The organism is Bacillus sp. I-2 (assembly GCF_001974945.1).
In the GTDB taxonomy this organism is placed as follows: Bacteria; Bacillota; Bacilli; order Bacillales; family Bacillaceae; genus Bacillus; species Bacillus safensis.
Window position 1 is genome coordinate 115,343 of the sequence record NZ_LZRW01000032.1, and the last position, 57,671, is coordinate 173,013.

Here is a 57,671-nt window from a genome sequence, read left to right on the forward strand (position 1 = left end):
CATGGATTTCTTTATATTTTGTTATTGCGTATTGCACCGATTCACTTTGATTTTGTCAGCTATGCGGCAGCTGCTTCACGTGCAAATTATCGTGCATTTGTGGCAGCCACCTTTTTAGGCTTAATACCGGGTACAATTGCGTTAAATGTTCTCGGCTCAAGCTTTGTCAGCGGCAATTATGCTGCCTTAGCGGTTGTTTGTTTAATTTATTTGATCTTTATCTCTGTTCCACTCATTTTAAAAAGAAAGATGCCTGATTTATTTTAGGCGTCTATTTTTTATGTTCCCCCCATATATATGTAACAGATGTCGTTAGGGGGGACAAACATGCTTGAAATAATCTTTGAAGATGAATATGATACCGCCGCTTTTTTACATCTTGCTGAACACTTGGACAGTCGGCATCACATGTCAATTCAACAAGGGAAAGACCGGCTTCTCATAGAGGCGAAGGAATCCGAAGAAGCACTTGAGCACATTGTGCGGCCATTATTGGTTCACTTTTTTTTGGAATGCAAAGAAAATGAGCGCATGCGCAGCATCCTTGAAAACACCTATTTGTTTAAAGATCCCGAAGAGCAGCACCAAATTCTTTCCATCGCACACAGTATCATGAATGGGGACTTAGATGATATTCCCGGCATTCAGCAAGACCCGTCAAGAGAAGCCCTTTTAAAAAAGGAGCTTGAGGCGATTTCTTTACAGCAAGGTGTTTTTTCAATTGGTTCATTTATGACATTTAGGCTGTCAGAGTATGACCGAAGGCTGAAGAACTATGTTGAAGTGTCCATTGAAGAATACAAAATGGAGCAGGAGTATCAAAATTTCATTCAATCGCTTCGAGACTATGTGATGGCAAGAGAGCCTAGGCTCGAAAAAGTACATGTTGTGCATCAGGACCGCCTGGTGATTTGGGAATTTCGCTACGCTTCTGACCGTGATCAAAAACAATACATAGACAGACAGTTTGTAAGAGAGCATCCAATGTATATTGATTCGCAGCTGATTGCACCGCTTGTTTCCATTGCACCGCAAAAAATTGACCTATTTACAAATGATACAGGTCACTCGATGGTGCAAACCATTCAAAATATTTTTCAAGAAAGAGTTGAGGTGTTCCCGTCTCATTCATTCCAAGAGCAGAATGTTCAATTTGTACATGCTCATTTCAACAAGAAAAGTGAAAAGCTTTCTTGATTTTCACGAAAAAACGTTTTATAATACGGTGTAACTTCATACAGAGACCGTATTGATAAGGACATGAACAAATGAACACCCGCTTAAAGAGAGGGAAGCCGCGGCTGAAAGCTTCCTAGCAGAGGACCATTTGCTTTACCACCTTTGAACATCAGCTGTGAACTTTTTAGTAATGGCTGACGGGAATTCCCGTTATCGAAACACAAGCCGTATTTGCTTATGAAAAAGCAAGCTGCAAGTACGGGAAAAAGGGTGGAACCACGATTCCGTTTATTCAACCTCGTCCCTTTCCAGGGGGCGGGGTTTTTATATTGCCAAAAAAAGGAGTGACCAGAGATGTCAGAACAAATTCAACTTACATTTCCAGATGGAGCAGTCAAGGAGTTTGACAAAACAGCTACAACAGAAGACATCGCGGCATCAATTAGCCCGGGCCTAAAGAAAAAAGCACTTGCCGGTAAATTGAACGGTAAAGAAATAGATCTGCGTACGCCGCTATTAGAAAGTGGAACAATCGAGATCATCACAGATAAAAGTGAAGAAGCACTCGATATTATGCGCCACAGCACAGCACATTTGCTAGCGCAGGCGATCAAACGCCTGTATGGAAAAGAGCATCACGTTCAGTTTGGCGTAGGTCCTGTCATCGAAAATGGTTTCTACTACGATGTGGACATTGATGTTGCCATCACACCTGAAGACTTACCAAAGATTGAAAAAGAAATGAAGAAAATCATTAACAGCAATCTGCCAATTGAGCGAATTGAAGTATCAAGAGAAGAAGCGAAAAAACGCTTTGAAGCGATTGGTGATGAATTGAAGCTTGAACTGTTAGAGGCGATTCCAGAAGGTGAAGCTGTGACGATTTATGAGCAGGGTGAATTCTTTGACCTCTGCCGCGGGATTCACTTGCCGTCTACAGGGAAAATCAAAGAATTTAAACTGTTAAGCCTTGCCGGTGCATACTGGAGAGGTGACAGTAACAACCAAATGCTTCAGCGTATTTACGGAACAGCTTTCTTCAGCAAAGAAGATTTAAATGAGCACTTACGTCTGCTGGAAGAAGCGAAAGAACGCGATCACCGTAAGCTTGGAAAAGAGCTGAAACTGTTTGCGAATTCCCAAAAGGTTGGTCAAGGTCTTCCGCTTTGGCTGCCAAAAGGCGCTACAATCCGCCGCGTCATTGAGCGTTACATTGTCGATAAAGAAGTGCGTCTTGGCTATGAACATGTGTACACACCAGTTCTTGCGAGTGTTGAATTGTATAAAACATCAGGACACTGGGCGCATTATCAAGAAGACATGTTCCCAGTAATGGAAATGGACAACGAAGATCTTGTTCTTCGTCCGATGAACTGTCCGCATCATATGATGATTTACAAAAACGAGCCGCACAGCTATCGCGAATTGCCAATTCGTATTGCAGAGCTTGGTACAATGCACCGCTATGAAATGTCAGGTGCTTTATCCGGCCTTCAGCGTGTTCGCGGTATGACATTAAACGATGCACACATCTTTGTTCGTCCAGATCAAATCAAAGACGAGTTCATCCGTACAGTTCGCTTAATTGAAGAAGTGTATCAAGACTTTGGCTTGAATGACTACACATTCCGCTTATCTTATCGTGATCCAGAAGATACTGAGAAGTATTTCGATGACGATGCGATGTGGAATAAAGCACAATCGATGCTGAAGGATGCAATGGACGAGCTTGGTCACGACTACTATGAAGCAGAAGGCGAAGCGGCATTTTATGGGCCGAAGCTTGATGTACAAGTGAAGACAGCTCTTGGAAAAGAAGAGACATTATCCACTGTACAGCTTGATTTCTTACTTCCAGAACGCTTTGATCTCACATATATCGGAGAAGATGGAAAGCACCATCGTCCAGTCGTCATTCATAGAGGCGTTGTTTCTACAATGGAACGCTTTGTTGCCTTCTTAATTGAAGAGTACAAAGGAGCCCTTCCAACATGGCTGGCACCTGTACAATTCCAAGTCATCCCAGTTTCACCGTCTGTTCATTTAGACTATGCGAAAAAAGTACAAGAACGTTTGCAGCTTGAAGGTCTTCGTGTAGAGCTTGACAGCCGCGATGAAAAAATTGGGTACAAAATTAGAGAAGCGCAAATGCAAAAGATTCCGTACATGCTTGTCGTCGGAGATCAAGAAGCAGAAAATGGCGCTGTCAATGTAAGAAAATACGGGGAACAAGATTCAGAAACAATGGATCTTGAAGCCTTTGTGAAACATGCAGTAGCAGAAGCAAAGAAATAATAAGCAAAGCCAGTGATTCTCTTTAGGTCACTGGCTTTTTCTTTTTGGAGAACACCTCCACTAGTGATCCAATTCCTAAAAAGAGACGTTTAGATAGTACAAAAGTAAGGGTAAGTATGTACTATTGGTTCGAGACAAATTGGGGGAATGAAAGCGATGATGCAAACAACAAACAATTTATCGTCACATGTATTGAAGCAATCAGCTGTTCTTCGTGCATTAGAGCACTCGCTGGCAATGATTGAATTTAATGTGACAGGTGAAGTTCTATGGGTGAACGATATTTTTGCAAAAGCCATGGGATATTCTAAAGAAGAGATGATCGGTCTTAAACATAGACAGTTCTGTCCTCCGCATATTACCGAACACACGAGCTATCACATGTTTTGGAAGCGTTTGAGAGAAGGTCAAGTCTTTCAGGAAAAAGTGCAGCGGATCACAAAAAACGGCAGCACCTTATGGCTTGAAGCGACATATTCACCTGTTCAAGATGAAGAAGGAACTGTAGTGGGTGTTGTGAAAGTGGCAACAGATATTACGGAGAGAGAACATACAATGAAGCAAGTCGTAGAAGACTTAAAGGAGATGTCTGCAAAATTAATGGAACGAGCAGAAGTTGGCATTCAGCATAGTCAAAGTGTCAATGCCTCCTTTGATCATATAGCAAACGAAACCGATCAAAATATGAGCTTGCTAAAAGGATTAACCGAGCAGGTAGAGTCCATCAGCTCCATTGCTGCAAGCATTAACAGCATTTCTTCACAAACCCAGCTGCTCGCCTTAAATGCGGCAATAGAAGCGGCACATGCGGGTTCCTATGGAAATGGCTTTAGTGTAGTGGCAGCAGAAATTCGAAAGCTAGCGACAAATTCAAAAGAAGCGATCGTCAAGGTAGATCAATATGTGAAGGCGATCCATGCAGAAGTAGAGAAAGTCAGCAGCGGAACAAGCCGGGCAAAGACAACCGTGTTTACTAACCGGGATCTTGTAAAGCAGGCAAGTGAGGAATTCATTATTGTAGGAGAAGCAGCACGCGGCTTAGACCGGCAAGCGCAAAGTCTAGCGGCAATCATTTAGCTCTAAGAATACAAAAACACCCAATCTCGTCAGGAGAAGGGTGTTTTTTGTTCTATTTTAATATATCAAACAATTCATGTAAGTCTTTGATTTCGTAATCAGGCATCACATCTGTTTCATTTTTCTTGTCATGGCGATTGATCCAAACCGTTTGGATACCAACGCGAGATGCGCCGAGAATATCTGTTTTTGGATTATCTCCAACCATGATCACTTCGTCTTTTGTTAAGTTTAACAGCTCAAGGCAATGCTCAAAGATACCAGGATCGGGTTTGCCTTTTCCATAATCTCCTGAAATCACAATTTCGTTAAAATAAGGGGCAAGCTCAGGAACACCTGCCAGTTTTTCCTTTTGAAGGCTAGGATCTCCGTTTGTTAAAAGGAGCAATTCGTAGCTGCCTTTCAGGCGGTTTAAAACAGGGTATGTTTCTTCATAGACATATGGGCGTTTTCTGCGTTCTGCTGCAAAGAAATCAGCCAAATATTGTCCAAATGCCTCATCGTCAATTCCCGCTGTCTTTAAGCCGTTGGTCCAAGCGTTTTTACGATACTCTGGTGCAATGGCGTTCAGCTTCTGAAAGCCTTCGCTAATCGGTTCACTAAAATTGGACCATAGTCCTTCGAAAGGATTAATGCCGATCATGACAGTATAATCATATGTTTCATAGGAAGAGTACAGCTTTCTAGCTTCTTCACGTACAATCTGTTCAAACGATTCTGGATCAAGTCCATATTTCTTTTCCGCTTCCCGGCAAGTTTCCTGAAAAGTTGTGTGAATGCTTTTTTCGTCCCAAAGCAAAGTATCATCTAAATCGAAAAATACGGCTTTCATGATCTTCTCCCTTGTTATGTATGTGTTACCTTCAATTGCAAGTGTCAGGCTCATGTTCATTTTACAATAGAAGAAGGGGGCGATAAAGAAAAGATTTGAGAGATCTTTGATCATTGACCGCACATGATAGAATAGAAAGACAGTAGATATGACATACATCATTCGAGGTGGCTGGTTTGCTTCATTTAATTATTATGATGATTGAGCGTGTGGGGATCATCGTTATTTTAGGATTTGTGCTTGCTCATGTGAAGGGCTTTCGCAATCTATTGCTACATAATCAAGGGTTTCGGAAAAAGGCAATCCTTGTCTTCATTTTTGCTTCTTTTAGTATTATCAGCAATTACACAGGAATTGAAATCCAACAGCAAATTGTCATGAATCATGAGTTTTCTTATCATCTTGGCTCGTCAAGCTCTATCGCCAATACGAGAATTATGGGGATCGAAATAGGTGGTTTGATCGGGGGGCCGTTTGTAGGGATTGGCGCAGGGCTTTTAGCTGGAATTCATCGCTATTCCCTAGGAGGAAGCACGGCGCTCAGCTGTGCGATTTCTTCCATTTTAGCGGGTGTCATTGCAGGCTATGTCGGCAGCAGATTTAAGCGGAGGAATCGAATGGTCACACCTCGCCAAGCAGCTCTTTTTGGTGTGGCGATGGAATCATTACAGATGATCATTATCCTTCTGTTTGCAAAGCCATTTGCGGATGCATGGGGGCTTGTCAGTATCATCGCTTTGCCGATGATCTTTGTGAATGGAATCGGCAGCTTTATCTTTTTATCTATTTTACAGTCAGTCATTCGGCAAGAAGAGCAGGCAAAAGCGATGCAGACACATCGTGTATTTTCGATCGCCGATCAAACACTGCCTTTTTTCCGCCAAGGGTTAAATGAACAGTCATGTAAAAGTGTGGCGGAGATCATTCATCGGTTGACTGAAACAGATGCGGTCTCCTTAACAGACACAGAAAAGATTTTAGCGCATGTCGGAGATGGAACAGATCATCATATTCCATCTAAAAGCCTAATTACAGGGCTGTCGAAACAAGTATTGATGAGCGGCAAGATTATGAAGGCACATTCGAAGGACGAAATCAATTGTTCAGTCGCCCATTGCCCTCTTGAAGCCGCAATCGTGCTGCCGCTCACTTCTAACGGCCAAACGATTGGAACGTTAAAAATGTATTTCAATTCTCCGGTCGGATTAAGCAGGGTGGAAGAGGAGCTTGCAGAAGGTTTGGCGATGCTGTTTTCCACACAGCTTGAGCTTGGGGAGGCGGAAACGCAAAGCCGCCTGCTAAAAGATGCAGAGATCAAAGCACTTCAAGCACAAGTGAACCCGCACTTTTTATTTAACGCCATTAATACCATCTCTGTTTTATGCAGAACCAATGTGGAGATGGCAAGGAAGCTGCTGCTGCAGCTAAGTATTTATTTTCGTTCAAATATGCAAGGTGCCCGCCAGCTGCTGATTCCAATGCATAAAGAAATTCAGCATGTGGAGGCATATTTATCACTTGAACAAGCAAGGTTTCCAAATAAGTACCATGTGACCTTTCAAATTGAAAAGGAGCTGGAGCAGGTGATGATTCCGCCCTTTGTGCTTCAGGTGCTTGTTGAAAATGCAGTGAGACATGCTTTTCCTAAACATCAAACGAATTGTGAAGTCATCGTATCCGCTTTGATGAAAGATGGGCATGTTTATATGAAAGTGACAGATAATGGACAGGGGATTGAAGATGATAAGATGGCTCAGCTATTAAAAGCGCCTGTCGAATCACTAGAAGGAACTGGGACAGCCCTTTTTAATTTAGATCAGCGGTTAAGAGGAATTTTTGGCAGACAAGCCGCTTTATCCATTCATAGTGACCAAGGCACTGACATCTCATTTCGCATTCCGATGGACTATGTAAAAAAGGATGATTCTCATTGATGAAGGTATTAATCGTAGATGATGAAGTGTTAGCAAGAGATGAATTAAAATACTTATTACGAAGAACGAAAGAGGATGTTCAAATAGAGGAAGCAGAAAATATAGAATCTGCTTTTGACCGGATGGTCGACCATAAGCCGGATCTGCTCTTTTTAGACATTGATTTATCTGGTGAGAACGGATTTGATATTGCCAAAAGGCTCAACCGGATGTCTGATCCGCCAGCGGTTGTATTTGCGACAGCCTTTGATCAATATGCGCTGAAGGCGTTTGAGGTAAGTGCGCTTGATTACTTAACAAAACCAATTGATGAAGAGCGGCTGCTCCAGACCATCCAGAAGTTTAAAAAATGGAAATCTGTTGAGACGCAAGAGCACCAGCTGTCAGATGAGAAAGCGCCCCACCAGCAAAAATTAGCGATCTCAGTCGATGACTCAATTGTGATCCTGCAAATTGAAGAGATCATGTATGTAGGACTCAGCGAGGGGAAAAAGGTCGTGAAAACAAAGCATCATATGTATGAGGTCTCAGAACCGCTTGTGGTCATTGAAAAGAAACTTCCTGAGGCTTACTTTATGAGGGTCCATCGCAGCTATATCGTGAATACCTCTCATATGAAAGAAGTACAGCCGTGGTTTAATTCGACGTATAATCTGCATATGACAGACGGGTCCATCATTCCTGTCAGCCGTACATATGCGAAAGAATTAAAGAAGTCGCTCCTGCTAGAGTAGGAGGGCTTTTTTTGTTTGTATTTCAATACTCGTTTTTTGCATTTCAGTCATTGAATCCAGCGAGTTTCATTGTAAACGCTTCATTTGTTTATTTCATGGCTTATACTGATGGCAGTCGAAGAAAGAGGTGAAGGGGCATGAGTGCCACGAAAGTATATGGGTTTCTATCTCAAGCATTTATTTTTGCAACCGTAATGTTCGTTTCTAATCTCATTTCAATGTATTTACCGATTCCGATGCCCGCATCCGTCATTGGTTTGGTTCTATTATTTGTTTTGTTAACAACGAAAATCGTCAAACTAGAGCAGGTGGAGCAATTAGGTACATCATTGACAGGACTCATTAGCTTTCTGTTTGTTCCCTCTGGGATATCAGTTATTCAATCATTAGGTGTCATGCAAGAAGTGGGTGTGCAAGTCGTCGGTGTCATTATCATTGCAACCATTATGCTACTTGCAGCGACAGGGCTGTTTTCGCAGCTTCTCATGCAATTATCAGAAAGACCGCAGAAACGTAAAGAGACAAAGGAGAGTCAATCTGCTCCTTCTCATTCAAATAAACCAGCTTCAAGTACGCATTAAAGGAGAGATGCAAAATGGGTACAAGTACGATGAGCCCTTATTTTGGCATTGTTGTCTCATTGGTCGCTTTTGGAATAGGGACATTCTTATTTAAAAAATCAAAAGGCTTCTTCTTGTTCACCCCGCTGTTTGTGGCGATGGTACTAGGCATTTTATTTTTGAAAGTTGGCGGTTTTTCCTACGCAGATTATAATGAGGGCGGCAAGATTATCAAATTTTTCTTAGAGCCTGCCACGATTGCTTTCGCTATCCCGCTTTATAAGCAGAGAGCTTTGCTTAAAAAATATTGGTGGCAAATTTTATCTGCTATTTTTGTAGGTTCACTTTGTTCTATTACGATCGTATATCTCGTAGCAAAAGGAATTCATTTAGATGCGGCTGTGATGAAAAGCATGCTTCCACAAGCAGCGACAACAGCGATTGCTCTTCCAATTGCAAAGGATATTGGCGGAATCGCAGATATCACAGCCTTTGCGGTCATATTTAATGCTGTCATTGTCTATGCACTAGGTGCTTTCTTCTTAAAATTGTTTCGCATTAAAAACCCAGTGGCAAAAGGTCTTGCACTTGGTACATCAGGACATGCGCTTGGGGTTTCTGTTGGAATTGAGATGGGAGAAGTAGAAGCAGCGATGGCAAGTATCGCCGTTGTAGTCGTAGGAGTTGTGACCGTTATCGTCATCCCAATCTTTATGCAGTTGATTCTTTGATGGCGTCATGGTGTGAAAAAGTCTTGCCCAATTCGTCTCATCATGTTAAACTGAAAAAGTTGTTTCAAGAGTTCGGTTACTTGACGGACAAATGAAAATTGTGTAGAATAGTTAACGAATTGAATAGATATCACAAGCAGAAGCACCCGCTTCTCACCTGATTGACACATGTTTGTAGTTGACAGGTTGACCGTACATTTATTTTTTCATGCAAATGTTCGCAGTGTGGGTGTTTTATATGCCCACACTTTTTGTTTGCCTGTAAAACATACAACGAAATGGTCAAAATGAATTGTGAACTCAATTCAAAATCTCATGGAGGTGGCTCACTATTAGCAAAGATCAATTAGTTAATGAAGGTATTCGTGCGCGTGAAGTTCGTTTGATCGGACAAAATGGCGATCAGCTTGGGATTAAAACCCGCCAGGAAGCTCTGGAAATTGCTGCTAAAGCTAATCTTGACCTTGTGTTAGTTGCTGCAAATGCAAAACCACCTGTTTGCCGAATCATGGACTATGGTAAGTTCCGATTCGAACAGCAGAAGAAGGAAAAAGAGGCACGTAAGAATCAAAAAATCATTAGCTTAAAAGAAGTTCGGTTGAGCCCGACAATCGATGAACATGATTTTAACACGAAGCTCCGTAATGCAATCAAATTCCTTGAAAAGGGAGATAAAGTGAAAGCTTCTATCCGCTTTAAAGGCCGTGCGATTACGCATAAAGAAATCGGACAGCGCGTGTTAGACCGTTTCTCTGAAGCTTGCGCTGAAGTAGCAACAGTAGAAACAAAACCTAAGATGGACGGACGCAGCATGTTCCTCATGCTTGCACCAAAAGTCGAAAAGTAAAGTAACAGAGGGAGGAAACATCCAATGCCAAAAATGAAAACTCACCGCGGATCTGCTAAACGTTTCAAAAAAACAGGTTCTGGTAAACTTAAACGTTCTCATGCGTACACAAGTCACTTGTTCGCTAACAAATCTACAAAGCAAAAACGTAAATTGCGTAAGAGCGCAATCGTAAGTGCTGGAGATTTCAAACGTATCAAACAACAACTTGCAAACATCAAGTAATTTGGAATAGGAATCATAGGAGGGAATTACAATGCCAAGAGTAAAAGGCGGAACTGTGTCGCGTCAGCGTCGTAAAAAGGTTCTTAAATTAGCAAAAGGTTATTTCGGTTCAAAACATAGATTATACAAAGTAGCAAACCAACAGGTGATGAAATCTGGAAACTACGCTTTCCGTGACCGTCGTCAGAAAAAACGTGACTTCCGTAAACTATGGATCACTCGTATCAACGCTGCAGCTCGTATGAACGGTCTTTCTTACAGCCGTTTAATGCATGGCTTAAAGCTTTCTGGTATCGAAGTAAACCGCAAAATGCTTGCTGACCTTGCTGTGAATGACCTAAATGCATTCAATCAGCTTGCTGATGCTGCAAAAGCACAACTAGACAAGTAAGTTTTATAAAAGATCATTCCTTCGAGGGGTGATCTTTTTTTCTCATCATGTGAGGTGAAATGAATGAATATGGCTTTGATCCTGCTGCTTATTTTGGTGAATGGCTACGGCTTTTTTCTCATGGGTGAAGACAAACGCCGGGCCAAAGCACATAAATGGAGAATTTCAGAGGCACATTTATGGAGTGCTGCGGTTCTTTTTGGCGCTGCCGGATCGTATCTAGGAATGCAGTATTTCCGGCATAAAACAAAGCATCCCGCCTTTCAAATCGGCATGCCTTTATTAATTATTTTGCAGTTGATCCTATTGGGATATATCCAAGTTATTTGAAAAAGGAGCAGACGCCATTAAGACGGCGTGTCTGCTCCTTTTTTTTGTTTGATTTTTTTGATGGGCTGATCCCAATCAATTTTTGTTTGAGGATAACGCTCGATAATGTTTTCCTCCAGTTTTTCAAAGTCTTCTAATGTAAATTCACTCAGCTTCTCAGGTGACTCCGTCCAAACGTAAATGGAGTGGACAAACAGAGGATGATCCTTAGAAGGAACATGCTTCTCCCCTTCAAACAAGACACCTTTATAGACGAAATTAAAATTTTTGCGCGCATTTTGCTGTTCGTCCATAAAATAAAAGCCTTCTTTTAATTGTGCTTGTTTCAGCTTTCTTCTCGGATTTGAGAAGAATTTTACCGCCATGTAGAAGATGTAGACAAGCAGTGCAACAAGAGCTAGTCTCATGAGGATTACAAACATGACAGGATGCACCTCCAATACCGTTATCTGATGTACTACGAATGAAAACGCCAAAAGGTTTCAACTTTTTTTAAAAAAATATTTCGTAAAACGAAAAAATATTCATAAAAAGATCGTATTGAACGAAAGAGGTTTTGTATAATAAGAATGCACCATGAAGATAAAGGAGGATAAATGGAATGACAAAGCTCGATCAAACATTAACTATGCTGAAAGACCTAACGGATGCAAAAGGGATTCCAGGAAATGAACGTGATGTCAAAAAAGTCATGCAGACATACATAGAATCATATGCAGATGAAGTCTCTACAGACCGCCTTGGCAGCTTGATCGCTAAAAAGGAAGGAAATGCTAACGGACCTAAAATTATGCTCGCAGGTCACTTAGATGAAGTAGGATTCATGGTGACAAAAATTGATGACAAAGGCTACATTCGTTTTCAAACAGTCGGCGGCTGGTGGTCACAGGTCATGCTCGCCCAGCGTGTCACCATTGTGACGAAAAAGGGAGAGATCACAGGGGTAATTGGTTCAAAGCCACCACACGTCTTGTCACCTGAAGCTCGTAAAAAGTCAATTGAGATTACGGATATGTTTATTGATATTGGGGCGTCAAGCAAAGAACAGGCAATGGAGTGGGGCGTGCTGCCTGGAGATCAAATCGTTCCTTACTTTGAATTTACAGTCATGAATGATGAAAAAATGCTCCTTGCAAAAGCATGGGACAACCGCATTGGCTGTGCAGTCGCCATTGATGTCATGAAAAATTTGCATAATGCTCAGCATGAGAATATTGCTTACAGCGTCGCAACTGTCCAAGAGGAAGTAGGCCTGCGCGGAGCCAAAACAGCAGCGGCTACAATTCAGCCCGATATTGGATTTGCCATTGATGTAGGTGTAGCAGGAGATACACCAGGCATCACTGAGAAAGAAGCAACTAGCAAACTTGGCAAAGGCCCAACGATTGTTGTATTTGATGCTTCAATGGTCTCTCATAAAGGACTTCGTGATTTTGTTGTCCAAACAGCTGATGAGCTGAACATTCCTTATCAATATGACTCAATGCCTGGCGGCGGGACAGATGCTGGCGGTATTCATTTAACAGGTCATGGAGTTCCATCACTATCTATCGGGATTCCGAGCAGATATATTCATACCCATGCCGCAATGATTCACCGAGATGATTATGAAAATGCAGTGAAGCTTTTAACAGAAGTGATCAAAAGACTTGATCAAAAAACCGTTGAACAGATTACGTACGGTTCTTAAGTAAGAAAGCCTTTCCTCAGTACAGGGGAAAGGCTTTTTTTAATGAATTTCCCAGGAAATGAACGGTGTTTTCAAGGTGAGTCAAAAGAACTATTTTTGGTAAAAGGAGAGTGTATTTCCTAGTGAATAAGGCACATGTGATCGAGCGTTTATTTTTGTAAGATGAAAGCAATAAAAAGGACAGAGCCATAGAATGCCCTGTCAAAAGAGAGTTTATGGAAGTAGGTGAAGCTACCTTAAGAATAAACATATTATTCTTATTTGTCAACTTGGTTTTAAAAGAAAGAAAAATCAATCAATTTATGTTATATTTGTAACAAATTGTTTATACAAAGGGGATGGTTAAATGAATGCGGTTACAATTGTAATAGGATCTATGTGTATTTTAGCGATTGCCTATCGTCTTTATGGCACATTTATGATGGTCAAGGTATTAAAGGTCACAGATGATCATCCTACACCGGCTCACACGCTAGAGGACGGGAAAGATTATGTGCCGACAAATAAATGGGTTACATTTGGGCATCACTTTGCTGCGATTGCAGCTGCTGGTCCGTTAGTGGGTCCGATTTTAGCCGCTCAATTTGGATATTTACCTGGTCTCCTTTGGCTTTTAATTGGTGCAGTCATAGGCGGAGCTGTACATGATCTAGTCGTCTTATTTGCGTCGATGCGAAAAAAGGGGAAATCATTATCAGAGGTAGCGAAGGAAGAGCTGGGACCTGTTGCTGGTTTTTGTACAGGGCTTGCGATGCTGTTTATTATTACCATCACAATGGCAGGTTTGTCTATGGTTGTGCTTCATGCTTTAGAACGTAACCCTTGGGGGACATTTGCAGTTGGAATCACGATTCCGATTGCAATGGGGGTTGGTCTGTATTATAAAAAAACAGGCAATTTAAAGCTGGCGACATCTGCAGGATTTATTTTGCTGATGTTCGGTGTATTCCTTGGGCCAAATATTCAAGGAACGGCACTAGGTGATTTTTTAACACTTGATACAAAAACGCTTGCTCTTGCCCTGCCGATCTATGCCTTTTTTGCTGCGGCTCTGCCAGTTTGGCTGCTGCTTGCACCGAGGGACTATTTAAGTAGTTTTATGAAAATTGGTGTATTCATTGCGCTGATTGCTGGAATCTTTGTCGTGAATCCGTCCATTCAATTCCCGGCGTTTACAGAGTTTGTGAATGGAGGAGGACCTGTATTAGCTGGTCCTGTCTGGCCATTTATTTCGATTACCATTGCTTGCGGTGCGATCTCTGGTTTCCACGCATTTGTTGGTTCTGGGACAACGCCTAAGATGCTGGACCGCTGGAGTGATATGAAGCCTGTTGCGTTTGGCGCAATGCTTGTGGAATGCTTAGTTGGGATTATGGCTTTAATTGCGGCTACGGCCCTGCATCCAGGAGATTATTTTGCGATAAACAGTACACCAGAAGTGTTCCGAACACTCGGTATGAGTGTCGAAAACCTTCCACAGCTGAGTAAGGAAATCGGCCTTGACTTAGAAGGAAGAACGGGTGGTGCCGTGACATTGGCGGTAGGGATGGCGTATATCTTTACGGGGATTCCGTTCTTTAGTCATTTGGCTTCTTACTTCTTCCAGTTCGTCATTATGTTTGAGGCTGTCTTTATTTTAACTGCTATTGATGCGGGGACACGTGTGGCACGCTACTTGATTCAAGACTTCTTAGGTGAAGCATATAAACCGCTTAAACGAACTGACTGGGTACCTGGTTCGGTGTTTGCAAGTGCGCTTGCTTGTTTTATGTGGGGATACTTACTTTATTCAGGAGACATCGGGTCTATTTGGGCGCTGTTTGGGGTTTCAAATCAGTTAATGGCCTCGGTTGGTTTAATCATTGGGGCAACCGTTGTATTAAAAATTGCAGATAAAAGGCGATATATGCTGACTTGTTTAATTCCGCTTGCTTACTTATATGTGACGGTGAATTATGCAGGCTATTGGATGGTAGCGAATGTATATCTCAATCCTGAAGCATCCGGTTACAGCGTGCTGAATGCGGTGCTTTCGATCATTATGCTGATCTTAGGATTTGTGATTATTGTGTTTGCGATGAAAAAATGGGTTGAAATCTGGCGTGATCCAGCGCTTCGAATGGAAACGCCTATCACTGGCTAAATGAAAAAGGCCGGCTTGCTTTTATAAGCAAACCGGCTTCTTTTATTGCTGCTGCTGAGGCTTTAAGCCTTGTTCTAATGTTTCAAGGATCTCATTTTTCTCGTTTTCTGATGCTTCTTGCCATAGCACTTCGAACAACACGCCAAGGCCTGGCAACATTTTTTCCTCGCCACTTTGAATAGCATCTAAAATCGTATGCTCAAGCTGTTCTTGATTATGGCCAGTAATGTTTTGAATGACTGCGCCTCTTAAATTAAAATCCATTGCCCACACTCCTTTTTTGATGGTAATAGCCCTATTCTGTCTCAAAGACAGGTTTATTATGTAGTGTGCATGAGATATAATAAATTCATGATAATTAAAGGAGTTAACGTCGCTTGAAATATATAGAATCAGCTAAAAACACAAACATTAAACAGTGGAAGAAGCTCCATACGAAAAAAGAACGAACGAAAACGGGGCTGTTTCTCGTTGAGGGAATACATTTAGTCGAAGAAGCATTAAAGAGCGGGATCGTGAAGGAATTAATGGTCACCTCGCCCGATATGCTTCCTTCTCATATCCAGCCAGACATTGAGCTTTATGAACTGAGCGAAGAGGCCTTTTCTGCCATGACAGAAACAGAAACGCCTCAGCACATTGCCGCAGTCTGTACAGTTCCTGTTTTTGAAGAAAAGAAGGTTGAACGGCTTCTTTTATTAGACGCAGTACAGGACCCGGGGAATTTAGGCACACTCATTCGAACAGCAGATGCCGCTGGCCTTGATGCCGTGATCGTAGGAGAAGGAACAGTTGATGCGTTTAACGGAAAAACGCTCCGTTCGGCACAAGGGTCTCATTTTCACCTGCCTATCTTAAAGCAAACTCTTCAACAGGCGATCACGGAGCTGAAAGAACGAGGCATACCTGTATACGGAAGTGCCTTAAAAGATGCGAAAGAGTATAAAAACGTAACGGCAGAAGGTCCGTTTGCATTAATTGTTGGAAATGAAGGGGCTGGTATTGACCCAGAGATTCTGCAAATGACAGACCAAAATTTATATGTACCAATGTATGGGCAGGCAGAATCATTAAATGTAGCTGTTGCAGCCGCTGTTCTTGTTTATCATTTGCGTGGATAATGTTGCAACATGCGTTTATTTTCACTATAATAAAACTAATATTTTAAAAACCATGATAGAGGAAGATTGTTTCAAGAAGCGGCCTTTTAGGGAGAATGCATCGTAGACTGAAAGTGCATTTAAGGAATGCTGAAACAGGAATTCACCTCTGGAGTTGTCACCGGGACCGCAGGCTTTGCGTAAAGGTGGACCGGATTCGTTTGATTCCGTTATGTCAATGAAGCTTATTCGCACATGCATTTGTGCTTAACAAGGGTGGTACCGCGACCACAACTCGTCCCTTCTTTTATGGAGGAACGAGTTTTTTTATTGTCTTCAAACGACCAAACAGCCGTTTATCCGAGCGGTTTTGTATATCAAAAGGAGGATCACACTCATGCAAGAAACGTTAAAACAGCTTGAAACAGAGGCGATAGCGAAGGTTGAAGCAGCTAGCTCGCTCAAAGAGGTCAATGACATTCGTGTTCAATACTTAGGGAAAAAAGGACCGATTACAGAAGTACTTCGCGGAATGGGCAAGCTCTCCGCAGAAGAAAGACCGAAAATGGGTGCACTTGCAAACGAAGTAAGAGAGCAGATTGCTAGTGCCATTGCTGAAAAAAATGAACAGCTGGAAAAAGAAGAAGTGAAGAAAAAACTTGCTTCTCAAACGATCGATGTTACTTTGCCGGCAAGTCCAATCAAAATGGGGGCAAGACATCCATTAACGATAGTTGTCGAAGATATTGAAGATTTATTTATCGGAATGGGCTACACCGTTGAGGAAGGTCCTGAAGTGGAAACGGATTATTATAACTTTGAAGCATTGAATCTCCCAAAGGAGCATCCGGCACGTGATATGCAGGACAGCTTCTATATTACCGAAGATACACTGATGAGAACACAAACATCACCAGTACAAGCACGTACACTTGAGAAATATAAAGGACAAGGTCCTGTGAAGATCGTCTGTCCTGGTAAAGTATATAGACGTGACAGTGATGACGCGACTCATTCACATCAATTTATGCAAATTGAAGGGCTTGTCGTCGATCACAATATTAGCATGAGTGATCTAAAAGGAACGCTGGAGACAGTCGCAAGAAAAATGTTTGGGGAAGATCGTGAAATTAGACTGCGTCCAAGCTTTTTCCCTTTCACAGAACCATCTGTCGAAGTCGATGTGTCTTGCTTTAAATGCGGCGGGAAGGGCTGCTCTGTATGTAAAGGAACAGGCTGGATTGAGATTTTAGGTGCAGGAATGGTTCATCCGAATGTCCTGAAAATGAGCGGATTTGATCCAGAGACTTACCAAGGCTTTGCTTTTGGAATGGGTGTGGAACGGATCGCGATGCTGAAATACGGCATTGATGATATTCGCCATTTCTACACAAATGACATTAGATTCACAAAGCAATTCAAGCAGGACTAAGAGGAGGAAATCAACATGTTTGTTTCATATAAATGGTTAGAAGACTATGTCGATTTAGAAGGCATCAAGCCGGCTGAATTAGCAGAAAAAATCACAAGAAGCGGAATTGAAGTGGAAGCCGTTGAATATAAAGGCGAAGGCATCAAAGGAGTTGTCGTTGGACACGTCATTGAACGTGAACAGCATCCGAATGCGGATAAATTAAACAAATGTCTTGTTGATATCGGCGAAGACGCACCGGTGCAAATTATTTGCGGGGCTCCGAATGTGGAGAAAGGACAGTATGTGGCCGTCGCAACGGTTGGCGCAGTCCTTCCTGGCAACTTTAAAATTAAAAAAGCAAAACTGCGCGGTGAAGAGTCTCATGGCATGATTTGTTCTCTGCAAGAATTAGGCGTAGAGAGCAAGCTCGTACCAAAGGAATATGCAGAAGGGATTTTTGTTTTTCCGAATGACGTGAAACCAGGGGATGATGCTCTTCAAGCACTTCAATTAGATGATGCGGTACTTGAGCTTGGCTTAACACCAAACCGTGCCGATGCCCTGAATATGCTGGGTGTGGCTTATGAGGTTGCCGCCATTTTAGGAAGAGATATCAAGCTTCCTGATACAGCACATGACACTTCTTCCGAAAAAGCAGCAGACTATATTTCTGTTAAAATTGAGGATCAAGAAGCGAATCCACTTTATGCAGCAAAGATCATTAAAAATGTAAAGGTTGGACCAGCACCGCTTTGGATGCAAACAAGATTGATGAATGCAGGCATCCGTCCAATTAACAACGTTGTGGATATTACAAACTTTGTACTGCTTGAATACGGCCAGCCGCTTCATGCCTTTGATTATGACCGCTTTGGTTCAAAGCAGGTGGTCGTTCGTAAAGCGTCTGACAGCGAAATCATTCAAACACTCGATGAGCAAGAGCGTACATTGTCATCAAAGCATCTTGTCATCACGAATGGAACGAAAGCGCACGCGGTAGCAGGCGTCATGGGCGGCTTCGAATCAGAGGTACGGGATGAGACGACGACGATTCTTTTAGAAGCGGCATATTTCAACGGTCAAACAGTCCGTCAAGCATCTAGAGACTTAGGGCTTCGCAGTGAATCAAGCACACGATTTGAAAAAGGCCTCGATCCGCAGCGTACGAAACCGGCAGCAGAAAGAGCAGCTCAATTGATCAGCATGTATGCAGGCGGTGAAGTGCTAAGCGGTACAGTTGAGGAAAATCACCTTGAAGCAAGTATGAATGTCATCCACGTATCAACTGAGCGTGTGAACAAGGTGCTTGGAATGAGCATTTCAAAAGAAGATATGATTCAGATTTTCAACAAATTAGGCTTTACAGTGGGCGAATCAAATGATGTTCTTGTCGTAACAGTTCCTTCTCGCAGAATGGATATTACGATTGAAGAAGACCTCATTGAAGAAGTCGCAAGATTATACGGCTACGATAATATTCCATCTACACTGCCTGCGACAGCCGGCACTGTTGGCGGTCTCACCCCATACCAAGTAAAGCGCAGAAAGGTAAGACGTTTCTTAGAGGGCGCAGGACTTTCTCAAGCGATTACGTATTCATTGACAAATCAGCATAAGTCCACAGCTTTTGCCCTGCATCCAGCTTATGAAACGAGACTTTCTCTGCCAATGAGTGAGGAACGCAGTGTGTTAAGACAAAGTCTTCTGCCAAACTTACTTGATTCTGTAGCATATAACTTGGCAAGACAAGCTGATTCATTTGGATTTTATGAAACGGGCTCTGTTTTCTTAGCAGAAGCTGAAGGGGCAAAGCCAGTGGAAAAAGAACATGTCGCTGGTGCGCTGACAGGCTTATGGCATAAAAATCTTTGGCAGGGCGAGAAAAAAGCCGTCGATTTTTATGTAGCGAAAGGAATTGCTGAAGGATTGTTTGAAAAGCTTGGTGTGTCAGACCAAATCACATATGTTCAAGCAGAGCGTGAGGGTCTTCACCCAGGGCGAACAGCAGATGTTCACTTAAATGGTCAAGTCATTGGCTTTGTTGCCGCACTGCATCCAGTCGTTGAAAAAGAATTGGATTTAAAAGAAACGTATGTCTTCGAGTTTGATTTAACAGATGTGATGACATCTGAAACGAAGGATATGAAATATACAGCGATTCCGAGATTCCCTGCTGTGACAAGAGATATCGCACTTGTTGTCGATCAGCATATCTCAAGCGGACAGCTGGAGCGTGTCATCTATGAAGCAGGCGGTCATCTACTCACAGACCTATCTGTATTTGATGTGTACGAAGGGGAACATATGGAAGAAGGCAAAAAATCTGTTGCATTCTCTCTTCAATATTTAAACCCTGAACAAACGTTGACCGAGGAAGAAGTCACCGCTGTTCACACAAAAGTTTTAAAAGCACTAGAAGATACGTATCAAGCCGTCTTACGCGGTTAAAGGAAAAAAGCTAGGGCCTCATGGGCTCTAGCTTTTTTTATAGCATTTTTTTCGCTTTTTGTGTGTTGGCAAAATGCAGCTTTGTAAATTGACGTAAAGCATCTTCACCATGCAGCTTGATGAGCTTGGCGGCGGCCTTATCTACATGAGGACCGGCCCCTTTTGGGATGTCAAAGCCTGCAGCCTGTGATAATTTGTCCATTTCAATTAAAAAGGCGTACCTTGCGATAATGGAAGCTGCAGCGACTGACAAATGGATGCCTTCTGCTTTTGTACTAAAATACGTCCGTTCCCGAATGATTTTTTTCCCGGCAAGATGCTTGAAATAAATGCCTGGTTCTGCAAATTGGTCAATCAAAATGGCTTCAGGCTGCTGTCCTTCCAGTTTTTCTAGCACAGAGGTGATGACTTGGTTATGAAGAAGTGCCTTCATTTTTCCTTGACTCATGCCCTTTTCCTGCATCGTATTGTACTTTTCATTTCGGAGAACGAGAAGGCTGAACGGAATGGTTTTGATGAGATCCTTGGCAATGTTGATAATTTGCGGGTCCTTTAATCCTTTTGAGTCTTTTACGCCAAGCTCTTTCATTAAAGCAAGCTGGCTGGCATCAACATAGGCCGCACAGACTGTGATCGGTCCGAAATAATCACCTGTACCTACTTCATCTGAACCGACGACCGACATGGAAGCAATGCCAGGCGGCGGACTGTATTTTGTGACAGCAGGTGATTTTTGACTTTTCGTATCAGCTGCTTGTAAATGGCTGAATTGACTGGCTTCAGCTTCTGCCTTTTGTCCTTGAAAGAGCACTTTTCCAGATCGATAAGCTGTAATCGTACAGCCAGGGACTTTTGCTTGAAAGAGGGCGCCTGGCGGCAAAGTGTCTGTTAAATGGTGCGCATACGCGCTCTTCATTTTTTTGAGGTCTTCTGATGTTGCTTTTAAAACGGATTGGGGCACAGTGGATAACTCCTTTTTACCTTGATATCATTGATTTCTAAAGTGTACCATAACAGGTAAGGGCTCGTCTTTCCATTCAATGTCTAAACATGTTATGATAGAGACTAGGATTCTCGTGGAATGGAGGAGAAACGTTGTCTGACGGCGGTAAAACGAAAACAACAGTTGAGATATACGGACAGTCCTATACGATCATCGGTCAAGAAACGAAGATGCATATGCGGCATGTTGCGTCAATTGTTGATGATAAAATGAGAGAAATAAATGAAAAAAATCCATACCTTGATATAAACAAATTAGCTGTACTGACAGCAGTCAATGTCGTCCACGACTACTTGAAATTAAAAGAGCAATACGAAAAATTAGAGATTCAGCTAAAAGAAAAGGAATGAAATTACCGTGATCGATATCATCATTTTGTTTTTGCTTCTTATGGGAACGCTTGTCGGTCTAAAACGCGGGTTTATTCTTCAATTTATTAAATTGATCAGCTTTGTTGTTTCTATATTAGTGGCTTCTATGTTTTATCAGTCACTTGCACCACAGCTTAAGTGGATTCCGGCACCTAATTTTAGCGGCGGTCAACCGCAGCTCGCTTTCTTTAGCGGGAATCTAGAAACAGCTTATTATAATACCATTGCGTTTATCATTCTGTTTATCTTGACCAAAATCCTGCTCGCCATCATTGGCGGATTGCTCACAACCATTGCAAGTATACCTGTGATTAAACAGGTGAACAAACTGCTTGGCGGTGTTTTAGGATTTCTTGAAACCTATTTATTTGTGTTTATTCTATTGTTTGTCGCTGCATTACTTCCAGTAGATGCGCTGCAAACAATGATGAGCAAATCAATGTTAGCAGATGTGATCGTAAACAACACCCCTTACCTGTCCGGTCTTGTCAAAGACCTATGGTCGACGTATGGAGTTTAAAAACTTCTCCTTTCCTGGAGAAGTTTTTTCTCATTCCATGACAGAAAGTTGTAGGATGAAGGGAAAGTTTGTATATTTATATAGGAAGATGCCAAAGCGGCTGGAGGATGAGAGATGAATAAAAAAGATATTATCAAACTTCTTGAAACAATTGCAGTATATATGGAACTAAAAGGAGATAATCCTTTTAAAATTTCTGCCTTTCGTAAAGCAGCAGCGGCACTGGAACAAGACGACCGCAGCCTTTCTCAAATAGATGATCTATTAGCATTACCCGGCATTGGAAAAGGAACCTTTGCTGTGATCACAGAGTATATCGAAAAAGGACAATCAGAAACACTTGAACAATTAAAAAAGGAAGTGCCTGAAGGACTTGTCCCGCTCTTAAAATTACAAGGGCTTGGCGGGAAGAAGATTGCTAAACTTTACCAAGAGCTTGGTGTCCATGATGCACAGTCGTTAAAGGAAGCATGTGAAGCGGAAAAAGTACAAGCGCTTGCTGGCTTCGGTAAAAAAACAGAAGAAAAGATTCTCGCTGCTCTTGAGGAGGCCGGAAAGCAGCCAGAACGACTGCCAATTGGCTTTGCATTAGATGTGGCAGAGCGGATTGATCATGCGCTAGAACAGATGAAGGGTATTCTTCGTTTTTCTAGAGCTGGCAGTCTAAGACGTGCACGGGAAACCGTCAAAGATTTAGATTATATCATTGCGACTGACAATCCTGAACAAGTCAGAGAGCAGCTTGTTGCACTTGATGATGTCAAAGACGTCATCGCAAGCGGTGATACGAAGGTATCTGTCATTCTTGCCCTTGATTTTGAGATCAGTGTAGACTTCCGGCTTGTGACAACAGACCAATTTGCCACAACGCTGCATCATTTCACCGGCTCAAAAGATCACAATATTCGTATGCGCCAGCTTGCGAAGGAACGCGGAGAGCGTATTAGTGAATATGGTGTGGAAACAATTGAAACTGGAGAAGTCAAAACGTTTGAAGACGAGGCCGCTTTTTATGCGCACTTTGAACTTCCGCTCATTCCGCCAGAAATTCGTGAAACCGGAGCGGAGATTGATACGTATAAAGAAAGTATGCAATTTGTAGAGTTAAAAGATATCAAAGGCGACCTTCATATGCACTCGACATGGAGTGACGGCGCATTTTCTATTCGCGAAATGGCAGAGGCATGTATCGCAAAAGGCTATGAATACATGGCGATTACAGACCACTCGCAATATTTAAAAGTAGCAAACGGTTTAACAAAAGAACGTTTACGTCTGCAAGCAAAAGAAATTGACAAGCTGAATCAAGAATTCGAGCATTTTCACATTTTCAAAGGGGTCGAAATGGATATTCTCCCGGATGGATCATTAGATTATGATGATGACTTTTTAGCAGACATGGATTTTGTCATTGCGTCTATCCATTCTAGCTTTTCTCAGCCGGAAGAAGTCATTATGGAGCGCCTTGAAAATGCCCTGCGGAATCAGCATGTGGATTTAATTGCACATCCAACAGGCCGTTTGATCGGCAGACGGGACGGCTATGCCTTAAATATAGATCAGCTCATAGAGCTTGCGAAGAAAACGGGAACTGCACTAGAGCTCAACAGCAACCCGTCAAGACTTGATTTGAAAACAGAGCATTTAATGAAAGCAAACGAAGCAGGTGTAAACATCATGATCAATACAGATGCACACAATATCACCATGCTGGATCATATGGAAGTTGGTGTAACAGCTGCAAGAAAAGGCTGGACACCAAAAGCAAATGTCGTGAATACTTTTTCTCTAAACGAGATCAAAAAGTTTTTAACGCGTGACAGGTAGTCGTTAGGAGGCTGGACCATGCTGCAACAAAAAGTGTTAGCATCATTAGAATTTCATAAAGTAAAAGAAAAAGTCATGTCCTATACCGCATCCTCATTAGGAAAAGAAAGAGCGCAGGATTTAACGCCGCTGACGGATATTGAAACCATTCAGCATTTGCTGGAAGAGGTAGCAGAAGCACAGGATGTCATCCGTTTAAAGGGATCGGCGCCATTTGGCGGGCTGACGGATATTAGACGCGGGGTCAAACGGGCAGAAATCGGCAGTACATTAAGCCCATCTGAGCTCATGGAAATTGCAGCGCTATTATATACTGCGAAAAATATGAAGCACTTTCTCACGTCACTGTATGAAGATGGTGTAGATATACCGCGCCTTCATGCTTATGCAGAGACGCTGATTTTGCTGCCTGAAGTCAGAAAAGAAATCGAAAGCTGTATCGGTGATAATGGAGAAGTGCTTGATCACGCAACTCCGGCGCTACGAACAATACGTACGCAATTACGTTCATTAGAATCAAAAGTTCGTGATAAATTAGAATCCATGATTCGCTCACAATCTGCTTCGAAAATGCTGTCAGACACGATTGTTACCATTCGTAATGACCGGTTCGTGATTCCAGTAAAGCAGGAGTACCGCTCGAATTACGGCGGAATTGTTCACGATCAGTCATCATCAGGAGCAACCCTATTTATCGAGCCGCAAGTGGTCGTGGATTTAAATAACACCTTGCAGCAAACCCGTTTAAAAGAAAAACAAGAAGTCGAAAAGATATTGCAAATGCTGACAGCGAGCGTGTCAGAGCACATTGAGGAACTGCTTCACAATGTAAAGGAGCTTCAGACGCTAGATTTTATTTTTGCTAAAGCCAAATATGCAAAGGCAGAAAAAGCCACAAAGCCTGCTGTGAACGATCAAGGGGAGATTTATTTAAAGCGGGCAAGACATCCTCTATTGCCTAGGGATCAGGTTGTGGCAAATGACATTGAGCTCGGCAAAGATTTTTCAACCATCGTTATTACTGGCCCAAATACAGGGGGGAAGACAGTTACCTTGAAAACGCTTGGTCTTCTTACGCTGATGACGCAGGCAGGCCTTCATATTCCAGTTGAAGAAGGCTCGGAAGTGGCTGTATTCGACCAAGTCTTTGCTGATATTGGAGATGAACAGTCCATTGAGCAAAGCTTGAGTACGTTCTCATCTCATATGGTCAATATTGTAGATATCTTAAAGAATTTGACATCTAACTCACTCGTGTTATTTGATGAATTAGGGGCAGGAACAGACCCTGCAGAAGGTGCCGCGCTGGCCATGAGTATCTTAGATGAAGTGCATCAAACAAATGCACGCGTCATCGCAACGACTCACTATCCTGAGCTGAAGGCTTACGGATATAACCGAGAAGGTGTCACAAATGCGAGCGTGGAGTTTGACATTGAAACCTTATCACCAACGTACCGCTTGCTCATCGGTGTGCCCGGACGAAGTAATGCATTTGAAATTTCTAAACGTCTTGGTTTGCCAGATCACCTCATTGACCGGGCAAAAGCGGATATGCATGCCGAACATAATGAAGTAGACCAAATGATTGCTTCATTAGAAGACAGCAAGAAACAAGCAGAAGAAGAGCTGCATGAGACAGAAATCTATAGAAAAGAAGCAGAAAAGCTTCATAAAGAATTGCAGAGACAAATTCTTGAATGGAATGAGCAAAAGGACAAACTGCTTGAAGAAGCTGAAAAAAAAGCAGCAGAAAAAATTGAACAAGCCTCAAAAGAAGCAGAAGACATCATTCAAGAGCTTCGGTCGATAAAAAATGAGCATCGATCATTCAAAGAGCATGAACTCATCGATGCGAGAAAGCGTCTTGAAGAAGCAGTCCCTGAGTTTGACCGGAAGAAAAAGCCAGAGCCGGTGAAAAAAGCAGCAAGACAGCTAAAATCAGGCGACGAAGTGAAAGTGCTCACCTTCGGGCAAAAAGGAACGCTGCTTGAACAAACAGGTGACAAAGAATGGAGTGTCCAAATGGGCATTCTGAAAATGAAAGTAAAAGAAAAAGATATGGAATTTATCAAATCAGCACCTGAATTTAAGCAGGAGAAAGCCATTACGGCAGTCAAAGGAAAAGACTATCATGTATCGCTTGAGCTTGACTTAAGGGGCGAGCGTTATGAAAATGCCTTAAGCAGAGTCGAGAAATATTTAGATGATGCTGTCTTAGCTGGTTATCCGCGAGTGTCAATCGTTCACGGAAAAGGAACTGGCGCCCTTAGAAAAGGGGTTCAGGAATTACTGAAACAGCACCGAAGTGTGAAAAATGCTCGTTTTGGGGAACAAGGCGAGGGAGGATCAGGCGTTACCATCGTCGAATTAAAGTAAAAAGGAGAAAACGCATGAAAGCCTTTTGGGAAAATGAACTTGTGGAAATTGCCGCCTATTACAGCGTGGCCGTCCTATGTCTTGTCTTATTTCTAACCATTTTTGAACTCGTTACCTCCTATAAAAACTGGGAAGAGATCCAGCGTGGGAACTTAGCTGTTGCCATGGCAACAGGCGGAAAGATTTTCGGGATTGCGAATGTGTTTCAGCATTCAATCGCACAGCACAATTCCCTTCTACAAATGGTTGGATGGGGCGTATACGGCTTTGTGATGCTGCTTGTCAGCTATTTCATTTTTGAATTTTTAACACCACGATTTAAAGTAGACAAAGAGATTGAGAATGATAATAGAGCGGTCGGGTTTATTTCACTCATTATTTCAGTTGGGCTGTCTTACGTAGTAGCAGCCGGCATTTAAGGAGACGACATGGAAAAGCTAGCAAAAGTATTAATCGTAGTTGCCTGCACTTTTGCGGTCATTGGTGCCGTTTACATGTTCCTGTGAAATGAAGAAGACAAAGTGAGAAAGCTGTCAGGGATTCCTTGGCAGCTTTTATCTCACCCGAAGGCGGCGAATCACATGAAGAAAATTCTGCAAAAAGACGAACTCATAAAGCGTATTGATACTTGTCTTCAAATGACTTCCCTGCCAAGAGACATATATGAACCGTATATTGCACGTCCATTTCAAACGACTGGATTTTTTGATGATTTGAGCCCTTATATTCAAATCGATCCGAGTGGCTATATTCTCATTCAATATGAACGAGGAATCCAAATGCTGCACAAAAGAACAAAAGTGGCAGATGAAGTCATTTACTGGATTTTAGAAGACACGATCTTTCTTACAGTCTACATAGACATGATGAGGCAATATCAAGTCGACAACATCCAGACGCATTTACCTAATGACCCGAGTATCCATCAACAGATCGTGGAGAGAGTAAATGAGTCATTCCGTGCAATTGGTGGTTTATATGAACAGTGGCATCATGAAGGAAAAAGAGCATCAATCGAAACACCAGCGCAGAAATAAAGATGTCATGGAACCAAGCTCTATTTGAAAAAAGCAAACTGCCTTAAGGAAAAGTTTGCTATAATAAAATAGTACGAAAGTTCAGGAAGGAGGGTTTTTATGCAGTCAGATAAACGTTGGCTTCTGCATTACCCGAATCAAATTCCCCACGAACTCACCATCCCAAATGAGACGTTACAATCTTACTTATTCAGCTCCGCAGAGGCTGCACCTGAGCATACAGCCATTCATTTTCTAGGAAAAAACATCACCTATGAACAGCTCCAGGAAGAAGCATTGAAACTAGCTGGTCACCTGATGAAAATTGGCGTGAAAAAAGGCGACAGAGTAGCGATCATGCTGCCAAACTGTCCTCAATCCGTCATTTCTTATTATGCTGTTTTAATTGCAGGCGGCATCGTTGTTCAAACGAACCCGCTTTATACGGAGAAAGAACTGGCATATCAAATGGAGGACAGCGGCTCAAAAGTGCTGATTACACTGGATTTATTGTATCCAAAGGCCTATAAAATGAAAGCGCTGACAAGTATGGAGCACTTGATCATCACCAAACTACAGGATTATTTACCATTTCCGAAAAACATTCTGTTTCCTATCGTCCAAAAAAGAAAAAATAAAATGGTCATCCAAGTAGAGAAAAGTGAGACCATTCATCACTTCTCACAAATTATGAAAGAATCGTCAGGAGAACAGATTCCGGCGCTTGCCTTTGAACCGAAAGAGGATGTCGCTGTTTTGCAATATACAGGCGGAACGACTGGTTTACCAAAAGGGGTCATGCTGACGCATGAAAATATTTTAGCGAATACTGAAATGTGCGCTTCTTGGATGTATAAAACGACAAGAGGAAAAGAACGAATCCTTGGCATCATTCCGTTTTTTCATGTATACGGAATGACGACCGTATTAAACCTTGCTGTCAAAGAAGGGCATTCAATGATTCTCCTTCCGCGATTTGACGCAGCTGATACCCTCAAAACGATTGAAAAACAGAAACCGACGCTCTTTCCAGGTGCACCCACCATGTATATCGCCTTGCTGCATCATCCGAACATTGAAAAGTATGACCTGTCGTCCATCACTGCATGTTTAAGCGGCTCTGCGGCTCTTCCTGTTGAAGTCAAACAAAGCTTTGAGAAATTAACAGGAGGGCGTTTAGTGGAGGGGTATGGTCTTTCAGAAACTTCGCCAGTGACCCATTCTAACTTTTTGTGGGGAGCGAACAAAACAGGCAGCATTGGCTGTCCGTGGCCTGGGACAGACGCAGGTATTTATTGCGAGGAAACAGGTGGCCTTAAAGAGCCGTATGAGCACGGAGAAATTATCGTCAAAGGGCCGCAAATTATGAAAGGCTACTGGAATCAGCCAGAGGAGACAGCAGCTGTATTAAGGGATGGATGGTTTTTCACCGGAGATATTGGGTATATGGATGAGGACGGTTTTTTCTATATCGTTGACCGGAAAAAAGATGTCATTATTGCGAGCGGTTATAATATTTACCCAAGAGAGGTCGAAGAAGCCCTATATGAACATGAGCTTGTACAAGAAGTCGTTGTCGCAGGTATACCAGATCCTTATAGAGGAGAAACAGTAAAAGCGTTTGTTGTGCCGAAAAAGGATGCTTATTTAACAGAGGATGAACTCGATCGCTTTGTCAGAACGAGAATTGCTTCATTTAAAGTACCGCGCGTGTATGAATTTAAAGAATCACTGCCTAAAACGGCTGTCGGAAAAATTTTACGCAGAGTATTAATTGAAGAAGAAAAAAGAAAGCAAGCTTCATCATCTGAGACACCTGTCGATCAATTGAAGAAATAACGACCTTCATCATCCGGTCGAGCGGCCGGATGATTTGAATGATAACAGTCTGCTCTGGTATGATAAAGGTTGAAAAGAAAGAAGAAGATCTCTTGACAAATCACCCGTTTCTTTTTAACATAAAGTTATGAATGAATGCTCATTCAATTTAGAAAGGGACGAAGCACATTGAAGCAGAAAAGACCGAAGTACATGCAAATTATTGATGCAGCAGTTGTGGTGATTGCGGAGAACGGCTATCATCAATCACAAGTTTCAAAGATTGCGAAACAAGCAGGGGTGGCAGACGGAACCATTTATCTTTATTTCAAAAACAAAGAGGATATTCTCATCTCATTGTTCAAAGAAAAAATGGGACAATTCATCGAACGAATGGAAACAGATATCCAAAAGAAGCCATCTGCCAAAGAAAAGCTTCTACTGTTGATTGAGGAGCATTTTCGCATGCTGGCGCAAAATCATCATTTGGCTCTTGTGACACAGCTTGAACTCAGGCAGTCAAACCTTGAGTTGCGGCAAAAAATCAATGAGGTGCTAAAAGGGTATTTAAATATGCTCGAGTCGATTTTAACAGAAGGAAAGAAAACAGGAGAATTTAGACAAAATTTAGATGTCCGCTTAGCGAGACAAATGGTATTTGGGACGATTGATGAAACCGCAACAACATGGGTCATGAATGATCAAAAGTATGATCTGCCTGCACTCGCAGAAAATGTACATGATCTACTGTTAAACGGAATACATCAATCCTAAAGACAATGTGAAAAAGGATGATTGACATGGAAAAAATACTTAGCTTACATCATGAAGGACAGACAGCGCTCATCACGATTCAGAACCCGCCTGCAAATGCCTTATCCTCTCAGCTGCTCACTGAGCTTAATGACATGTTCGATGAGCTCGAACAGAATGAAGAAGTAAGAGCGATTGTGATCCATGGAGAAGGCAGATTCTTCTCAGCAGGTGCTGATATTAAAGAATTTACCACTTTACAGGAAGAGTCTGATTATGCAAGCCTCGCTGATAGAGGACAGCAAGTCTTTGAACGGATTGAACAGTGTCCAAAGCCAGTCATTGCCTCGATTCACGGAGCAGCATTAGGCGGGGGCCTTGAGCTTGCCATGTCTTGTGATATCCGAATCGCAACAAAAGATGCAAAGCTTGGACTGCCAGAACTAAATCTTGGCATTATTCCAGGATTCGGCGGCACGCAGCGTCTCCCGCGCTACGTTGGTTCTGCTAAAGCGCTTGAAATGATGGGAACAGCTGAACCGATTACAGGTGAAGAAGCATTTGCGTGCGGCCTTGTTACAAAGCTGGCAGAAACAGAGGAAGAAGCGCTGGAAGCGGCCAAAACACTTGCGGGGAAATTTGCCGCAAAAAGCCCTAAATCACTTGAATACGTGCTTGATTTATTGAACGCAACAAAATTGTATTCATATGACGGCGGAATGAAGCTGGAAGCCAAAAAGTTTGGTGAGGTTTTCCAATCAAATGACGCCAAAGAAGGCATCCAGGCCTTTATCGAAAAGCGCAAACCGAACTTTAAAGGGGAATAAGGGATAAGTACGACACAAGGGGGAGAAATAAATGAATATATTTGTTTTGATGAAGCGTACGTTTGACACGGAAGAGAAAATTTCGATTCAGTCTGGTGCAATTCAAGAAGATGGAGCAGAGTTCATTATTAATCCTTATGACGAGTATGCCATTGAAGAAGCCATTCAGCTTCGCGATGAGCACGGGGGAGAAGTGACCGTTGTGACAGTTGGCGGTGAGGATGCGGAGAAACAGCTGAGAACAGCTCTTGCTATGGGCTGTGACAGGGCCGTCTTATTAAATGTGGAAGATGACTTAGAAGAGTGGGACCAATATTCAGCTTCTACCATTCTTTATCACTATTTAAAAGACAAAGAGGCTTCCTTGATCTTAGCAGGGAATGTAGCAATTGACGGCGGCTCTGGACAGGTAGCCCCGCGTCTTGCTGAATTACTTGGCTTTTCATATGTAACAACGATAACAAGTATTCAAATTGACGGCGGCTCTGTATCGATTGAACGAGATGCAGAGGGGGATGTGGAAGTCATTTCTGCCGAACTCCCGCTTGTCGTCACAGCTCAGCAAGGACTCAATGAGCCTCGCTATCCATCATTACCAGGTATTATGAAGGCAAAGAAAAAGCCTTTAGAAGAATTGGAACTTGATGATTTAGATCTGGATGAAGACGATGTACCATATAAAATCAAAACAATTGAACGTTTCTTACCGGAGAAAAAAGAGGGTGGCAAGGTGCTGAGCGGCGAGCTTCAGGATCAAGTCAAAGAACTGACAGATCTACTCAGAAATGAAGCAAAAGTCATCTAAACATCCACTTTACGATATCACGAGAACAAGGGGGAGCTTAAAGATGAGTAAAAAAGTTGTTGTACTTGGAGAAAGTCGTGACGGTAAATTAAGAAATGTGACATTTGAAGCCATTGCTGCCGCTCATAAAGTGGCAGATGGCGGTGAGGTCATTGGCGTGTTAATAGGGGATGACGTCAAAGACCTAGCAGATGAACTGCTTTACTATGGAGCGGATCATGTCATGATTGTGGAGCATCCGCACCTTTCATATTATACGTCAGATGGTTTTGCGCAGGCACTTCAAGCCATATTAGATCAGGTTGATCCGGATGCTGTGCTCTTTGGCCATACATCGATCGGAAAAGACTTGTCGCCGAAAATAGCCGCACGTCTGCAGACTGGCTTGATTTCAGATGCGATCGATGTAAGCGTTACCGGCGAACATCTTGTTTTCACTAGACCGATTTACTCTGGAAAAGCCTTCGAAAAAGTCATTTCGACAGACCGCCTGCTTCTAGCAACCATCCGGCCAAATAACGTGGCACCACTTGAGCGTGATGCGTCACGAGGCGGAGAAGTCACGCCGGTTTCTGTCGATATTCAGAACCTTCGGACGATCGTGAAGGAAGTCATTAAAAAAACGTCAGAAGGTGTAGATTTATCAGAAGCAAAGGTCATTGTCGCTGGAGGGCGCGGGGTTAAGAGCAAGGAAGGCTTTGAACCGCTGAATGAACTCGCTGAAACGCTGGGGGCAGCAGTCGGAGCCTCGCGCGGCGCCTGTGACGCCGACTACTGTGATTATGCCCTGCAAATTGGTCAAACGGGAAAAGTCGTCACACCAGACCTTTATATTGCATGCGGGATATCAGGAGCGATTCAGCATTTAGCGGGAATGTCTAACAGTAAAGTCATTGTGGCGATCAACAAAGATCCAGAAGCGGAAATCTTCAAAATCGCCGATTACGGAATCGTCGGTGACTTGTTTGAAGTGGTACCGCTTTTGAATGAAGAGTTAAAAAAGATGAATATCCACTCGTAACGCTCATACACTCAGAATGCCTAGGTATTCTGGGTTTTTTTGTATGTGATCAAGCAGAAAAGGAGCGGTTGACAAGTGAAGGGGACAGTCAAAGTCAATGACGTGATCGGACGCATTTCTAAACACATTTATGGGCACTTTCAGGAGCATTTAGGAAGAGGGATTTATGACGGGATATGGGTAGGAAAAGACTCAGAGATTGATCATATTGAGGGAATTCGTACCGATGTGCTGAAGGCCCTTCAAGCATTACATATTCCGGTGCTGAGGTGGCCGGGAGGCTGTTTCGCAGACGAGTACCACTGGGCAAATGGTGTAGGTGATCTCAGTGAACGAAAGCCGATGGTCAATACCCATTGGGGTGGTACGGTTGAATCCAATGCATTTGGTACGCATGAATTTATGACATTGTGTGAGCTGCTTGAATGTGAGCCTTATATTTGCGGCAATGTGGGAAGCGGGTCTGTTCAAGAATTAGCCGATTGGGTCGAATACATGACATTTCCAAATGGGACACCTATGTCAGACTGGCGCATTCAAAATGGAAAACAAGAGCCTTGGAAGCTGACCTATGTTGGTGTAGGCAATGAAAGCTGGGGCTGCGGCGGGAATATGACGCCTGAATACTATGCAGATTTATATAAACGCTATCAAACGTACGTAAGAGAATTTGCAGGGCAGCGTATTTATAAAATCGCCTGCGGCGCGAACTCTAATGACGTGAATTGGACGAAAGTATTGATGGAGCAGGCTGCACCGTGGATGGATGGGCTCAGTTTACATTATTACACCGTACCTGGTACATGGGAGAAAAAGGGGTCAGCGACTGAATTTGATGAAGATGAATGGTTTATCACGCTGAAAAAGGCCTATGAGATGGAACGGCTTGTCGAAGACCATGGAGAAATCATGGATCGTTATGACCCAGACAAGCGAATCGGGATGATTATTGATGAATGGGGGACATGGTATGACCCAGAGCCAGGGACAAATCCTGGGTTTTTATATCAGCAAAACACACTAAGAGACGCCCTTGTGGCCGGCCTCCATTTTCATATTTTTCATCGCCATTGCGAGCGGATTCATATGGCAAATATTGCTCAGACGGTCAATGTGCTGCAAGCGATGGTATTAACAAAGGACGAAAAGATGCTTCTGACGCCTACGTATCATGTATTTCACATGTTTCAAGTGCATCAAGAGGAAGAAGCGCTTGAAGTAGAGTTCGTTTTACCCCCGTATGAACGAAGAGGTGAAAAAATTCCTCAGGTCAGTGTGTCAGCCTCACGTTCATCAGGGAAGATGCATATTAGCTACTGTCACCTGAATCCGCATGAACAAACAGAGATATCCCTTGCCATTGCAGGGATTGATGAACAAACGAAAGTCACTGGACGTGTGCTGACGGCCGATCGCATGAATGCCCATAATACATTCGATGAACCTCATTCTGTTCAGCCAAAAGACTTTCAGCAAATGACTGTAAAGTCCGGCGAATTAACGGTGGAGCTGCCGCCAATGTCAGTGGTCATGATAACTGTCGACCTCGCTTAATTGCATATTTCGATGTTTGATGAGAAGAATGTTGGGGCATCATACATTGTAAATGAAGCGGAAAGGGTGTCATGTCATATGCTTAGAACCATTCTAATGATCATCGGTGCGATTGTTGTTATTGGTGCGATTATACGGTTTGTTTTTTAATTCATTTCCTAAAAAATGATTCGTAAGCATTTCATTCGCAAGTCACATTGGTAGATGCTATACTAAAAAGCATAATTTACATTGGAGGAATGAATAATGGCAATCGTAAAAGCTACTGACGCAACATTTTCACAAGAAACTGCAGAAGGTGTTGTTCTTGCAGACTTTTGGGCACCATGGTGTGGACCTTGTAAAATGATTGCTCCAGTTCTTGAAGAACTTGATCAAGAAATGGGCGACAAAATGAAAATTGTAAAAATTGATGTAGACGATAACCAAGAAACTGCTGGTAAATACGGCGTTATGAGTATCCCAACACTTCTTGTTTTAAAAGACGGTGAAGTTGTAGAAACTTCTGTTGGTTTCAAACCAAAAGAAGCACTTGCTGAGCTTGTCAACAAACATCTATAAACCGATCTATGTCCAAGCGGCATAATCATTGAAGCGGTTCTCGTAAAGACGAGAGCCGCTTTTCTTTCAACATGGTATAAAACAAATGTTCGTGATACACTAGAAGGAGTGAAAGAGGAAAACAAGGACGGATGAAAATATGAACAAACTAATCAAAGAAAAGCTGTCAGTCCTGCCGGATCAACCAGGCTGTTACTTAATGAAAGATAGACAAAATACGATCATTTATGTAGGAAAGGCAAAGGTTTTAAAAAACAGGGTGCGCTCTTATTTCACTGGATCACATGACGCCAAAACGCAGCGGCTTGTCAGTGAAATTGAAGACTTTGAATACATTGTCACCTCTTCTAATATCGAGGCGCTTATTTTAGAGCTGAATTTAATTAAAAAATATGACCCAAAATACAATGTCATGCTCAAGGATGACAAGACATATCCTTTTATAAAAATTACGAATGAACGCCACCCTAAGCTGATCGTCACCCGCAATGTAAAAAAGGACAAAGGGAAATATTTCGGTCCATATCCAAACGTACAAGCAGCTCGAGAAACAAAAAAGCTGCTCGACCGCTTATATCCACTGAGAAAATGCGCCACCCTTCCTGACCGCGTCTGTCTTTATTATCATCTTGGACAATGTCTTGCGCCATGTGTGTATGACATTTCCGAGGAAACGAATAAGCAGCTCGTGGACGAAATCACAAGGTTTCTAAACGGGGGACATCAGCAAATCAAAAAAGAACTCACCGAAAAGATGCAGGAAGCTGCTGAAAATTTAGAGTTTGAACGGGCAAAAGAACTGAGAGACCAAATCGCATATATCGACTCAACGATGGAAAAACAGAAAATGACGATGAGTGATTTATCAGATCGAGATGTCTTTGCCTATGCCTATGATAAAGGCTGGATGTGTGTCCAAGTCTTCTTTATCAGACAGGGGAAATTGATTGAACGTGACGTGAGCCTGTTTCCGATGTATCAGGACCCTGAAGAGGAGTTCCTCACGTTCATGGGGCAATTTTATGAAAAGAACAACCATTTTCTGCCGAAGGAAATTCTGGTTCCGGACAGTGTTGATCAAGAGATGATTGAGCAATTGCTTGAGACGAACGTTCACCAGCCGAAAAAAGGAAAGAAAAAGGATCTGCTTTTACTTGCGCATCAAAATGCCAAAATCGCCTTAAAAGAAAAATTTTCGCTCATTGAGCGTGATGAAGAGCGGACAATTGGTGCGGTGAAGCAGCTCGGGGATGCGCTTAATATTTATATGCCATACAGAATCGAGGCATTTGATAACTCAAATATTCAAGGAGCAGACCCGGTTTCTGCCATGGTCGTCTTTCAGGACGGGAAACCCTATAAAAAGGAATACCGAAAATACAAAATAAAAACCGTCTCAGGGCCAGATGATTATGCATCCATGCGTGAAGTCATTAGAAGACGATATACCCGCGTGTTAAAGGATGAACTGCCGCTACCAGATTTAATTTTAATTGACGGAGGAAAAGGACAGATCAACGCAGCCATCGATGTGCTTGAAAATGAATTGAATCTGTCTGTCCCGGTCGCAGGTCTTGTAAAAGATGAAAAACACCGGACTTCAAATCTCATGATGGGAGATACACTTGAAATTGTTGCGCTGGAGCGGAATAGCCAGGCCTTTTACTTATTGCAACGCATTCAAGATGAAGTGCACCGGTTCGCCATTAGCTTTCACCGGCAACTGCGCGGAAAAAATGCATTCCAGTCTATTTTAGACGATGTACCAGGTATCGGAGAAAAGCGTAAAAAGCAGCTCCTCAAACATTTTGGCTCTGTGAAAAAGATGAAAGAAGCCTCTATCCAAGACTTTCAGGAGGCTGGCATTCCGAAACAGACGGCTGAACTTTTAATGGAAGCATTAAAAAAATAGATTGTACTTTTACCAAAAGTCTGTTAAGATGTGACTAATTTAATAAATGAACGTGTTGTTTGTTGAAGATAGAGGTGCGAACTTCAAGAGTAAGCCTTCGGAGATCGATGGGATCTAAGAAGAGGGCTGAAAGGGGAGCGTCGCCGAAGTGAATAAAATCCACTCATTTTATTCGCTGGCTGTACATTGAAGAAATGTAGGGCTGTCAAGAATTGATTTCTTGGAGGGCTATCTCATTGTTTGCATCGTTTAATGATGATTTTAAAGCAATGGGAGATTTGTTCTCTCATTGCTTTTTTATTTGCAGTGAGCGGACAGTCTCCAAAGCTGCCTCTTCTCTCACACGTGAACTTTTGAAAAAGGGTGGTAGACATGGGACTAATTGTACAAAAATTTGGCGGAACTTCCGTTGGGTCAACAGAAAAAATTCGCAATGCCGCAGAGAGAGTGATCGCTGAACGCGAGGCAGGGCATGATGTGGTTGTGGTTGTATCAGCGATGGGCAAATCAACGGATGTTCTAGTAGACCTAGCGAAAGAACTCACAGACGATCCAAGCAAAAGAGAGATGGATATGCTGCTCGCAACTGGTGAGCAGGTGACCATATCATTATTAGCGATGGCACTCCAAAGAAGAGGTTATGATGCCATTTCCTTTACAGGCTGGCAGGCTGGTATGAAAACAGAGCATGTACACGGAAATGCAAGAATCGTGGACATTGATGAATCAAGAATAAAAGAGGAATTAAGTGCGGGGAAAGTCGTTGTTGTGGCAGGTTTCCAAGGAATTGCAGATGACTTACATATCACAACTCTTGGCCGCGGCGGATCAGATACAACAGCTGTGGCACTGGCTGCCGCACTAAAAGCTGATAAATGTGATATATACACAGATGTACCAGGAGTGTTTACGACAGATCCGCGTTATGTATCATCTGCGCGGAAACTTGCAGGCATTTCATACGATGAGATGCTTGAGCTGGCTAATCTAGGAGCTGGGGTCCTGCATCCAAGAGCTGTTGAATTTGCGAAAAATTATCAAGTCCCGCTAGAAGTCCGTTCTAGTATTGAAAATGAATCGGGTACGTTAATTGAGGAGGAATCATCCATGGAACAAAATTTAGTCGTCAGAGGCATTGCATTTGAAGATCAGATTACACGTGTCACAGTGTGCGGGCTTTCAAGCGGTTTAACAACATTATCGACCATTTTTACGACGCTTGCGAAACAGAATATCAATGTTGATATCATCATTCAGTCTGTCACAAGCACCAACCAGACATCGATCTCTTTCTCTGTCAAAACGGATGATTTGTCCAAAACAGTTGAAGTATTAGAAGAATATAAAGGGGCGCTTGGCTACGAGCAGATTGAGACAGAAAGCAAATTAGCGAAAGTATCCATTGTGGGATCTGGAATGGTCTCAAATCCAGGCGTAGCCGCTGAAATGTTTGCTGTGTTAGCGCAAAAAGACATTCAAGTGAAAATGGTCAGTACGTCTGAAATCAAAGTCTCAACGGTGGTTGGCCGTGATGATATGGTCAAAGCGGTTGAAGCGCTGCATGATGCGTTTGATTTATCAAAGGTGAGCGCCGCTGCTCATTCTTAAAAAGGTAAAGAGGTGATCTCATGAAAGAGGGTCGCCTCTTTTTTCTATATGGAAACGGCTGAAACGGGCGTAAACCCATTCATTAAGTATGCTATGATAGATGTAGACATATAAAAAAGGCGTGACCTGAAGTCCGCGCCTTTTATCAAGAGTATTAGCTAGGGTCTCTTAAATCCCATTTAACGGTTAAAATGACTTTCTCAGCACGCTTTTTCACTTGTTCATAGGATTCAGCCACGTGCTCATTCAGAAGCTGAATTTGTTCAGCAATAAAACCCGCTTCCATCTGAAAGCATGGCTCCTTTTGATAGGTGAGTCGATTGGATACTAGTGGACCTTCGAGCTCAAACTCAATTTCCTGTTTTTTCGAATGGACCATCGTGAGAGTCCCCCATCCGGCATCATGGAAAAATTCGGGGATCTTCTCCCATGACTCTTGAGGAAATTTACGAGCAAGCAGTTTACCCGCAAAATACATCATAGATGAATGGTCCTGACCAAGAATATCTGGCAGCAGAACTTCGCGTATCAGCTCGTAGGCAAATCCATTGACTTCAATTTCTTTTAGCTGTTCTAAGTTAGATTCGAATTTATTCATTGTACGGCTCCCCTCTTTCAACAATTTATTATAGCTTATGTGGGCATATGATGACAGAGTTTTCCCTGAAGTCTAAGAAATTCTTATTGTAGTAAAACGAATTTTGATTTAAAACTTTTAAATTTCGGAAAATTTTAATTTATGTACGCGGTTTCTTGACGCTTTTTTGACATAGGAGTAAAATGAAATTGTCAATAAATTTGAATAAAGTGCTTACAATTGAAAGAAGCGGGGGTAAGACAATTTTCAAGCAATTGCACTTTTTTTACTAGGGGGTAAAGTAATGTCGGGGAACAAAGAATTTTTTTATCGGAGATTGCATTCTTTGCTTGGCGTCATTCCGGTCGGTCTATTTTTAATACAGCACTTAGTGGTTAACCACTTTGCGACAAATGGACCAGAGGCGTTTAACAAAGCTGCACACTTTATGGAACAGCTTCCTTTCAGATATGCACTTGAGCTGTTCGTGATTTTCTTACCACTGATCTATCATGCTGTTTATGGGGTGTACATAGCCTTTACGGCACAAAACAACACGTCTCGCTTCAGTTACTTAAGAAACTGGCTGTTCAGATTGCAAAGGATTTCAGGTATTATCACATTGATTTTTGTCTCTTGGCACGTATGGGAAACACGAATTCAAGCTCAGCTTGGAGCTGAAGTCAACTATGACATGATGGCGAATATTTTAAGCTCTCCATTTATGCTAGGCTTCTATATTGTCGGCGTTTTATCTACTATTTTCCACTTTGCTAATGGCTTGTGGTCATTTGCTGTCAGCTGGGGAATTACCGTTTCACCACGCTCACAACGAATCTCCACATATGTGACATTAGGTATATTTATAGCGCTTTCATATGTAGGGCTAAGAGCAATTTTCGCTTTTGTTTAAGAGGAAATAGATTAGTAGAAGAGGGAGAGGGGCTACAATGAGTAATTCTAGCATCATCGTTGTCGGAGGCGGCTTAGCTGGTCTCATGGCAACTATTAAAGCAGCAGAAGCGGGAACAGCTGTTCAACTATTTTCAATCGTACCTGTGAAACGTTCGCATTCTGTATGTGCACAGGGCGGAATCAACGGAGCGGTTAATACAAAAGGTGAAGGGGATTCACCTTATGAGCATTTTGATGACACGGTATACGGCGGAGATTTCTTAGCCAACCAGCCGCCAGTAAAGGCAATGTGTGAAGCAGCGCCGTCCATTATCCATTTACTTGATCGTATGGGTGTTATGTTTAATAGAACACCAGAGGGATTATTGGACTTCCGCCGCTTCGGGGGAACACAGCACCACCGTACAGCGTTTGCTGGAGCTACAACAGGCCAGCAGCTATTATACGCACTGGATGAGCAGGTTCGCCGCTATGAAGTAGCAGGACTTGTCACGAAATATGAAGGCTGGGAATTCCTTGGCGCCGTTTTAGATGACGAGGAAGTGTGCCGCGGGATTGTCGCGCAGAACTTGACGACAATGGAAATTGAATCCTTCCGTTCAGATGCAGTCATCATGGCAACAGGCGGTCCTGGAATTGTGTTCGGTAAATCAACAAACTCCATGATTAACACTGGATCTGCTGCATCTATCGTCTATCAGCAAGGTGCGCATTATGCAAATGGAGAATTCATTCAAATTCACCCGACAGCGATTCCAGGAGATGACAAGCTTCGTCTTATGAGTGAATCAGCTCGTGGTGAGGGCGGACGTGTTTGGACATATAAAGACGGGAAGCCTTGGTACTTCCTTGAAGAAAAATACCCAGCATATGGGAACCTTGTACCGCGTGACATTGCAACGCGTGAAATCTTTGACGTATGTGTCGAGCAAAAGCTTGGCATCAACGGAGAGAACATGGTATATCTGGATCTTTCTCACAAAGATCCAAAAGAGCTTGATATTAAGCTTGGCGGAATCATTGAAATCTATGAAAAATTCATGGGTGACGACCCGCGTAAGCTGCCGATGAAAATCTTCCCAGCTGTTCATTACTCAATGGGCGGATTATGGGTCGATTATGATCAAATGACGAATATCAAAGGTCTGTTCGCTGCCGGAGAATGTGATTACTCAATGCACGGCGGAAACAGACTTGGTGCAAACTCACTTCTTTCTGCGATTTACGGCGGAATGGTCGCTGGACCAAATGCGGTGAAGTACATTAACGGTCTTGAAAAATCTGCGGAAGACCTTTCTTCTGCACTATTTGACAGCGCTGTGAAGAAAGAGCAGGAGAAATGGGACAACATCCTCAGCATGGATGGTACTGAAAATGCATACGTGCTTCATAAAGAGCTTGGAGAATGGATGACGGATAACGTTACAGTGGTTCGTTACAATGACAAACTCTTAAAAACAGATCAGAAGATCGAAGAACTAATGGAGCGCTACAAGAAGATCAACATCAATGATACCGCATCATGGAGCAACCAAGGCGCTGCCTTCACACGTCAGCTTGACAACATGCTACAGCTGGCAAGAGTCATTACGATCGGGGCATATAACCGGAATGAAAGCCGAGGCGCACACTATAAACCGGAATTCCCAGAAAGAAACGATGAAGAATTCCTTAAAACAACGATGGCTACGTTCAAAGGGAAAAATCAAAAGCCTGCATTCCACTATGAGGACGTCGATGTATCGTTAATTGCACCTCGTAAACGAGATTACTCGAAGAAAAAGGTGGAGAAATAAGATGAGTGAAAAAAACACAATTCAATTCATTATCACACGTCAAGATACTGCAGATGGAAAGCCTTATGATGAAGAATTCGAAATCCCTTACCGCCCAAATATGAACGTCATTTCCGCACTCATGGAAATTAGACGTAACCCGGTCAATAAACAAGGTGAAAAAACAACGGCGATCAACTGGGACATGAACTGTCTTGAAGAGGTGTGCGGAGCTTGTTCCATGGTCATTAATGGAAAACCGCGCCAGTCATGTACAGCCTTGATTGACAAGTTAGATCAGCCGATCCGTCTTCAGCCGATGAAGACATTCCCGGTCGTGAGAGACTTGCAGGTTGATAGAAGCCGCATGTTCAACTCCTTGAAAAAAGTAAAAGCATGGGTGCCGATCGATGGCACATATGATCTTGGACCTGGACCAAGAATGCCTGAGAAAAAACGTCAATGGGCGTATGAGCTTTCTAAATGTATGACATGTGGTGTCTGCCTTGAAGCTTGTCCAAACGTGAATGATAAGTCTTCCTTTATGGGCCCTGCACCGCTTTCACAAGTTCGTCTATTTAACGCACATCCGACAGGTGCGATGAATAAGTCTGACCGTCTAGAAGAAATTATGGGTGACGGCGGTCTTGCGAACTGTGGGAACTCTCAAAACTGTGTGCAGGCTTGTCCGAAAGGAATCCCGCTGACAACATCAATTGCAGCACTTAACCGAGATACAACATTACAAGCTTTCCGTAACTTCTTCGGAAGCGATCACGCAGAATAACATCACATTCAGTCCTCTTTGCCAATCATGATGAGTGTTTACAAGAGGCTGGATGGAACACAAAATAAACGCCTCTTCCAATATGGGAGAGGCGTTTATTGATGAATAAGGAGATGATGAAGTGAGACTTCCGTCATATATTGAGGAACCGTTTGAAGGATGGAGAGCATCCTTTCGATTTTATGTCGAAACGACTGTCCGTTTTTCAGAAACGGATATGTTCGGCCATATGAACAATGTCACCCCTTTTGTATATTTTGAAGAAGCAAGGATAGCCTTTTTTCAAAAAACGGGAATTGTGGATAAACGAATGAAACGTGTGAGAGAGACGATTACAGTCGTGGCAAACCTGCAATGTGATTACATCAAACAGGTGGAGATTGGGGAGCGGCTTCGTGTGTATGTAAAGCCGGAAAAAGTCGGATCAAGCTCACTCACCCTTCATTATTTAGGAGAAAACGAGCAGCAGGAACCATGCTTTACAGGCTCGGTCACCATGGTGCAAATTAATAAAGAAACAGGCGCACCTGTCCCATTTACAGAGGAAGAAAAAGAGACATTTCAAGCTCAACGAAATGGGTAGCATGCAGCCCTCATCATCGTGTAAGCTTCATTTTGTTATAATAAAAAGACCATATTAAGAAGAACAAAAGGAGAACACATGAAGATTTTTCAATATGACACCATTGATAGTACAAATAATGAAGCGAAAAGGCTCATTCAGCAAGGAGAAAAACCTTCATTTGCTGTCTATGCACATCAGCAGACAGCAGGAAGAGGCAGGCTAGGCAGACCGTGGGAAACGCCTGCAGGGAATGTCGCTTTGACCATGACAGTTTTGCCGCCAGAAGAACTCTCCACCCAGTCAACGATCGCTCCGCTGACGGCACTAGCGATCTACGATGTACTCAAACCTCTCATCAGGGCTGAGGATCAGCTGGCGATTAAATGGCCAAATGATATTCTCATCAATGAAGCAAAGGTATCTGGCACATTGATTGAAGCGGACCGTAACGCCATTTATATCGGGGTTGGCATCAATGTGAAGACAAAGCCGGAGCATGTTCCGTACAAAACCATTTGCCTATCAGAACTTACAGAGGTAAAAGCCGATCAGCTTGTGAAGGAACTTGCCGCCGCTTTTGAAAAATATCATACACGCTGGAAGAATGAAGGGTTTGAAGCACTCACTTCCCTCTATAACAAACGGTTATATCGTCTTCATAAACCGCTGCGAATCTCGTTAGATCGTGAAAAACAAACATGGGAAGAGGGCATTTGCTGCGGAGTCAATCGCTACGGTCATCTCCAGCTAAAAGATGAGAAAGGACAGATAAAAGCTCATTCTGCCGGAGATATCGATGCACCGCTTCAGCATTAAAAAAAGCAGACGATATTCTCGTCTGCTTTAAGCTTCTCTTTTAATATGGGGCTGAATCACATAGTCTTGTTTTGTAAAGACAACTCCGTCTAGAATTTCTCTTGCAGTTCGAATAACTTTGACTCTGTTTTGAGAGATGTCAATTTCCGTTTGCATAATCCCAGCAGGATGCCCAATACGAAGGGTGTCACCTTGACCTTGAAACAGCTGAGAAGGAAGCGTTTCATCCAAGAAACAGCTGGCTGTCACGCAAACAGAGCCGGTAATGGCAAGTGCTTGGTGCGGTCGTTGCATCGATAGCATACGAACGATGATGTCCATATCTGCTGCTCGTCTCAAGATTCCATTTGTATCTACATAATCAGCAGGCTCGCTAATGAGCGCAAGCTTTGGAACAGCTGGAGACTGTAATGTGGCCATTTTTTTTGGTGCAAAGTGACACATTTCAGCAGCGAGAGAACGAATTTCTTCTAAATCATCGAGTAATTCGTCTGTAAACTCTTCAGGCAATTCAGTTCCTTTTAATTGAATATCTTTGGCACGAATAAAGGCAATCGGATTTGCAATGTCAACGATCGAGATTGGAATCTCCCCAAACTTTGTTTGAATCGTATCCATTTTGTTTCCAGTCGGAAAGGTTTTACCTGTGACAGCGCCTTCAGGTTTCTCAAAGGATAAATAAATGGGAGAACCGGTTCCTTTTACGCCTGGAATTTCTGCCTGTCCTTCAAATTTTACTTCTCCATTTTCGACTTCGACCTCTGCCGTGATGACTTTATTTGTATTGGTATTGAGGATACGTACAGTCGTAATGGGCTCAACTGCTTGAACAAGTCCTTTAATGATCGCATACGGCCCAACGGCTGATGAGATGTTCCCGCAGTTTCCTTTAAAGTCGACATATCTCTCATTAATGCTGACTTGTGCAAATGTATAGTTCACATCCACATCCGGGCGTGTGGCTTTATCGATAATGGCCACTTTGCTTGTTAAAGAATTACCGCCGCCGATTCCATCGACCTGCAGCCGGTCAGGGCTGCCCATAATGTCTAATAGAAATGCCTCGAGCTCATCGTGTTCATATGGTGCATTGTTTGCGTGAATGAATACTCCTTTGCTTGTACCGCCTCGCATGATTGTGATTGGAACTTTTCTCATGACTCTCACCCTCAATTTTTAATGAACTGTTTATCTAACCAAAATGGTAAAGTATAATAAGGAATAAGTTAAATACATTATTTTAAGAGGAATCAATAAAAATATTTTATAATCAGTAAAAAAGGAGGGCATACAATGGATGAAAAAGATTGGCGGTTTTTAAAGGTGCTTTATGAAGAAAAGAACATCACAAAAGCGGCAGAAAAATTATTTGTCTCTCAGCCTGCCTTAAGCTATCGATTGAAACAGCTTGAAGAGGAGTTTGATATGAAGCTTTTCTTTAAAAGAAAACGAGGAATTGAATTTACATCAGAGGGCGAATACTTGGCTAAATACGCAAATGACATGCTCAAACAGCTGCAGCAAACGAAAGATGGCATGCTCAATATGCAAAAAAAGGTCAAAGGAACGATCAGGTTAGGGGTCTCAAGTAACTTTGCCCAGTATAAACTGCCAGAAATATTAAAAGAATTTTCTAAGCAGTATCCACATGTTCAATTTATGGTCAACACAGGCTGGAGCACAAAGGTAATGGATTTATTAGGAACATCAAGTGTGCATTTAGGGATTTTAAGAGGTGATTATGACTGGAATGGAGAGCGTTTTTTGCTCGATAAAGAGCGTCTTTGCATTATTTCAAAATCAGAAATTCAGCTAAAGGATCTCCCGAATCTGCCGCTCATTGACTATCATACAGACAGTTCATTAAAACGGCTGATTAACAGATGGTGGCAGGAAACATTCACAATGCCTCCGCTTGTCACGATGGAGACAGACCGTCAGGATACATCAAAAGAGATGGTGAAGCATGGTTTAGGCTATGCCATTGTCCCAGAAATTTGCCTCAGACCAAGTGATGAGTTATTTGTAAAAGGACTTTCGTATAAAGATGGACAACCTGTTTTAAGAGATACATGGCTCATGTACCAGCCAGACTCACTTCATTTGTCTGTTGTGAAAGCGTTCATTGAGTTTTTAAGAAATCAGCAAGGTTGATTATAAAAAAAATTTATTGAATATACGAAAAAATCGATATTTTCATTATAAAAAAAGCTATTATATCCTTGAAATAGAAAGCGCTAACATATAGATCGCAAGTGCAAGGGGGCGCTTGCAGATCATGTAAAGAAGAGGATGGAGGGATATAAAGTGCTAGCTATTTTAGGGATCTTGATGGTCTTGACATTTACATTTCTCATTATGACAAAACGTATGCATCCGGTGGTGGCTCTAACCGTTGTACCTATCATATTTGCATTGATCGGCGGCTTTAACAAAGGGTTAGGGGACATGATGCTTGATGGACTGAAAACTGTTGCACCATCAGCTGCTTTATTGTTATTTGCGATTTTATTCTTCGGTGTCATGCTGGATGCTGGATTGTTTGATCCTCTGATTAAACTCATTCTACGTATTGTAAAAGGTGATCCTGTCAAAATTGCTTTTGGGGTAGCGATTTTGTCTATGCTTGTTGCATTAGATGGTGACGGAACAACAACGTACATGATTACCGTATCAGCTATGCTGCCACTTTTCTTAAGAATTGGGATGAACCCATTAATTTTAGGAACAATTTCATTATTATCATTAGGAATTATGAGCGGAATGACGCCATGGGGCGGCCCGGCTACTCGTGCAATCGCAGCGCTTGGATTAGATGCAGGCGAATTTTTCATTCCATTACTCCCAACGATGGTTGGAGGCGGTCTTTTTATACTTTTTACTGCTTATGTACTTGGGAAAAAAGAAAGAAAACGGATTGGGATTGCAGAAATTCAGCACAAAGAAGAGGTATCTATTTCTCCAGAATTGGCTGCGTCAATTGAAGATGGAGTAGCCGATATCAAGAGACCGAATCTGATTTGGATTAACTTCTTCCTTACAGTTGCTGTCATGGTCACACTCGTCATGGATATCATACCAATTCCTGTACTCTTCTTAATTGGATTTGTCATCGCTCTGATGATCAACTATCCAAAGGTTGAAGATCAGCGCGAGCGAATTTTATCTCATGCAGGCAACGCATTAACGGTTATCACACTTGTATTTGCAGCAGGGATTTTCACAGGGATCTTTTCTGGAACAAAAATGGTTGAGTCCATTGCCAATTTGGTCATTTACATGATTCCGGATTCCTACAGCTCATTTTTCCCGCTGATTGTGGCTTTGACGAGTATGCCATTTACATTTGTGCTTTCAAACGATGCTTACTATTTCGGAGTACTGCCAATCTTGGCTGAAGCTGGCGCAGCTTACGGGATTGATCCGGTGGAAATTGCACGTGCCTCTATCATAGGGCAGCCTGTCCACTTACTGAGTCCGCTTGTAGCTTCAACACTGCTGCTTGTCAGTATGCTGAACAAAGATATTGGTGATTTGCAAAAATATGCACTGCTATGGACCGTGTTAACTGCCCTTTTTACAACACTTATTGCATTGTTAACAGGCGCCATTTCAATCTTTTAAATACCACGCAAAAAAAGGCGATGTCTCGGGGAAGAGACTCGTCCTTTTTTGCGTGGAGGAAAGCGCAGAAATTGGACGCTGATATGCGGGATTTCTTGATTTTAACGTCACCTACCTCAGGCACCCGGCATATGATATCTCGACTATACAGAATCCCATTCTATAGAGACTAGAGCTCTCACCTTAGCAAGGAGGGTTACAATACTTGAAGGAGAAAGAGTTTCAATCCAAGCCGCTATTAACCAAAAGAGAAAGAGAAGTATTCGAATTGCTCGTCCAAGATAAAACAACAAAAGAAATTGCAAGCGAGCTTTTTATTAGCGAAAAGACTGTTCGAAATCATATTTCGAATGCCATGCAAAAGCTAGGAGTCAAAGGCCGTTCACAGGCTGTAGTCGAGCTTCTGCGTATGGGTGAGCTAGAGCTCTAAAGTCAGCCGGTTTTCCTTCCATATCGGGAAGGAACCGGTTATTTCTATATGGTTTCCATTCTTCTTGCATTTTCTTTGAAAAACGAGGAAAATAGACATGTACGTTTTAATCAAAGTGAGATGCTATAGTGAGGTATCAATAAAATGGAAACGAATGAATCAGGCCATGTTGCAGACATTGAAAAATCATTGCGTCACATTGCCGCAATTATTAAGCAAAAAGGCAGAGAAATCCTGAATCAATATACGATTACACCTCCACAATTCATTGGGCTTCAGTGGCTTTATGAATTCGGAGATATGACCATAGGCGAGCTGTCACAAAAGATGTACTTGGCTTGCAGTACAACCACTGATTTAATTGATAGAATGGAAAAAAGTGAACTTGTCGAACGGGTGAAAGATCCATCTGACCGCCGCGTGGTTCGCATTCATTTATTGCCTGAAGGCGAGCGGATCATTCAAGAAGTGATTGCTAAACGCCAAGAATACGTCAGTGAACTTCTAGAGGCTTTCTCAGAAGAAGAAGCCATCGTTTTCAACCAATCCTTAACGAAACTACAGCAGCAAATGAAAAGAAAATGAGGCGATTTTGTTGGATCAACCAATCGGCGTCATTGATTCCGGCGTCGGCGGTTTAACCGTTGCAAAGGAAATCATGAGACAACTGCCAAAAGAAAAAATCATTTATGTAGGCGATACAAAACGATGTCCATATGGCCCGCGGAAAGAAGAAGAAGTTCTTCAATATACGTGGGAAATGGCGCACTACTTATTAAAACACCACCATATTAAAATGCTCGTCATTGCATGCAACACAGCAACGGCGATCGCACTGGATGAAATTAAAGCAACGCTTGATATTCCGGTTATTGGCGTCATTCAGCCTGGCGCCCGTACAGCGATCAAGGTGACAAACAATCAGCATATCGGCGTTATTGGCACAGTCAATACGATCAAAAGCGAGGCATACAAAGAAGCGCTGCTGTCATTAAAAGCAGGTCTAACAGTTCAAAGTCTGGCGTGTCCGCTCCTTGTCCCATTTGTGGAAAGCGGTACGTTTTTAGATCAGACAGCAGAGGCAGTGGTGAAAGATTCCCTTGAACCGATAAAAGAAACAGGAATTGATACACTTATTCTTGGCTGCACACATTATCCAATTTTAAAAGAACCGATTCAGCGCTTTATGGGCAGTGATGTCAGCATCATTTCATCAGGGGATGAGACAGCGAGAGAAGCAAGTACGATTCTTTCATATAAAGGGCTGTTAAATACCTCTAAAGAAGCACCTGTCCATACATTTTACACAACAGGGCAGCAGCAAAATTTTCAAAACATCGCTCGTGACTGGTTTGGCTACCTGCCAGGGAAGGTCGAAACCGTGTCACTTGAACACATCTATCAGCAATAACCCCCTTCTATTTGAAGTGGGTTATTTTTTTATGAAAAGGGTCTAATCCTCTGGGGGAGCTCGTATACATAGTAGTACAAACTACTAGAGGAGGGTGAAGTATGCTGAAAAAAGGATCTACAGCAGCTGTTACGTGTATCGCGTCAGCCATGCTTTTGTCAGGATGCGGATTGTTTCAAACAGACCAAGCGAAAACAGAGATTGATCCACCACAAAACGTCACATATGTGAAAGAAAATAAAGAAGATAAACAAACAGCCAAAGAAGGAAAAGAAGAGAAGCAGGCAGATACGGTGATGAGAGAATTATATTTAATTGATAAAAACGGGTATGTCGTATCTCAATCTATTCCGCTGCCGAAAAATGAAGGAAGTGCCAAACAAACCCTTGAATATCTCGTGGATGGGGGACCTATTTCTAACTTAATGCCGAATGGCTTCAGAGCAGTGCTGCCAGCGGACACGAGGGTATCTGTCGATATTAAAGACGGAACGGCGGTTGTCGATTTTTCAAATGAATTTAAAAACTATAAAAAAGAAGACGAGCAGCGCATTTTGCAATCTGTCACTTGGACGTTAACTCAGTTTGATTCCATAGCCAAAGTCAAATTGAAGATGAATGGACATGAACTAAAAGAAATGCCAGTGAACGGTACACCTATCTCAGATGATTTAGGCAGAGAAGACGGTATTAATATCCAGCACGAGGCTGCTGCTGATATGACAGCGACAAAGCCAGTGACGGTGTACTATTTAGCTGAATCTGATGAACAGACGTACTATGTTCCGGTGACCACAAGAGCGCCAAAAGACGAGGATGATCCGATTACAGCAGCGATTGATGAGCTCGTCTCTGGACCAAGCAAAAAAAGCCATCTGCTTACAGACTTCGATCAGGATGTGAAGCTGAATGATGTACCAAAAGTAAAAGATGGCCATGTGACACTTGATTTCAACGAATCCATTTTTGGCAGTGCAGATGAAAAGAAAAAGGTCATTTCACAAAAAGTTCTTGATAGCATTGTGCTCACATTAACCGAGCTGCCGGACGTCAAAAGCGTATCTGTCAAGGTGAACGGCAAGGCTGAGCTTGTGAACGAAAAAGGAGCAGAGCTCACAAAGCCGGTTTCACGACCAGAACAAGTGAATACAGGTAGTTTTTAACGTCACACATTGATATAATGGAGAAAAAGAGGCATGCATATTCGCTGCCTCTTTTTTATTCCAAGCGATTAGAACGAGCTGAGGTTGTCAAAGTTAGTAGGAGAACCCCGCTGGCACTCGCGAGGAATGTATATCGTAACGGAGGTAAAACATGAGATTAGATGAAAGACAATATGACGAATTGAGAAAAATTGAAATAGAGGCAGGCTACATCACGCATCCAGAAGGCTCTGTCTTAATCTCAGCGGGAAATACGAAGGTGATTTGTAATGCATCGATCGAAGACCGTGTACCTCCTTTTTTAAGAGGAGAAGGAAAAGGCTGGATCACAGCAGAATATAGCATGCTTCCAAGAGCAACTGCACAAAGAACAATAAGAGAATCATCTAAAGGAAAAGTCACAGGACGTACTATGGAGATTCAGCGTTTAATTGGACGAGCACTCCGTGCAGTCGTTGACTTAGAAAAGCTTGGCGAACGCACCATTTGGATTGATTGTGATGTCATTCAAGCAGACGGAGGCACACGTACAGCGTCGATCACAGGTGCTTTTGTTGCCATGACACTCGCGATTCAAAAGCTACGAGCTGAAGGAGTTATCAAAGAAAACCCGATTACTGATTATTTAGCGGCGATATCCGTCGGAATTGATTCTCAGCAAGGACTTCTGTTAGATTTAAACTATGAAGAAGATTCTTCTGCTGAAGTAGATATGAATGTCATTATGACAGGCGCTGGTCGCTTTGTTGAACTTCAAGGAACAGGCGAAGAAGCGACATTCTCAAGAGAACAGCTAAACGGACTGCTTGATTTAGCCGAAAAGGGCATCAAAGAATTAATTGAAAAGCAAAAAGCAGTAACAGGAAAAGTCATCGAATAAAGAGAAGGGTTTGATCAGGATGAAAACAGCCATCATTGCAACGCACAATGCGGGCAAAGCGAAAGAATTCAAAGCCATTCTTGAGCCAAAAGGATTCACGGTCAAAACACTAGCAGACATTGGCTTTACTGAAGAAATTGAAGAAACAGGACAAACCTTCGAAGAAAATGCCATCATCAAAGCCGAGGCCATTCAAGCCAAAGCAGGTGAAATGGTCATTGCAGACGATTCCGGTCTGTCCATTGATTATCTGGGCGGAAAACCTGGCGTGTATTCAGCGAGATACGCTGGTGAGCATAAAGACGATGCGGAGAATGTGGAAAAAGTACTGAGCGAACTTCAAGGCATTGAAAAAGAAGACCGCACAGCCAGATTCAGATGTGCCCTTGCTGTCAGCATACCGGGAAAAGAAACAAAGACGGTAGAAGGATCAGTAGAAGGCTTCATCGCAGAAAAACCAATCGGCGAAAACGGCTTCGGATACGACCCAATTTTCATCGTCAAAGACAAAGACCAGACGATGGCCGAGTTATCACCAGAGGAGAAAAACAAGATCAGCCATCGAGCGGTCGCGCTTCAAAAGCTTTCATCACTGCTAGACGCAAATGAATAAGGGGGAATGAAGCCATGAAGATACTCATCATTAGTGACAGTCATGGACTCACAGACGAACTTCAAACCATTGCCAATCGGCATGCGGCTGAAGTTGACATGATGATTCACTGCGGAGATTCAGAACTCGAAACGAACCACCCAGCACTCGAAGGATACAAAGTCGTCAAAGGAAATTGTGACTTTATGGGCGATTTTGAAGAAGAGCTCCTGCTCCCACTTGATGGAGGCGGAAAACTATTTCTCACTCACGGACATCTGCATGGCATCAAACAATCCTTACTTCAAGTCTACTACCGTGCAGAAGAGCTGGGCGCAGACATTATCTGCTTTGGCCACTCGCACATTCCAGGCAGTGAACTGCTAAGAGGAAAACTGCTCATTAATCCAGGCAGCGTGCACTTGCCAAGAGTGCGAAAAGAGCGCAGCTATGCTATACTGACACTAGATGGAAGCGAAGCAAACGTACAGTTTTTCACGGACGAAGGTCTTGCCATACAAGACCTCGAAAACACAGTCACATTGGAAGGTATTTCATAAGGGTGCAGCATTAGCCCCTTATGAAAAAACTTTCGAAAAACCGTTGACTTTAAAGAACAATAGTAATATAATAAATCTTGTCGCTGAGGTAATACGCCAAAGCACACTACATAACAACATGTCCCAGTAGCTCAGCAGGATAGAGCAACGGCCTTCTAAGCCGTCGGTCGGGAGTTCGAATCTCTCCTGGGACGTCATGTAAAGTATACATAGCCCTTCATATGACAGGGTTTTGGACAGATAAAGGATGCTAACACAGATTATAACACTGTGTTAGCATCCTTTTTTTCTCCCTACAATATCTTTGCATTGTTCTACTGCCTCCAAATTATTTTTATTAGGAGGTAACAGTATGACAAAGAAAAAAGGTATCTTTGAGGTAGAGGTAGATATTAACCTGTTTAAACAAAGTAAGGAAACAGAGGCACATGATAAGCTCTTAATCTCAACAGAATTAGGAACAGTCTCATCAAGAAAGAAAAATGGCAGAGACTTATATAGTGCAATGGAAATTATTATCCAGAAGATGAGGGTAAGTGGCTACAGAGATAGGACAATTACAGACTACATTAGGTATATAGCTCGTTTTAGAAAAGTTGCCAATGTGAAATGCCTTGATTCCATGCAGGTATCCAATTAGACTAAGCTGACAAGGCTAAAATGACTTAAAGAAATTTCGGGCAAATGTTTTAATAATGGATGTTATAACTCTAAGTTTGGCATGGAGTTGATAAGAAGGTCAAAAAAGGGGCTAAAAAGGCTAATGTGGAGGTTTTGTTGTCTTTGTTACTAAATACCTTTATAGGGCTAAGAGATGCTGTGGCAGTCCTCACGTGTATAAAACAGGTGTAAGGATTAATACAAAGGGGCAACTCTGTGAAAGGCATTTTGATTTTGAAAGTAAGTTACTCAGTCAATCTTAAAAAATCATAAGAGTCCAGAGATTACAGGTTTCTGCAGAAAGACTCTGTATAACAAGATAAAGGAACAAAGGAGATGGCTTAGGCTATCTCTTTTTAAATTAATTAGCCCTGATAGGTAAGAATTTGTAGAAAACTATAGTATAATTATAACTGTTTGAGTATATTGAGAAGGATTTCTAGGGGGACAAGACTTTGAGTAAGAATGAAAGGATTACAGAAAATATTGTTAGAGATAAACTAAAGGATTTAGGCTACTTTGATGATGAATTTCTAAAAGTAGAGGAACAAATTAGTCACAATAAAACAATCAAAAACTGTTTGGCTAAAGCCAGTAAGAATGGTAAGGGGGTAGGGAAACCTGAATTTATAATCCATTCCTCCCTTAACAAAGATTTAGTAATTGTAATTGAATGCAAGGCAGACATTAAGAAACATGAAAGCAAGGAACATAACAAGTATGCAGAATTTGCAGTAGATGGAGCCTTACATTATGCAAAGAATTTATCAACTGCTTACAATGTAATTTCTATTGCAGTTAGTGGTCAAAATGAAAAAGAACTAAAAACATCAGTATATTTATGGGCGAAAGAAACAAAGTCTCCTAAGGTTTTAATTAATCAGTACAATGTAGAGATTGATGTAATTCTAACTTTTGATGAGTATTTCAAGTTAGCTAGTTATAACCCTGATGTTGAAAAGAAAAGGTATGAGGATTTATTAACTTTCTCAAGAGAATTACATAACTATATGAGAGATTATGCTAAATTAACAGAAACAGAAAAGCCCTTACTTGTAAGTGGTATATTAATTGCTTTATCAGACCCTGCTTTCTCAGTGAATTATCAGAACTATCCTTTTGGTATTCTTCCAACAGAAATGTATGAGGCAATTAGGAGAGAGGTTGAAAATGCTCAAATACCTAAAGCTAAAAAGCAAAACATGATACAGCCTTACTCTTTCATTTCTGTACACCCTGAGTTAGCTAAATTAGACAAAAAGACTAATGAGACCCCATTATATAGATTAGTCCAAGATATAGATGAGAAGGTTAGACCCTTTATAACAATCTATCAAAACTTTGATGTAATAGGTCAATTTTATGGAGAGTTTTTAAAGTACACAGGTGGGGATAAAAAAGCACTTGGTATTGTACTTACTCCTAGACATATAACGGATTTATTCTCTAAGATTGCAGGAGTATCATCTGCAAACAAAGTATTGGACACATGTTGTGGTACAGGTGGCTTTCTAATATCTGCTATGTCAGAAATGATGAGAAAGTCTAAGACTCAAGAAGAAATCGACCATATTAAATCCACTTGCCTCATTGGAGTGGAACAGCAACCTAACATGTTTGCGCTAGCTGCCTCTAACATGATTTTAAGAGGGGATGGCAAAGCAAACTTATATCAAGGTAGTTGTTTTGATGAGGCAATTACAAAAGAGGTCAAAAAGTTAAAAGCAGATGTGGGCATGATTAATCCTCCATATTCGCAGAAGGGGGAAGGGTTACATGAGTTAGACTTTGTTTATCACATGCTAAACTGTTTAAAAGAAGGTGGCATAGGTATAGCTATTGTACCTATAAACTGTGCTATTTCCCCTCATCCAATGAAAGAAACTATATTAAAAGAACATACATTAGAGGCTGTTATGTCTATGCCTGATGACCTCTTTCATCCAGTAGGTGTTGTAGCTTGTATCATGGTCTTTAAAGCTCACCAACCTCACAATAAGAATGAGTTCCATAAAACATGGTTTGGGTATTGGAAGAATGATGGATTTATTAAAACAAAACATCTAGGTAGAACTGACCTTTATAATAGTTGGAAAGACCTTAGAGATAGTTGGCTAGACAGCTACTTTTCAAAGAGAGAAGAGCCTGGAGCTAGTGTTATGCAAAAGGTAACAGCGGAGGATGAATGGTGTGCAGAGGCTTATTTAGAAACTGACTACTCAAATATTAGTCAAGATGACTTTGAGCATGAGTTAAAGAATTATATGTTATTTAAGCTTTTAAATGGTGATACAGATGATAAGAATTAGTGATTTATTTGATGTGAAATATGGTTTAAACATGGAGCTGAACAAATTAACTGTTAAGGAAAAACATGAGGAAAATACTGTAAACTTTGTTTCTAGGACTGCTAAAAATAATGGAGTATCAGCTATAGTGGAAAAGATTGAGGGTATTGAACCTCTAGAGGCAGGACTTATCACAGTATCAGGTGGGGGCTCAGTCCTTGAGACTTTTGTACAACCTAGCCCATTTTATTCAGGTAGAGATTTATATTATCTAAGACCTAAAATAGAAATGTCTCTAAAGGAAAAGATATTTTACTGTCTTGCCATAAAGGAGAACAAATATAGATACAACTATGGCAGACAAGCAAATAGAACTTTAAAGGACATTCTTATTCCTGATAGTGTTCCTGAATGGGTACAATCAGTTAATCTTGACTCTTTTGTCATATACAAAGATAGCCTAGTTAAAGAAGAAATGTCATTAGTAGATAAACAATGGAAAGAATTTCTCTACACTGATATTTTTGATGTAAAAAAAGGTAAAAGGGTAGTTAAAAACAATTTAAAATCAGGTGATACTCCATTTATTGCATCTATTGACTCAAATAATGGCATTAGGGAGTATTGTGATTTGCCTCCCTTATATGAGGGGAATGTAATTACAGTTAATTATAATGGGAGTGTTGGAGAAGCATTTTATCAGCCATCTCCTTTTTGGGCATCTGATGATGTGAATGTTCTAATCCCTAAGTTTGAACTTAATCCATACATAGCCATGTTTATTATTACAATTATTAAACAAGAAAAGTATAGGTTTAACTATGGTAGAAAGTGGCACAAAGAGAGAATGGAAGTAAGTAAAATGAAATTACCAGTTAAGGGAAATGGTACTCCTGATTGGGAATACATGGAGAGGTATATTAAATCCCTACCTTATTCTAAAACCTTATAATTATAATTGAGCCTACATCTTTGTCAGGCTCTTTTTTTATACCTTCCTATACTGTTTGTAAAATAGGTTAGAAAATTTTATAAAGACTTTGCCCATTTTTAGTAACCCTCTGTCTGTATTTATACCATTGGATATTTGCCAGCAGTATAAGACATCAAAGCCTTTATATGGACCTGCAACGTGAATCATCATCACACCGTGGTTTCGGTAGCCGATGGCGTAAAGCGCGTGAAGGTTATCTGACAAAGCATCCATTATATCAGTCTTGCATGTTAAAAGGCTAACGTATTGCGGTTACAGTAGTAGACCATATAAAACCACGTAAGGGAGATAAAAAACTATTCTGGGATTCAACTAACTGGTAGCTGCTGTGTGCGTCCTGTCACAGTAGGAGGACCGCTAAAAAAGATGGAGGTTTGGAAATGGATTATAAAAAATGCACATGTGATAATTGCGGAACAATCTTCATAGTTAAATACTGTTCTAGGATTATGAAGGTCGGTCGTGGAAACAAACGTCACCTTCTTGTGGTCCATGGTGTAAAGAGGGGTACACATCCTACTACACTAACGCTGAAATCAGGCCATTATATTACAGCTGCTTCAAAATATGTTGAAGTAAAGCAGAAGTAAAAAAAAGCCCTTCCGACACGGAGGGGCTTTTCATTGGTATTCATCGCTGTCAAATTCCCATAATTTTTGACCGTCTACTAAATATACAGCCTTAGGTGGATCATCATAAAGGGAAATTTCCACATAAGAATTTCCTTCTTGTATTACCCAATCACATACTCTTCCTTCATTATGAGTAGGGTGGGCAATGATGTCCTTGACAATAAAGGCAACTGCGTAATATTCTGTATAATTTATATCATCGTCTTCTAGTCCATTATCTGTTTCATAGAGTGCATCTGGTTTTCCGATAATCTGTAATCCGTTTTTCCACTCTAGTCGCAATTCGTTGGCACCATATTTATTTAATATTTTGATTAAAGAGTTATATCCCAAGAGTATCAATCCTTTTTTATGGTATTGGTTTTGTTGGAACTATGTGAGCACCATCTTTTGAGTAATGTATTGTTCCTCTATCTGTTTCTATATATTTTCCAGTTTCTAAGTCATATGCTTTACCTATTTTGTGATCAAATTTAACAACTTCTCTTCCTTTTGATGGGATGTGTCCTGTACCAGCATATTTATCAAGCAATTCTTGGGCTTTTTTATTGTCACCGTAAAAGATGCTTTTTTTCTTTCCATTAGCTATCTCCTGTTTATAGTTAGGTGCATCAGGAATATGTTTCTCTTGAGCGCCTGGTTTTACTTTTACAGGGAAACCATTTACTTCACGATACGGACCTTTTGGTACGGAATGTTTGCCGAAGGAAGGTGTTTTGACAATCTTCTTGGCTACTTTCTCTCCTTTCATTATTTTAAATACGTATTTTCCTACTTTAGCGATTTTAGCTCCGGGTATCATGTACAAGCTTGATACTAGACGGTCCATGTCAGCGACTTTGTCACCTGTTACAGGGTCTCTTCCTGTGATGACTCGAATGGCATCATTTATTCCTGTAAATTCAACCGCTGTATTTAAGATGTTTGAGGTTTGTTTCAAGTCAGAAATCTTTGTGATGCTTTCAATCTTCACTTTGTTTTGATCCGATATTCGTAACCGATATAGCATTCCATCTCGAATAAATTCAACTGTTTTGGCATTTGCGAAGTCAATCTTTTCATTTGTATTATATACTTTTCCATTTACGAACACGGCG

At 41.9% G+C, this 57,671-nt stretch carries 57 protein-coding genes, 1 tRNA gene, 1 riboswitch and 2 other annotated features (2 of these 61 running past the window's edge); of the genes, 50 read left to right on the top strand and 8 right to left on the bottom strand.

From position 1 onward, the window contains the following. From BAE31_RS09575 to BAE31_RS09590, 4 genes are all read left to right on the top strand, one after another. A protein-coding gene (locus tag BAE31_RS09575; RefSeq protein WP_076840455.1) for a TVP38/TMEM64 family protein crosses the window boundary here: on the top strand, positions 1–267 show its 3' end. The gene continues 372 nt to the left of window position 1, outside the view; 267 of the gene's 639 nt are visible here — the last part of the coding sequence; the start codon falls outside the window, past its left edge; its stop codon occupies positions 265–267. Between the two features lie 60 nt (positions 268–327). Continuing rightward, the gene (ytxC, locus tag BAE31_RS09580; protein ID WP_041107203.1) at positions 328–1,197 is read left to right on the top strand and encodes a putative sporulation protein YtxC; all 870 of its coding nucleotides are present in this window, start codon (positions 328–330) and stop codon (positions 1,195–1,197) included. A gap of 43 nt (positions 1,198–1,240) precedes the next feature. Continuing rightward, positions 1,241–1,488, top strand: a binding site (T-box leader). Positions 1,489–1,533: 45 nt separating this feature from the next. Continuing rightward, entirely contained in the window at positions 1,534–3,474 is a 1,941-nt protein-coding gene (gene thrS, locus BAE31_RS09585; RefSeq protein WP_024426134.1) for a threonine--tRNA ligase, read from the top strand. 156 nt (positions 3,475–3,630) lie between these two features. Beyond that, positions 3,631–4,551, top strand: a complete 921-nt coding sequence (locus BAE31_RS09590) for a methyl-accepting chemotaxis protein (protein ID WP_076840310.1) — start codon at positions 3,631–3,633, stop codon at positions 4,549–4,551. A gap of 52 nt (positions 4,552–4,603) precedes the next feature. On the opposite strand, the gene BAE31_RS09595 is transcribed toward BAE31_RS09590, so the two are convergent. Beyond that, a complete protein-coding gene (locus tag BAE31_RS09595) occupies positions 4,604–5,383 on the bottom strand; it encodes an HAD family hydrolase (protein WP_076840311.1) in 780 nt (259 codons plus the stop codon). A gap of 176 nt (positions 5,384–5,559) precedes the next feature. Here BAE31_RS09595 and BAE31_RS09600 point away from each other — a divergent pair, with 176 nt between their 5' ends. The 8 genes from BAE31_RS09600 to BAE31_RS09635 all read left to right on the top strand — a co-directional run bounded on the left by BAE31_RS09600 (position 5,560) and on the right by BAE31_RS09635 (position 11,135). Continuing rightward, on the top strand, positions 5,560–7,317 hold the full coding sequence (locus BAE31_RS09600) for a sensor histidine kinase (protein WP_076840312.1): 1,758 nt from the start codon (positions 5,560–5,562) through the stop codon (positions 7,315–7,317). Next, entirely contained in the window at positions 7,314–8,051 is a 738-nt protein-coding gene (locus BAE31_RS09605) for a LytR/AlgR family response regulator transcription factor (RefSeq protein ID WP_076840313.1), read from the top strand. The genes BAE31_RS09600 and BAE31_RS09605 overlap by 4 nt, the downstream gene beginning before the upstream one ends. Before the next feature lie 137 nt (positions 8,052–8,188). Next, complete coding sequence (gene lrgA, locus BAE31_RS09610; RefSeq protein WP_041107196.1) at positions 8,189–8,632, top strand: antiholin-like murein hydrolase modulator LrgA; 444 nt, start codon at positions 8,189–8,191, stop codon at positions 8,630–8,632. 14 nt (positions 8,633–8,646) lie between these two features. Further along, complete coding sequence (gene lrgB, locus BAE31_RS09615; protein ID WP_024425719.1) at positions 8,647–9,342, top strand: antiholin-like protein LrgB; 696 nt, start codon at positions 8,647–8,649, stop codon at positions 9,340–9,342. 128 nt (positions 9,343–9,470) lie between these two features. Next, positions 9,471–9,602, top strand: a sequence feature (ribosomal protein L20 leader region). Between the two features lie 71 nt (positions 9,603–9,673). Then, complete coding sequence (infC, locus tag BAE31_RS09620) at positions 9,674–10,189, top strand: translation initiation factor IF-3 (protein ID WP_024425720.1); 516 nt, start codon at positions 9,674–9,676, stop codon at positions 10,187–10,189. Positions 10,190–10,213: 24 nt separating this feature from the next. Continuing rightward, the gene (rpmI, locus tag BAE31_RS09625; protein WP_003216324.1) at positions 10,214–10,414 is read left to right on the top strand and encodes a 50S ribosomal protein L35; all 201 of its coding nucleotides are present in this window, start codon (positions 10,214–10,216) and stop codon (positions 10,412–10,414) included. A gap of 31 nt (positions 10,415–10,445) precedes the next feature. Continuing rightward, on the top strand, positions 10,446–10,805 hold the full coding sequence (gene rplT, locus BAE31_RS09630; protein ID WP_007501659.1) for a 50S ribosomal protein L20: 360 nt from the start codon (positions 10,446–10,448) through the stop codon (positions 10,803–10,805). 63 nt (positions 10,806–10,868) lie between these two features. Next, entirely contained in the window at positions 10,869–11,135 is a 267-nt protein-coding gene (locus BAE31_RS09635; protein ID WP_034279690.1) for a DUF1294 domain-containing protein, read from the top strand. A gap of 17 nt (positions 11,136–11,152) precedes the next feature. On the opposite strand, the gene BAE31_RS09640 is transcribed toward BAE31_RS09635, so the two are convergent. Next, positions 11,153–11,557: a hypothetical protein gene (locus tag BAE31_RS09640; protein WP_024426127.1), complete on the bottom strand. Its 405-nt coding sequence runs from the start codon at positions 11,555–11,557 to the stop codon at positions 11,153–11,155. 179 nt (positions 11,558–11,736) lie between these two features. On the opposite strand from BAE31_RS09640, the gene BAE31_RS09645 reads away from it, so the two are divergent. Both BAE31_RS09645 and cstA read left to right on the top strand, forming a co-directional pair. Next, on the top strand, positions 11,737–12,825 hold the full coding sequence (locus BAE31_RS09645) for a M42 family metallopeptidase (RefSeq protein ID WP_024425723.1): 1,089 nt from the start codon (positions 11,737–11,739) through the stop codon (positions 12,823–12,825). A gap of 346 nt (positions 12,826–13,171) precedes the next feature. Continuing rightward, a complete protein-coding gene (cstA, locus tag BAE31_RS09650) occupies positions 13,172–14,968 on the top strand; it encodes a carbon starvation protein CstA (protein ID WP_041086552.1) in 1,797 nt (598 codons plus the stop codon). Between the two features lie 42 nt (positions 14,969–15,010). On the opposite strand, the gene sspI is transcribed toward cstA, so the two are convergent. Further along, positions 15,011–15,232 (bottom strand): small acid-soluble spore protein SspI, encoded by a 222-nt coding sequence (gene sspI / locus BAE31_RS09655; protein ID WP_024425725.1) that lies wholly within the window; start codon positions 15,230–15,232, stop codon positions 15,011–15,013. A gap of 113 nt (positions 15,233–15,345) precedes the next feature. On the opposite strand from sspI, the gene BAE31_RS09660 reads away from it, so the two are divergent. The 3 genes from BAE31_RS09660 (at position 15,346) to pheT (ending at position 19,930) form a co-directional block, all read left to right on the top strand. Next, the gene (locus BAE31_RS09660) at positions 15,346–16,089 is read left to right on the top strand and encodes a TrmH family RNA methyltransferase (RefSeq protein WP_076840314.1); all 744 of its coding nucleotides are present in this window, start codon (positions 15,346–15,348) and stop codon (positions 16,087–16,089) included. 376 nt (positions 16,090–16,465) lie between these two features. Then, positions 16,466–17,500 carry a phenylalanine--tRNA ligase subunit alpha gene (gene pheS / locus BAE31_RS09665; protein ID WP_076840315.1) on the top strand — a complete coding sequence of 345 codons (1,035 nt, stop codon included), beginning with the start codon at positions 16,466–16,468 and terminating at the stop codon, positions 17,498–17,500. Between the two features lie 15 nt (positions 17,501–17,515). Continuing rightward, positions 17,516–19,930 (top strand): phenylalanine--tRNA ligase subunit beta, encoded by a 2,415-nt coding sequence (gene pheT, locus BAE31_RS09670; RefSeq protein WP_076840316.1) that lies wholly within the window; start codon positions 17,516–17,518, stop codon positions 19,928–19,930. A 37-nt stretch (positions 19,931–19,967) separates the two neighbouring features. On the opposite strand, the gene rnhC is transcribed toward pheT, so the two are convergent. Continuing rightward, positions 19,968–20,891, bottom strand: a complete 924-nt coding sequence (rnhC, locus tag BAE31_RS09675) for a ribonuclease HIII (protein WP_076840317.1) — start codon at positions 20,889–20,891, stop codon at positions 19,968–19,970. Between the two features lie 134 nt (positions 20,892–21,025). Here rnhC and zapA point away from each other — a divergent pair, with 134 nt between their 5' ends. The 15 genes from zapA (at position 21,026) to BAE31_RS09750 (ending at position 37,905) form a co-directional block, all read left to right on the top strand. Continuing rightward, positions 21,026–21,283, top strand: a complete 258-nt coding sequence (gene zapA, locus BAE31_RS09680) for a cell division protein ZapA (RefSeq protein ID WP_012010831.1) — start codon at positions 21,026–21,028, stop codon at positions 21,281–21,283. A gap of 7 nt (positions 21,284–21,290) precedes the next feature. Next, entirely contained in the window at positions 21,291–21,824 is a 534-nt protein-coding gene (locus BAE31_RS09685; protein WP_076840318.1) for a CvpA family protein, read from the top strand. A gap of 114 nt (positions 21,825–21,938) precedes the next feature. Next, positions 21,939–23,651 (top strand): DNA polymerase/3'-5' exonuclease PolX, encoded by a 1,713-nt coding sequence (polX, locus tag BAE31_RS09690; RefSeq protein ID WP_076840319.1) that lies wholly within the window; start codon positions 21,939–21,941, stop codon positions 23,649–23,651. 21 nt (positions 23,652–23,672) lie between these two features. Further along, complete coding sequence (locus BAE31_RS09695) at positions 23,673–26,030, top strand: endonuclease MutS2 (RefSeq protein WP_076840456.1); 2,358 nt, start codon at positions 23,673–23,675, stop codon at positions 26,028–26,030. Between the two features lie 14 nt (positions 26,031–26,044). Continuing rightward, a complete protein-coding gene (locus BAE31_RS09700; protein ID WP_007501637.1) occupies positions 26,045–26,449 on the top strand; it encodes a DUF350 domain-containing protein in 405 nt (134 codons plus the stop codon). 162 nt (positions 26,450–26,611) lie between these two features. Further along, a complete protein-coding gene (locus BAE31_RS09705; protein ID WP_076840457.1) occupies positions 26,612–27,067 on the top strand; it encodes an immunity 63 family protein in 456 nt (151 codons plus the stop codon). A gap of 99 nt (positions 27,068–27,166) precedes the next feature. Next, positions 27,167–28,885 (top strand): AMP-binding protein, encoded by a 1,719-nt coding sequence (locus BAE31_RS09710; protein WP_041107177.1) that lies wholly within the window; start codon positions 27,167–27,169, stop codon positions 28,883–28,885. A 168-nt stretch (positions 28,886–29,053) separates the two neighbouring features. Continuing rightward, positions 29,054–29,638 carry a TetR/AcrR family transcriptional regulator gene (locus BAE31_RS09715; RefSeq protein WP_024423221.1) on the top strand — a complete coding sequence of 195 codons (585 nt, stop codon included), beginning with the start codon at positions 29,054–29,056 and terminating at the stop codon, positions 29,636–29,638. A 26-nt stretch (positions 29,639–29,664) separates the two neighbouring features. Continuing rightward, positions 29,665–30,444, top strand: a complete 780-nt coding sequence (locus BAE31_RS09720; protein ID WP_039180497.1) for an enoyl-CoA hydratase — start codon at positions 29,665–29,667, stop codon at positions 30,442–30,444. Between the two features lie 31 nt (positions 30,445–30,475). Then, positions 30,476–31,249 carry an electron transfer flavoprotein subunit beta/FixA family protein gene (locus BAE31_RS09725; RefSeq protein WP_024427173.1) on the top strand — a complete coding sequence of 258 codons (774 nt, stop codon included), beginning with the start codon at positions 30,476–30,478 and terminating at the stop codon, positions 31,247–31,249. A 43-nt stretch (positions 31,250–31,292) separates the two neighbouring features. After that, on the top strand, positions 31,293–32,270 hold the full coding sequence (locus BAE31_RS09730) for an electron transfer flavoprotein subunit alpha/FixB family protein (protein ID WP_073206874.1): 978 nt from the start codon (positions 31,293–31,295) through the stop codon (positions 32,268–32,270). A 75-nt stretch (positions 32,271–32,345) separates the two neighbouring features. Next, positions 32,346–33,824 carry an alpha-N-arabinofuranosidase gene (locus BAE31_RS09735; protein WP_076840320.1) on the top strand — a complete coding sequence of 493 codons (1,479 nt, stop codon included), beginning with the start codon at positions 32,346–32,348 and terminating at the stop codon, positions 33,822–33,824. Positions 33,825–34,070: 246 nt separating this feature from the next. Continuing rightward, positions 34,071–34,385 (top strand): thioredoxin, encoded by a 315-nt coding sequence (trxA, locus tag BAE31_RS09740; protein ID WP_007501629.1) that lies wholly within the window; start codon positions 34,071–34,073, stop codon positions 34,383–34,385. 139 nt (positions 34,386–34,524) lie between these two features. Then, positions 34,525–36,297 carry an excinuclease ABC subunit UvrC gene (gene uvrC / locus BAE31_RS09745; RefSeq protein WP_024423216.1) on the top strand — a complete coding sequence of 591 codons (1,773 nt, stop codon included), beginning with the start codon at positions 34,525–34,527 and terminating at the stop codon, positions 36,295–36,297. Between the two features lie 61 nt (positions 36,298–36,358). Next, positions 36,359–36,536: riboswitch (Lysine riboswitch) on the top strand. 133 nt (positions 36,537–36,669) lie between these two features. Further along, positions 36,670–37,905 (top strand): aspartate kinase, encoded by a 1,236-nt coding sequence (locus BAE31_RS09750; protein WP_076840321.1) that lies wholly within the window; start codon positions 36,670–36,672, stop codon positions 37,903–37,905. A 154-nt stretch (positions 37,906–38,059) separates the two neighbouring features. Here the strand turns inward: BAE31_RS09750 and BAE31_RS09755 are convergent, their stop codons facing one another. After that, complete coding sequence (locus tag BAE31_RS09755; RefSeq protein ID WP_024423214.1) at positions 38,060–38,503, bottom strand: YslB family protein; 444 nt, start codon at positions 38,501–38,503, stop codon at positions 38,060–38,062. 283 nt (positions 38,504–38,786) lie between these two features. Between BAE31_RS09755 and BAE31_RS09760 the strand changes: the two genes are divergently transcribed. The 5 genes from BAE31_RS09760 to BAE31_RS09780 all read left to right on the top strand — a co-directional run bounded on the left by BAE31_RS09760 (position 38,787) and on the right by BAE31_RS09780 (position 43,340). Then, positions 38,787–39,395: a succinate dehydrogenase cytochrome b558 subunit gene (locus tag BAE31_RS09760; RefSeq protein WP_024423213.1), complete on the top strand. Its 609-nt coding sequence runs from the start codon at positions 38,787–38,789 to the stop codon at positions 39,393–39,395. Between the two features lie 37 nt (positions 39,396–39,432). Next, positions 39,433–41,193, top strand: a complete 1,761-nt coding sequence (gene sdhA, locus BAE31_RS09765) for a succinate dehydrogenase flavoprotein subunit (RefSeq protein ID WP_024423212.1) — start codon at positions 39,433–39,435, stop codon at positions 41,191–41,193. A 1-nt stretch (position 41,194) separates the two neighbouring features. Next, a complete protein-coding gene (gene sdhB / locus BAE31_RS09770) occupies positions 41,195–41,959 on the top strand; it encodes a succinate dehydrogenase iron-sulfur subunit (RefSeq protein WP_034279749.1) in 765 nt (254 codons plus the stop codon). Positions 41,960–42,080: 121 nt separating this feature from the next. Continuing rightward, positions 42,081–42,542: an acyl-CoA thioesterase gene (locus tag BAE31_RS09775; protein ID WP_076840322.1), complete on the top strand. Its 462-nt coding sequence runs from the start codon at positions 42,081–42,083 to the stop codon at positions 42,540–42,542. A gap of 78 nt (positions 42,543–42,620) precedes the next feature. Beyond that, positions 42,621–43,340, top strand: a complete 720-nt coding sequence (locus BAE31_RS09780; protein ID WP_076840323.1) for a biotin--[acetyl-CoA-carboxylase] ligase — start codon at positions 42,621–42,623, stop codon at positions 43,338–43,340. Between the two features lie 27 nt (positions 43,341–43,367). Here BAE31_RS09780 and BAE31_RS09785 read toward each other — a convergent pair whose 3' ends face one another. After that, positions 43,368–44,498: a 2-methylaconitate cis-trans isomerase PrpF family protein gene (locus BAE31_RS09785; RefSeq protein WP_076840324.1), complete on the bottom strand. Its 1,131-nt coding sequence runs from the start codon at positions 44,496–44,498 to the stop codon at positions 43,368–43,370. A gap of 135 nt (positions 44,499–44,633) precedes the next feature. On the opposite strand from BAE31_RS09785, the gene BAE31_RS09790 reads away from it, so the two are divergent. The 13 genes from BAE31_RS09790 (at position 44,634) to BAE31_RS09850 (ending at position 55,900) form a co-directional block, all read left to right on the top strand. Further along, on the top strand, positions 44,634–45,494 hold the full coding sequence (locus BAE31_RS09790) for a LysR family transcriptional regulator (RefSeq protein WP_024423208.1): 861 nt from the start codon (positions 44,634–44,636) through the stop codon (positions 45,492–45,494). Between the two features lie 153 nt (positions 45,495–45,647). Continuing rightward, the gene (locus BAE31_RS09795; protein WP_041107161.1) at positions 45,648–46,964 is read left to right on the top strand and encodes a CitMHS family transporter; all 1,317 of its coding nucleotides are present in this window, start codon (positions 45,648–45,650) and stop codon (positions 46,962–46,964) included. Between the two features lie 205 nt (positions 46,965–47,169). Next, a complete protein-coding gene (gene gerE, locus BAE31_RS09800; protein ID WP_003184172.1) occupies positions 47,170–47,394 on the top strand; it encodes a spore germination transcription factor GerE in 225 nt (74 codons plus the stop codon). Between the two features lie 144 nt (positions 47,395–47,538). After that, the gene (locus BAE31_RS09805; protein WP_076840325.1) at positions 47,539–47,979 is read left to right on the top strand and encodes a MarR family winged helix-turn-helix transcriptional regulator; all 441 of its coding nucleotides are present in this window, start codon (positions 47,539–47,541) and stop codon (positions 47,977–47,979) included. A gap of 7 nt (positions 47,980–47,986) precedes the next feature. Next, positions 47,987–48,805, top strand: a complete 819-nt coding sequence (gene racE, locus BAE31_RS09810; protein WP_481747480.1) for a glutamate racemase — start codon at positions 47,987–47,989, stop codon at positions 48,803–48,805. A 101-nt stretch (positions 48,806–48,906) separates the two neighbouring features. Then, entirely contained in the window at positions 48,907–49,968 is a 1,062-nt protein-coding gene (locus BAE31_RS09815; RefSeq protein WP_076840327.1) for a GerMN domain-containing protein, read from the top strand. 151 nt (positions 49,969–50,119) lie between these two features. Next, a complete protein-coding gene (gene rph / locus BAE31_RS09820; RefSeq protein WP_076840328.1) occupies positions 50,120–50,848 on the top strand; it encodes a ribonuclease PH in 729 nt (242 codons plus the stop codon). A gap of 10 nt (positions 50,849–50,858) precedes the next feature. Then, entirely contained in the window at positions 50,859–51,461 is a 603-nt protein-coding gene (locus BAE31_RS09825; protein WP_162860205.1) for an XTP/dITP diphosphatase, read from the top strand. A 14-nt stretch (positions 51,462–51,475) separates the two neighbouring features. Then, complete coding sequence (locus BAE31_RS09830; protein WP_076840329.1) at positions 51,476–52,000, top strand: YfcE family phosphodiesterase; 525 nt, start codon at positions 51,476–51,478, stop codon at positions 51,998–52,000. A 120-nt stretch (positions 52,001–52,120) separates the two neighbouring features. Next, a tRNA-Arg gene (locus tag BAE31_RS09835) sits at positions 52,121–52,194 on the top strand. A gap of 158 nt (positions 52,195–52,352) precedes the next feature. Next, on the top strand, positions 52,353–52,640 hold the full coding sequence (locus tag BAE31_RS09840; protein ID WP_076840330.1) for a hypothetical protein: 288 nt from the start codon (positions 52,353–52,355) through the stop codon (positions 52,638–52,640). Between the two features lie 475 nt (positions 52,641–53,115). Then, the gene (locus BAE31_RS09845) at positions 53,116–54,969 is read left to right on the top strand and encodes an HsdM family class I SAM-dependent methyltransferase (RefSeq protein ID WP_076840331.1); all 1,854 of its coding nucleotides are present in this window, start codon (positions 53,116–53,118) and stop codon (positions 54,967–54,969) included. Further along, positions 54,956–55,900: a restriction endonuclease subunit S gene (locus BAE31_RS09850; RefSeq protein ID WP_076840332.1), complete on the top strand. Its 945-nt coding sequence runs from the start codon at positions 54,956–54,958 to the stop codon at positions 55,898–55,900. Before BAE31_RS09845 ends, BAE31_RS09850 begins: the two co-directional genes overlap by 14 nt. Positions 55,901–56,562: 662 nt before the next feature. On the opposite strand, the gene BAE31_RS09860 is transcribed toward BAE31_RS09850, so the two are convergent. Both BAE31_RS09860 and BAE31_RS09865 read right to left on the bottom strand, forming a co-directional pair. Next, entirely contained in the window at positions 56,563–56,907 is a 345-nt protein-coding gene (locus BAE31_RS09860; RefSeq protein WP_076840334.1) for a hypothetical protein, read from the bottom strand. A gap of 16 nt (positions 56,908–56,923) precedes the next feature. Next, positions 56,924–57,671: the final stretch of a T7SS effector LXG polymorphic toxin gene (locus tag BAE31_RS09865; protein ID WP_076840335.1), read on the bottom strand. The gene runs 800 nt beyond the window's last position; the window shows 748 of its 1,548 coding nt (coding positions 801–1,548); the start codon falls outside the window, past its right edge — the gene reads right to left on this strand; it ends in the stop codon at positions 56,924–56,926.

What these genes read in the sequence shown, in the direction of transcription:
- rplT (WP_007501659.1), top strand. Translation starts at nt 10,446, where the DNA reads ATGCCAAGAGTAAAAGGCGGAACTGTGTCGCGTCAGCGTCGTAAAAAG.
- lrgA (WP_041107196.1), top strand. Translation starts at nt 8,189, where the DNA reads ATGAGTGCCACGAAAGTATATGGGTTTCTATCTCAAGCATTTATTTTT.
- pheT (WP_076840316.1), top strand. Translation starts at nt 17,516, where the DNA reads ATGTTTGTTTCATATAAATGGTTAGAAGACTATGTCGATTTAGAAGGC.
- BAE31_RS09635 (WP_034279690.1), top strand. Translation starts at nt 10,869, where the DNA reads ATGAATATGGCTTTGATCCTGCTGCTTATTTTGGTGAATGGCTACGGC.
- BAE31_RS09840 (WP_076840330.1), top strand. Translation starts at nt 52,353, where the DNA reads ATGACAAAGAAAAAAGGTATCTTTGAGGTAGAGGTAGATATTAACCTG.
- BAE31_RS09785 (WP_076840324.1), bottom strand. Translation starts at nt 44,498, where the DNA reads ATGAGAAAAGTTCCAATCACAATCATGCGAGGCGGTACAAGCAAAGGA.
- sdhA (WP_024423212.1), top strand. Translation starts at nt 39,433, where the DNA reads ATGAGTAATTCTAGCATCATCGTTGTCGGAGGCGGCTTAGCTGGTCTC.
- pheS (WP_076840315.1), top strand. Translation starts at nt 16,466, where the DNA reads ATGCAAGAAACGTTAAAACAGCTTGAAACAGAGGCGATAGCGAAGGTT.
- BAE31_RS09590 (WP_076840310.1), top strand. Translation starts at nt 3,631, where the DNA reads ATGATGCAAACAACAAACAATTTATCGTCACATGTATTGAAGCAATCA.
- BAE31_RS09725 (WP_024427173.1), top strand. Translation starts at nt 30,476, where the DNA reads ATGAATATATTTGTTTTGATGAAGCGTACGTTTGACACGGAAGAGAAA.
- cstA (WP_041086552.1), top strand. Translation starts at nt 13,172, where the DNA reads ATGAATGCGGTTACAATTGTAATAGGATCTATGTGTATTTTAGCGATT.
- BAE31_RS09760 (WP_024423213.1), top strand. Translation starts at nt 38,787, where the DNA reads ATGTCGGGGAACAAAGAATTTTTTTATCGGAGATTGCATTCTTTGCTT.
- sdhB (WP_034279749.1), top strand. Translation starts at nt 41,195, where the DNA reads ATGAGTGAAAAAAACACAATTCAATTCATTATCACACGTCAAGATACT.
- BAE31_RS09595 (WP_076840311.1), bottom strand. Translation starts at nt 5,383, where the DNA reads ATGAAAGCCGTATTTTTCGATTTAGATGATACTTTGCTTTGGGACGAA.
- uvrC (WP_024423216.1), top strand. Translation starts at nt 34,525, where the DNA reads ATGAACAAACTAATCAAAGAAAAGCTGTCAGTCCTGCCGGATCAACCA.
- BAE31_RS09805 (WP_076840325.1), top strand. Translation starts at nt 47,539, where the DNA reads ATGGAAACGAATGAATCAGGCCATGTTGCAGACATTGAAAAATCATTG.
- sspI (WP_024425725.1), bottom strand. Translation starts at nt 15,232, where the DNA reads ATGGATTTTAATTTAAGAGGCGCAGTCATTCAAAACATTACTGGCCAT.
- BAE31_RS09645 (WP_024425723.1), top strand. Translation starts at nt 11,737, where the DNA reads ATGACAAAGCTCGATCAAACATTAACTATGCTGAAAGACCTAACGGAT.
- BAE31_RS09780 (WP_076840323.1), top strand. Translation starts at nt 42,621, where the DNA reads ATGAAGATTTTTCAATATGACACCATTGATAGTACAAATAATGAAGCG.
- BAE31_RS09850 (WP_076840332.1), top strand. Translation starts at nt 54,956, where the DNA reads ATGATAAGAATTAGTGATTTATTTGATGTGAAATATGGTTTAAACATG.
- rph (WP_076840328.1), top strand. Translation starts at nt 50,120, where the DNA reads ATGAGATTAGATGAAAGACAATATGACGAATTGAGAAAAATTGAAATA.
- BAE31_RS09640 (WP_024426127.1), bottom strand. Translation starts at nt 11,557, where the DNA reads ATGTTTGTAATCCTCATGAGACTAGCTCTTGTTGCACTGCTTGTCTAC.
- thrS (WP_024426134.1), top strand. Translation starts at nt 1,534, where the DNA reads ATGTCAGAACAAATTCAACTTACATTTCCAGATGGAGCAGTCAAGGAG.
- BAE31_RS09700 (WP_007501637.1), top strand. Translation starts at nt 26,045, where the DNA reads ATGAAAGCCTTTTGGGAAAATGAACTTGTGGAAATTGCCGCCTATTAC.
- polX (WP_076840319.1), top strand. Translation starts at nt 21,939, where the DNA reads ATGAATAAAAAAGATATTATCAAACTTCTTGAAACAATTGCAGTATAT.
- BAE31_RS09755 (WP_024423214.1), bottom strand. Translation starts at nt 38,503, where the DNA reads ATGAATAAATTCGAATCTAACTTAGAACAGCTAAAAGAAATTGAAGTC.
- BAE31_RS09730 (WP_073206874.1), top strand. Translation starts at nt 31,293, where the DNA reads ATGAGTAAAAAAGTTGTTGTACTTGGAGAAAGTCGTGACGGTAAATTA.
- BAE31_RS09790 (WP_024423208.1), top strand. Translation starts at nt 44,634, where the DNA reads ATGGATGAAAAAGATTGGCGGTTTTTAAAGGTGCTTTATGAAGAAAAG.
- rpmI (WP_003216324.1), top strand. Translation starts at nt 10,214, where the DNA reads ATGCCAAAAATGAAAACTCACCGCGGATCTGCTAAACGTTTCAAAAAA.
- lrgB (WP_024425719.1), top strand. Translation starts at nt 8,647, where the DNA reads ATGGGTACAAGTACGATGAGCCCTTATTTTGGCATTGTTGTCTCATTG.
- BAE31_RS09750 (WP_076840321.1), top strand. Translation starts at nt 36,670, where the DNA reads ATGGGACTAATTGTACAAAAATTTGGCGGAACTTCCGTTGGGTCAACA.
- BAE31_RS09815 (WP_076840327.1), top strand. Translation starts at nt 48,907, where the DNA reads ATGCTGAAAAAAGGATCTACAGCAGCTGTTACGTGTATCGCGTCAGCC.
- BAE31_RS09705 (WP_076840457.1), top strand. Translation starts at nt 26,612, where the DNA reads ATGAAGAAAATTCTGCAAAAAGACGAACTCATAAAGCGTATTGATACT.
- BAE31_RS09710 (WP_041107177.1), top strand. Translation starts at nt 27,167, where the DNA reads ATGCAGTCAGATAAACGTTGGCTTCTGCATTACCCGAATCAAATTCCC.
- BAE31_RS09830 (WP_076840329.1), top strand. Translation starts at nt 51,476, where the DNA reads ATGAAGATACTCATCATTAGTGACAGTCATGGACTCACAGACGAACTT.
- ytxC (WP_041107203.1), top strand. Translation starts at nt 328, where the DNA reads ATGCTTGAAATAATCTTTGAAGATGAATATGATACCGCCGCTTTTTTA.
- trxA (WP_007501629.1), top strand. Translation starts at nt 34,071, where the DNA reads ATGGCAATCGTAAAAGCTACTGACGCAACATTTTCACAAGAAACTGCA.
- BAE31_RS09720 (WP_039180497.1), top strand. Translation starts at nt 29,665, where the DNA reads ATGGAAAAAATACTTAGCTTACATCATGAAGGACAGACAGCGCTCATC.